The organism is Pseudomonas sp. SBT1-2 (genome assembly GCF_028640875.1).
Classification (GTDB): domain Bacteria; phylum Pseudomonadota; class Gammaproteobacteria; order Pseudomonadales; family Pseudomonadaceae; genus Aquipseudomonas; species Aquipseudomonas chlororaphis_I.
Genome location: NZ_JAQZAA010000063.1, coordinates 1 through 57,671, shown reverse-complemented (window position 1 = coordinate 57,671; position 57,671 = coordinate 1). Strand labels below are relative to the sequence as shown.

The window sequence follows — 57,671 nt, the reverse complement described above, 5'->3', positions numbered from 1 at the left end:
GCAAACCGCCGCCGCTGAGCGCGGTCTCGGCGCTGACATGGCCGATCTCGCTGTAGATGTGCTGCCACAACTGGGTTTCCCGCGGGCTGCTCAACGGCAGGTCGACATGCCCGCCCTCGCCTGGCAAGGCGGCCCAGCGGCCTTCGCCCAGGTCCAGCAGCGTGCCGACGCCCAGGCCGGTGCCCGGCCCGATCACCACCGCCGGGCGCAGCGGCTCGGCGGTGCCTTCGCAAACCACCCGGAACTCGCCGGGCTGCAGGCGGGTCATGCCCAGGGCCATGGCCGAGAAGTCATTGACCAGCAGCAGCTCATCGACCTGCAGGGTCTGGCAGAAGGCCTTGCGGCTCAGGCGCCAGTGGTTGTTGGTAAAACGAAATTCGTCGCCGCCGACCGGACCGGCCACCGACAGGCACACCGCGCCGATCGAACCCGGCGCCAGGCCGAGGCCGCCCAGGTATACGCCGATGGCTTCTTCCGGGCTGGCGTGGTCCGCCGTCGCCAGCACCTGGATCGACTCCAGGCGCTGGTCTTTCCACAACGCAAAACGCGCATTGGTTCCACCAATGTCACCGACCAGCGCTAACTTCACTTAAGGTTCTCCAGGGCAGAGGTAAAGGCGCTGGCGCCCTGCTCCGCCGAGCTGAAGGCCATGCGCATGAAACCGAACAATTCGCGGCCGCTGCCGACGTTGTTACCCAGCAGGCCCTTGGCCGGTTCGCGGGCAGCGAATTCATCGGCGTCTACCTTAAGCTCCAGCGTGCCCTTTACGCCATCCACGCGAATGATGTCGCCGTCGCGCACCCGTGCCAGCGCACCGCCGACCTGGGCTTCAGGGCTGACGTGGATCGCCGCCGGGATCTTGCCCGAGGCCCCGGACATGCGCCCGTCGGTGACCAGCGCGACCTTGAAGCCACGGTCCTGCAACACGCCGAGGAACGGCGTCATCTTGTGCAGTTCCGGCATGCCGTTGGAGCGTGGGCCCTGGAAGCGCATCACTGCCACGAAGTCTTTCTCCAGCTCGCCGGCCTTGAACGCATCGGCCAGGTCCTGCTGGTCCTGGAACACCACCGCCGGCGCTTCGACGATCTGGTGCTGCAGCGCCACGGCGGAGACTTTCATCACCCCGCGACCGAGGTTGCCTTCCATCACCCGCAGGCCGCCTTCCGGCGAGAACGCGCGGGCCACCGGACGCAGGATGTTTTCGTCGAGGCTTTCGATCGGGCCGTCGCGCCACACCAGCTTGCCGTTGTCCAGGAACGGTTCCTGGGTGTAGCGGCTCAGGCCACGGCCGGCCACGGTGTTGACATCTTCGTGGAGCAGGCCGGCCTCCAGCAGTTCGCGAATCAGGAACGCCATGCCGCCCGCCGCCTGGAAGTGGTTGATGTCGGCCTTGCCGTTCGGATAGACGTGAGACAGGGTCGGCACCACCTCGGACAGGTCGGCCATGTCCTGCCAGGTCAGCTGGATGCCCGCGGCCTGGGCAATCGCCGGCATGTGCAGGGTGTGGTTGGTCGAACCACCAGTGGCGTGCAGGGCAACGATGGAGTTGACCAGCGAACGCTCGTCGACGATCTCACCGATCGGCGTGAAGTTGCCGCTCTGTTTGGTCAGGCGGGTGACCTGCTGCGCCGCCTCATGGGTCAGGGCGTCGCGCAGTGGCGTGTAGGGGTTGACGAAGGACGCGCCCGGCAAGTGCAGGCCCATGACTTCCATCAGCAGCTGGTTGGTGTTGGCGGTGCCGTAGAAGGTGCAGGTACCCGGGCTGTGGTAGGACTTCATCTCCGATTCCAGCAGCTCTTCGCGGGTCGCCTTGCCTTCGGCGTAGCGCTGGCGCACGTCGGCCTTTTCCTTGTTGGAAATGCCCGACGGCATCGGCCCGCCCGGGACGAAGATGGTCGGCAGGTGGCCGAAGCGCAACGCGCCCATCATCAGGCCCGGGACGATCTTGTCGCAGATGCCGAGCATCAGCGCGGCGTCGAACATGTTGTGGGACAAGGCCACCGCGGTGGACAGCGCGATCACCTCGCGGCTCGGCAGGCTCAGCTCCATGCCGGCCTCGCCCTGGGTCACGCCATCGCACATGGCGGGGGTGCCGCCGGCGAACTGGCCGACCGAGCCCATCTCGCGCAGGGCCTTCTTGATCTGTTCGGGAAAGTGCTCGTACGGCTGGTGCGCCGAGAGCATGTCGTTATATGACGAAACAATCGCCACGTTGGCGGCATTCATCATGCGCAGGCTGTGCTTGTCTTCCGAGCCGCAGCCGGCAACGCCGTGGGCGAAGTTCGCACACTGCAGCTTGCCCCGTTGCGGGCCATCGCTGGCGGCGCCGCGGATCAGGGCGAGGTAAGCCTCGCGAGTGGCGCGACTGCGGGCGACAAGCCGTTCGGTGACCTCAAGAACGCGGGGATGCATGTGTAGAACTCCAGGCTAACGGATGTGGCGACCTGTTTGTCTATGCTGATCAAAACGCCCGCGGCACAGGGGATGGCAGAGGGTTTCTTGACCATTTGGACCAGTTGATTCAGGTCACTCGTTGTAGATAAAACAAAATATTGCCACCAAAAAGGCTTGTTTTCTATTTTTTTGCGAATAATCTTGTAATTCCAACAACAAAACTACGGCAGGCGCTTTTCTAATGACTCTACGAATCGCAATCAATGGTTTTGGCCGTATCGGCCGTAACGTCCTGCGCGCACTTTATACCCAAGGCTATCGCCAGGATCTGCAGATCGTCGCCATCAACGATCTGGGTGATAGTTCGATCAATGCCCACCTGCTCAAATACGACACCGTCCACGGTACCTTCGATGCCGACGTGCAGCACGATCAGGAAAGCCTGACCGTCAACGGCGACCGGATCGCCGTCAGCGCCATCCGCAATCCGGCCGAACTGCCCTGGGCCGCCGAGAAGATCGACGTGGTATTCGAATGCACCGGTCTGTTCACCGACCGTGCCAAGGCCGCCGCCCATCTCAGCGCCGGCGCCCGCAAAGTGATCATTTCCGCCCCGGCCAAAGGCGCCGACGCCACCGTGGTGTATGGCGTGAACCACGACATTCTGCGCCAGTCGCACCAGATCATTTCCAACGCTTCGTGCACCACCAACTGCCTGGCGCCAGTGGCCCAGGTGCTGAACCGCGAGCTGGGCATCGAAAGCGGGCTGATGACCACCATCCACGCCTACACCAACGACCAGAACCTGACCGACGTCTACCACAGCGATCCGTACCGCGCCCGTTCGGCCACCCAGAACATGATCCCGAGCAAGACCGGCGCGGCCGAAGCCGTGGGCCTGGTGCTGCCGGAACTGGCGGGCAAGCTGACTGGCATGGCGGTGCGGGTGCCGGTGATCAACGTATCGCTGGTGGACCTGACCGTGCAGCTCAAGCGCAACACCACTGCCGAGGAGGTCAACGCCCTGCTCAAGAGCGCCAGCCAGCACTCGAAGATCCTGGGCTACAACAGCCTGCCGCTGGTCTCCAGCGACTTCAACCACAACCCGCTGTCGTCGATCTTCGACGCCAATCACACCAAGGTCAGCGGCGGCAAGCTGCTCAAGGTACTGGCCTGGTACGACAACGAGTGGGGCTTCTCCAACCGCATGCTGGATAACTGCCTGGCCCTGTGCAGCGCCGAGTAAGCCCACGGCCTGCGGCGCGGGAGCTGCCGCAGGCTGCGATCTTTTGATCTTCACATTCGAGGTTCAAGCGCGCAAAGATCGCAGCCTCGGCAGCTCCTGCAGATTCACTCCCTCCCGGAGCCGCCACCGATGATCGGTATCAAGCGCATCGCCCTGGTGGCCCACGACCACTGCAAGAGTTTCCTCCTGGACTGGGCCGAGCGGCAGAAAGACAAGCTCGCCGAGCACGCTCTGCTGGCCACCGGCACCACCGGCCAGCTGCTGCACCAGCGCCTGGGCCTGCCGGGGGAAAGCATGATCAGCGGCCCCCTGGGCGGCGACCAGCAGCTCGGCGCGCGAATCGCCGAGCAGCGGGTGGACATGCTGGTGTTCTTCTGGGATCCCTTCGAACCCCAGCCCCACGATCCGGACATCAAGGCCCTGCTACGGGTCGCGGCGGTCTGGAACATTCCCGTGGCCTGCAACGAATGCAGCGCCGACTACCTGCTCAGCAGCCCGCTGATGGAGCAGGCGCACAGCTACCGGATTCCGGACTACCCGGCCTACCTCTCAGGGCGTCGATGATTCACTCAGGGCTTGACCGCTGACGTAGATGATAAGCATTATCATCCGCTGAAAAATCAGCCAGGTCCTGTTGTGAGCCAATCCCGCTTCAATCACGTCTTTCTCACCCAGCGCGTTTCGCTGCTGCGCACGCTGGAGCGGATGGTCAACAACCCCAGCACCGCCGAGGACCTGCTGCAGGAAACCTACCTGCGCGTGACCCGGGCCCTGAGCGAACGGGCCATCGACCACCTCGAACCCTTCGTCTTCCAGACCGCCCGCAACCTGGCGCTCGACCACCTGCGCGCGCGCCGCATCCAGGCCCGCACCCTGCTCGAAGACGTGCCGCTGGACGTGGTCGAAAGCGTGGCCGCGCCCCTGAGCAGCGCCGAGGATGCCGCCCATGCCGAACAGTTGCTGGAACGCCTGAACATGAGCCTTGCCCAACTCAGCCCGCGCCAACAGCAGATCTTCATCCTCAGCCGCCTGCACGGCCACAGCTACCTGGAGATCGCCGAGAAGCTCGAGGTCTCCCAGAGCACCGTGCAAAAGGAACTGAAGCTGATCATGGCCATCTGCATCGGCGTCGCCGAGCGCTTGAACGGGCATTGAGGCCCAGCCGGGCGGGCGTCGGCCGCAGCCCTTTGCTACCCTTGACCGCCCTGCGCTCTCCATCTAAAAAACAGCCGTGCACAGACACAGCCGAGGAACACCCGTGACGGACACCCACCGCACCCAGCCGACCGCCCAGGACGGGGAAACATCCCCCCCCTGCGCCGCGGATCAAGCCATGGACCAGGCCCTGGACTGGCTGATCCTGCTGGAGAGCCCGAGCCCCGAGCAGGCCCGGCAATTCCATGACTGGCTGAACGCCTCGCCCCTGCACAGCGCAGCCTTCGACAAGGCCCAGGCGATCTGGAACGGTCCGCAAGTGGTGCGCTGCGCGCAAAATCTGGACACCCAAAAAACCAAGGTCAGCACGCTGTCGCGCCTGCGTCCGCACTGGCGGCCCCTGGCGGTGGCGGCGGTGTTGATCCTCGGCCTGTTCAGTTTCAGCAACCTGCCACTGCGCCTGCAGGCCGATCACCTGACCGTGGTCGGCGAGCGCCAGCGCCTGCAACTGGAGGACGGCTCGAAAGTCCTGCTCAACACCAATTCGGCCTTCTCCAGCACCATCGACGAGCGCCAGCGCGTGGCTCGCCTGTACCAGGGCGAAGCCTTCTTCGAGATCCCCGCCAGCCGCGGCCAGCCGCTGGAACTCGATGCCGGCCCGGTACGCGCCAGCGTGCGCGACACCGCCTTCGCCGTGCGTTACCTGGACGGCGTGGCCCAGGTGCGGGTACAGCGTGGCGATGTCGACCTGCGCGCCACCCACGACGATGCCCGGGTGCGCCTGTCGGCCGGCGAAAGCATCCGCATCGGCCCCAACGGTTTCGACCGCCCGGCCAAGCTCGACCTCGACAAGGACCTGGCCTGGGTCCAGGGCCGGCTGGTGTTCGAGAACTGCCCGCTGAACCAGGTGCTGGCCGAGTTGCGCCGGTATTACCCGGGCTGGATCGTCAACAACAATGAGCGCCTGGCTGATGTCGCGGTTACCGGCAACTACCGCCTCGACCAGCCGCTGGACGTGGTGCGCTCCCTGGCTCACATCACCTCGGCGCACCTGCAGGAGTTTCCTGCGCTGGTGATTCTCAACTAGCACGCATTTATTTTTACGCGATCGCTGTCGGTCGTTCGTCTCGTTATAGCCAATGCAATTGATTCGCATTAAACATGCCGAATCAGCACCTATAAAGATTCGTGCGACACGGAGCGCTATCGATGTCCTCTCGCCTCAACAGCCGGTCCTCTTCATCTTCCCGCCAGGCCCGCCTGCAGAACTGCACGCTGTCCCTGCTGACTGCCGCCATCCTGCTGGCCGGGGCCGCGCCGGTCATGGCCGCCACCGCCACCAGCCAACCGGCGCGCAACATGGGCGACTACAGCTTCGCCATCGACCAGCAGCCGCTGGTGTCGGCGCTGAACGCCTTTAGCGCCGTCACCGGCTGGCAGGTCGGCCTGTCGGCGGAACTGGGCGAAGGCATCGCGTCCCCGGGCGTGCGCGGCTCGCTGCCGCCGGAAAAAGCCCTGGACCGCCTGCTGATGGGCACCAACCTGAGCTACCGCAAGCTGGGCGCCAACAACATCGTCCTGGAAAAGCGCACCAGCGGCGGCGCCCTGACCCTGCAACAGGTGACCATCAGCGCCACGCGCCAGGAGCAGGACGTCAACAGCGTGCCCAGCACCGTGACCGTGCATGACCGCCAGGACCTGGACCGCAACAACGTCAACACCATCAAGCAACTGGTGCGCTACGAGCCGGGTGTTTCGGTCGGCGGCGCCGGCCAGCGTGGCGGTATCAGCGGCTACAACATCCGCGGCATCGACGGCGACCGCATCCTGACCCAGGTCGACGGCGTGGAGATTCCCAACGGCTTCTTCAACGGCCCCTATGCCAAGACCCAGCGCAACTACGTCGACCCGGAAATCATCAAGCGCGTGGAGATCCTCCGCGGCCCGGCGTCGGTGCTGTACGGCAGCAACGCCATCGGCGGCGCGGTCAGCTACTTCACCCTCGACCCGGACGACATCATCAAGCCCGGCAAAGACGTCGGCGCCCGCCTGAAGACCGGCTACAGCTCGGCCGACGACAGCTGGCTGAAATCCGCCACCGTGGCCGGACGCAGCGGCCAGTTCGACGGCCTGCTGCACTTCAGCCAGCGCAACGGCCACGAAACCGACTCCTACGGCAGCAACAACAGCACCGGCCTGGCGCGCACCGCCGCCAACCCGGAAGACGTGCGCACCACCAATGTGCTGGCCAAGGCCGGCTGGAACTATGCCGACGACGCGCGCCTGGGCCTGACCTACGAGAAGTACAAGGACGACCGCGACACCAACCAGAAGAGCGCCGTGGGCGGCCCGTTCAACGCCGGCCAGCCGTTGGGCATGTACCGCTCGCGCACCGGTAACGACACCATCACCCGCGAACGTTTCGGCCTGGACAACCGTTTCGCCCTCGATAGCCTGCTGGCCGACCACGTGAAGTGGAGCCTCAACTACCAGATCGCCAAGACCGACCAGAGCACCCTGGAAAACTACTTCCCGTTCACCCGCAACGTCATGCGCAGCCGCGAAACCCTCTACGAAGAGAAGCAGTGGGTCTTCGACGCCCAGGCCGACAAGGCCTTCGCCATCGGCGAAACCGAGCACCTGCTAACCTACGGCACCACTATCAAGCAGGAAAAGGTCACTGGCTCGCGCAGCGGCAGCGGTACCTGCCTGGCGGTCGGTCGCGGTTGCACGGCGGTCGGCGCCATCAGCCCGTCCGACGTGCTGAAGAAGTCCAGCGACTTCCCGGACCCGACCATCAACACCTACAGCCTGTTCGCCCAGGACCAGATCAGCTGGAACAAGTGGACCTTCCTGCCGGGCCTGCGCTACGACTACACCCAGCTCAAGCCGCACATCACCCAGGAGTTCCTCAACACCGTGGCCGCCGATGGCCAGGGTGAAGTGAGCGACGAGAACAAGACCTGGCACCGGGTATCGCCCAAGTTCGGCCTGACCTACGCCCTGACCGACCAGTACACCTGGTACGGCCAGTACGCCGAAGGTTTCCGCACCCCGACCGCCAAGGCGCTGTACGGCCGCTTCGAGAACACCACCACGGGCTACCGCGTGGCGCCGAACTCGAACCTCAAGCCGGAGAAAAGCCAGAGCTATGAAACCGGCCTGCGCGGCAACTTCGAGTCCGGCAACTTCGACGTGGCGGTGTTCTATAACAAGTACCGCGACTTCATCAACGAAGACGCGGTGACCCCGGGCTACGACGAACTGACGTTCCAGAGCAACAACATCAAGCACGCCACCATCAAGGGCGTGGAAGTCAAAGGTCGGCTCAACCTCGACGCCCTGGGCGCGCCGCAGGGCCTGTACACCCAGGGTTCGGTGGCCTACGCCTACGGTCGCAACAACGACACCGGCGAACCCCTGAACGCGGTCAACCCGCTGACCGGCGTGTTCGGCCTGGGCTACGACCAGGACCACTACGGCGCCCTGCTCAGCTGGACCCTGGTCAAGAAGAAAGACCGCGTCGACAGCAGCAGCTTCAAGACCCCGGATGGCACCAGCAGCCAGTTCAAGACCCCGGGCTACGGCGTGCTCGACCTGACCGGTTTCTACAAGGTCAGCGACGATGTCACCGTCAGCGCCGGCATCTACAACCTGGCCGACAAGAAGTACTGGCTGTGGGACGACGTGCGCGGCTACGACAGCGTCGGCGAAGCCGCGGTGCTCAGCCCGGCCAACCTCGACCGCCTGACCCAGCCGGGTCGCAACTTCGCGGTCAACCTGATCTGGGACATCTGATCCGGTCTGCCTCACTGCGCTTTTCGATGGAGCGCAGTGAGGATTTTTTACTGTGCCGCGTCTTCTTGTTCGTCTAGTTAGCAAGTGCTTCTCATTTTCAGCAGCTCTCGTTTTCAGTAGCTCTCATTTTCACATCCCAAGGACATTGTCATGACCACCCAGGATTCCCCACAGCGCCCGAGCCTGCGCTCCCAGCGCCTGAACCAGATCACCCACGAACCCCATGCCAGGCTCGACGCCCTGGTCAAGGCCCACGCGCCGTTCGAAAGCGCCAGCAGCTTTGCCCGCTTCGTCGTCGCCCAGTACCTGTTCCAGTCCGAACTGGTCGCCCTCTACAACGACCCGGCGCTGATCGCCATCATCCCGGACCTGGCAGAGCGTTGCCGCGCCGAAGCGGCCAAGGCCGACCTGGCGGACCTGGAAACCGAAGTCCCGGCCCCGGTGGCGGGCGCGGTGCAGAACCCGAGCAAGGCCGAAGCCCTGGGCTGGCTGTTCGTCTCCGAAGGCTCCAAGCTGGGCGCGGCGTTCCTGATCAAGCGCGCGGTGGGCCTGGGCCTCGGCGAAACCTTCGGTGCCCGGCACCTGGGCGAGCCGGCCGGCGGTCGCGCCGAAGGCTGGAAGTCCTTCACCCGCACCCTCGACGGCCTGGCATTCAGCGCCGAAGAAGAAGCCGCGGCGGAAAAAGGTGCGCTGGATGCCTTCAACCGCTTTACCGTGCTGCTGGAAAAGGCCTACGACACGGCGCCTGAACTGGCCTGATTTTTTCGCCGGCGCGCTCGTTCCTGTATTGAAGGCGTAGACTCACGCCCGTTGCAGGAACGAACCTGCTGGCATCAACCGTTTTTCCCACCCTTTGTGGATTGAGCCCCATGCTCGTCACCTCATCATCGAACCCATGACCGGCACAACCCGATCCCCGTCCAAGGCCTCCCGCCTGTTCTTCGGTTGCCTGGCTTACGTCAGCCTGGCCATCGGTCTGATCGCCATCGTCGTGCCCGGCCTGCCGACCACCGAGTTCGTGCTCCTCGCCGCCTGGGCCGCGACCAAAAGCTCGCCACGCCTGAGCGCCTGGATGGAAAACCACCGCCTGTTCGGCCCTATCCTGAGCAACTGGCGCAACGGCCGGATCATCAGCCGCCGGGCCAAGATCAGCGCCACCGTCAGCATGCTGCTGTGCGCCGGCCTGATGCTGAGCCTGCTCACTCATCACTGGACCCTGTACCTGGCGCTGGCCGGCATGGGCCTGGGCAACCTGTGGATCTGGTCGCGCCCGGAAGCCCTGGCCCAGGCCTCCTGATTCCTCGGCCAGAGCAGCCGGCCGACGCTCGGTTGCTCGCGACAGGCCCTGCGGCGAAACCTCCCTCCTCCCTGTTTATGTCAAACACATGACCGCTCGTCGGCTTTTTCTCAGGCAAATGCCGCTCAAGCCGATGTTCCGGGCATGGCGCTGAATGGACTTGGCGACCGGAGTCATCCGACTCACCGCTCACCTCCTATCCATTCGCGAGATCGCCCCATGTTCGACTCTCTGTCCATTCGCCTGAAAATCGTGCTGTTGTCCGGACTCTGCCTGCTCGGCGTGGTGGGCCTGATCGTCGGGATGAACATCTACCAGACCAACCAGAACGATCAACTGGTCAGCAGTTCCAGCTCGCGAATGCTCACCGACAGCGTGCAGAACCTGCTGCAGGCCCGGGCCGCCGAGCAGGCGGTGCGGGTGCAGAAAACCTTTGGCGAGAGCCTGCTGGTGATCACCGCCCTGGCCGACCAGATCAACGACCTGCGGGCCATGGCCGGCAAGCGTTCGCTGGACGCCGCGACGCTGCGCGAAGAACTCAACCACAGCCTGAAAACCGCCTTCGAACGCAACACCAAGGTGCTGGGCATCTGGCTCGCCTATGAGCCCAACGCCCTCGACGGCAAGGACAGCGAGTTCGCCAACGACGCCGGCCACGCCTCCAACGAAGCCGGGCGCTTCGCCAGCTACTGGAGCCGTGCCGGCGGCACCGGGCTGAACACGGTGATGGTCGAAGAGGACATGAACAAGACCACCCTGAGCGTCAGCGGCACCCCCTACAACAGCTGGTACACCTGCCCGCGCGACAGCAAGCGCACCTGCCTGCTGGACCCGTACGCCGACACCGTGGGCGGCAAGCTGATGCTGATGACCACCATTTCCCTGCCGCTGATCGTCGACGGCAAAGTCATAGGCGTGGTCGGCGTGGACATCGCCCTGGATGCCCTGCAGGCCGCGGCCGCCGAGTCCCAGAACGGGCTGTTCGACGGTGCCGGGCACATGCTGATCGTCGCCGGCAGCGGCATCCTCGCCGCCTACAGCAACGATGCGGCCAAGGTCGGCAAGGGCATCGCCGACACCCTCGGCGCCGAAGGCAAGGATGTGCTGCAACTGCTGGCTGGCAATACCCCGAAAATCCTCAAGCAGGGCAACCTGATCCGCGCCGTGTATCCGGTCAGCCCGATCGCCGACGCCCGTCCCTGGGGCGTGGTGATCGACCTGCCGGAGCAGGTGCTGCTGGCCGACACCGTGAAACTCCAGAGCGTGCTCGACGACGCCCAGGCCCAGGGCACCCTGGTGTCCCTGCTGGTGGCGGCGGTCGCCGGCGTGATCGGCCTGCTGCTGATCTGGCTGACCGCCTCCGGCGTGACCCGGCCGATCAACAGCGTCGCGCAGATGCTCAAGGAAATCGCCAGCGGCGACGGCGACCTGACCCAGCGCCTGAAGTACAGCAAGCAAGACGAACTGGGCGAGCTGGTGGGCTGGTTCAACCGCTTCCTCGACAAGCTGCAACCGACCATCGCGCAGATCAAGCAGAGCATCACCGACGCCCGCGGCACCGCCGACCAGTCCTCGGAGATCGCCCGCCAGACCAGCGAAGGCATGCAGGTGCAGTTCCGCGAAATCGACCAGGTGGCCACCGCGTCCAATGAAATGAGCGCCACCGCCCACGACGTCGCCAACAGTGCCTCGAACGCCGCCAACGCCGCCCGTGGCGCCGACCAGTCGGCCAAGGACGGCATGACCATCATCGAGCGCAGCACCCGCGACATCAGCACCCTGGCCGAGGAGGTCAGCAAGGCAGTGGTCGAGGTCGAGGCCCTGGCGGTCAACAGCGAACAGATCGGCTCGGTGCTGGAAGTGATCCGCAGCATCGCCGAACAGACCAACCTGCTGGCCCTCAACGCCGCCATCGAGGCGGCGCGCGCCGGGGAAAGCGGCCGCGGCTTCGCGGTGGTCGCCGACGAAGTGCGCAACCTGGCCAAGCGCACCCAGGATTCGGTGGAAGAAATCCGCGTGGTGATCGAGCGCATCCAGAGCGGCACCCGGGGCGTGGTGGCGACCATGCATTCGAGCCAGGCCCAGGCCCAGAGCAACGCCGGGCAGATCCAGCAAGCGGTGCAGGCCCTGGGCAAGATCAGCGACGCGGTCACGGTGATCAGCGACATGAACCTGCAGATCGCCAGCGCCGCCGAACAGCAGAGCGCGGTGGCCGAAGAGGTCAACCGCAACGTCTCGGCGATCCGCAGCGTGACCGAATCCCTCACCGAGCAGGCCACCGAATCGGCCCAGGTCAGCAGCCAGCTCAACGCCCTGACCACCCAGCAGATGAAGCTGATGGACCAGTTCCGGGTCTGATCCTCGCCTCTGTAGGACTGTAGGAGCGAAGCTTGCTCGCGATGAACCGGAGCGCGCCGCATTGAGCCAGTGAGTGCGCGCCATCGTTGACGACCATCGCGAGCAAGCTCGCTCCTACAGGTAGCCCTTGCTCCATCACAGGGCTGCGGCGCTTCACTTTTTTGATTTATGCTGCCCCCTCTCTTGCGGAGGGCCTGCAATGACCGATGTGCTGTCGTCTGTTCAAGCCGCGCTTGGCTTGCCTCTTACCCCGATTGCCTTGACCTCGAGCGGCGCCCTGCCCTCGGCCTTCGCCGTGACCGAACTGGCCAGCGCCAGCATCGCCGCGGCCGGCCAGGCGGCGGCCGGGCTGCTGTTCAACCAGACCGGGCGCATGCCCACCCTGAGCGTCGACCGACGCCTGGCCTCCTTCTGGTTCGCCACCTCCCTGCGGCCGCTGGGCTGGAGCGTGCCGCCGCTGTGGGACCCGGTCGCCGGCGACTACGCCACCCAGGACGGCTGGATTCGCCTGCACACCAATGCGCCCCATCATCGCCAGGCGGCCGAACAGGTACTCGGCCGGGTCGCGGACCGACCGGCCATGGCCGCCAAGGTTGCGCAGTGGAACAAGAGCGACCTGGAGCAGGCGGTGGTCGAGGCAGGTGGCTGCGCCGCCGAAATGCGCAGCTGGGCCGAGTGGCAAGCCCATCCCCAGGGGCAGGCCGTGAATGCCGAGCCCCTGGTGCACTACGTGAAGCAAGGTGCAGACGCCGCGCAGCCCTGGCGCGGGTCGCTGTCACGCCCCCTGGCCGGGATCAAGGTGCTGGACCTGACCCGGGTGCTGGCCGGCCCCATCGCCAGCCGCTTTCTGGCCGGGCTGGGCGCCGACGTGCTGCGCATCGACCCGCCGGAGTGGAACGAGCCCGGCGTGGTCCCGGAAGTCACCCTGGGCAAACGCTGCGCCCGCCTGAACCTGCACGACGCCGCCGATCGCCAGGTCTTCGAAAGCCTGCTGGGGGAAGCCGACCTGCTGCTGCACGGCTACCGCGCCGATGCCCTGGAACGCCTCGGCTACGGCGCAGCCGAGCGCCAGCGCCTCGCCCCGGGGCTGATCGATGTGTGCCTGAACGCCTATGGCTGGAGCGGCCCCTGGCAGAACCGCCGTGGCTTCGACAGCCTGGTGCAGATGAGCAGCGGCATTGCCGAGGCCGGCCAGCGCTGGCAGCAGGCCGAAAAACCGGTACCGCTGCCGGTGCAGGCCCTGGACCACGCCACCGGCTACCTGATGGCCGCCGCCGCGATCCGCACCCTGAACGAACGACTGAAAACCGGGGCCGTCGGCAGCGCACGGCTGTCGCTGGCGCGGACCGCCAAGCTGTTGATCGAGCACGCCCCTGGCAGCGCCGAGCCCGCCTTGCGCGCCGAAGACCAGGACGACCAGGGATTGCTGGTGGAGCAGACCTCCTGGGGCCCGGCCCATCGCCTGCAAGTGCCCCTGCAGATCAGCGGCACGCCCCTGCAATGGGCCTACCCCGCCAGCGACCTGGGCGCCCATCGCCCGAAATGGTGAGCCTGTAACGCGTAACCTGTAGCCGCTGCCGAGCACCGCGAGGCTGCGATCGAGGACGTAGTCCTCGCCAAGCCTGCGCATGCGGTATGAATGACGTAACGCGCCGCCTGTTTTACGGCCGCTGCGCAGCCGATCGCAGCCTCGCGGTGCTCGGCAGCGGCTACAGGTGCGGGGGGATTACAAGGCCGTCCACAGGTGCTGCGCCGCGTAACCGCGCCATGGCCGCCAGGCCTCGGCGCGGGCCAGCAGCTGGCTGGCGCTGACCGGCCCGCCTTCGAGCGCCGCCAGGGCATTGAGCAGGCCCACGTCGGCCGCGGGAAAAGCATCCGCTTCGCGGAACTGGCGCAAGGCCACGTAATGCGCAGTCCAGTCGCCAACACCCCATAGCGCCCGCAAGGCGGACAGGCTCTGTTCGAGGCTGGCCTTGGGAGCAAACAGCTGCGGATCGTCGAGCAGCGCCTGCGCCACGCCGGACAGGGTCCGCCCCCGGCTGCGCGGCATGCCCAGGCTCGCCAGGTCGGCGCCCGCCATTCGCCCCGGCTCAGGAAACACATGGCTCAACCCCGCCGGCGCCCCCACGCAGCTCAATGGCTGGCCATATTGCGCCACCAGCTTGCCCGCCAGACGGATGGCCGCCACCACCGTGATCTGCTGCCCCAGCACCGCGCGCACTGCCAGCTCGAAACCGTCCCAGGCGCCGGGCACGCGCAGCCCCGGCCGCGAGGCGATCAAACGGGCCATCAGCGGGTCGACGGACAGTTGCCGATGAATCGGCGCCAGGTCGGTGTCCAGGTCCAGCAGGCGGCGGATGCGCGCCACGATCCGCGCCTGGGCTTGCGGGTCGGGAAAGTCCAGGGTCAGGGCCAGCGCATCGCTGTCACCCGGGCCCACGCTGAACCAGCCGTGCATGCCATCGAGGCTGATGCTGCGCGAATAGCGGTCGCCGCTGACGGTCTCCTGCCCGGCGATGGCCCGCGCCTGGAGAAACGCCAGCATCGCCGGCCAGTCATAAGGCGGCTGGTAAGCGAGCCTCACAGCGACAGCACACCGCTGTACAGGCCATAGGCAGCCAGGCTGGCCCCGGCGACCACACAGGCGAAAATGCCTTTCTCGATACCGGTGAACAACGGCTCGCCCTGCTCGCGCTTGGCCTTGGCGAACAGGATCACCCCCGGGGCATACAGCAGGGCCGACAGCAGCAGGTACTTGACCCCGCCGGCGTACAACAGCCACACCGCATAACACAGGGCCACGCCACCGATGCACAGGTCTTTCATGCGCTCGGCCGAGGCATGTTCGTAGGTTTCGCCACGGCCACTGAGCAGCACCGCGTAGGCCGCCGACCACAGGTAAGGCACCAGGATCATCGACGAGGCGAGGTAGATCAGGCTGGTGTAGGTCCCGGCGGAGAACAGGGTGATCAGCAAAAACACCTGGATCATGCTGTTGGTCAGCCACAGGGCGTTGACCGGTACGTGGTTGGCGTTTTCCTTTTTCAGGAAGGCCGGCATGGTCCGGTCGCGGGCGGTGGCGAACAGAATTTCGGCACACAGCAGCGCCCACGACAGCAAGGCACCGAGCAGGGAAACCGCCAGGCCGACGCTGATCAGCAACGCCCCCCAGGGGCCGACGATGTGCTCCAGCACCGCCGCCAGGGACGGGTTCTGCAAGGTCGCCAGTTCCGGCTGGCTCATGATCCCCAGGGACAGCACATTGACCAGCACCAGCAGGGCCAGCACGCCGATAAAACCGATCACCGTGGCCCGGCCGACATCCGCGCGCTTCTCGGCCCGGGCCGAATAGACGCTGGCGCCTTCGATGCCGATGAACACGAAGACCGTGACCAGCATCATGTTGCGCACCTGGTCCATCACCCCGCCGAAGTTCGGGTTGCCGCGGCCCCAGATGTCGCGGGTGAAAATGTCCGCCTTGAACGCCACCGCGGCAATCACGATGAACATCACCAGCGGCACGATCTTGGCCACGGTGGTCAGCAGGTTGATGAAGGCCGCTTCCTTGATCCCGCGCAGCACCAGGAAATGCACCGCCCACAGCAAGACCGAGGCGCAGGCGATGGCCACCGGGGTGTTGCCCTGGCCAAACACCGGGAAGAAATAGCCCAGGGTGCTGAACAGCAGCACGAAGTAGCCGACGTTGCCCAGCCAGGCGCTGATCCAGTAGCCCCAGGCGGACGAAAACCCCATGTAGTCGCCGAAGCCGGCCTTGGCGTAGGCGTACACCCCCGAATCGAGTTCAGGCTTGCGGTTGGCCAGGGTCTGGAAGACGAAGGCCAGGGTCAGCATGCCCACGGCGGTGATCGCCCAACCGATGAGGATCGCCCCCGCGTCGGCCCGGGCCGCCATGTTCTGCGGCAAGGAAAAGATCCCGCCGCCAATCATCGAACCCACCACCAGCGCGATCAGGGCGCCGAGTCGCAGTTTTTGCGTGGTTTGTGGCATGCCTACCTCTGCGTGCAGTCCAATTGTCCGACAACCAAACTATATGCAAATAAATTACTTCCACACGCTGGCAACGAACTAAAAGAGTCAATTATTGATCTTTTATGGATCCAATGACATGACTCCGATCAGAACTTACTGAATCTTGGCGAGTTTTATTTTTTGTAAAGACTGAATGCCATCAACCGGCCACCCCCTTTATAACTTTTTTACTAGTTGCGCATTCTTGAAAGCGGACTAGTTTCAATCTGGCATCAATGAGAAGCCCTGTCATCCAGCCTTCCAGGCCTTCAGTAATGGCACTTCCAGGCATCCTGCCGGCGAAAGCAAAGACTGCTTAAGTCATTCATTCACAATGGAATGTAGCGATGACCTGATCTAAGTCAGCTGTTTGTATTACGCGCAGATCTACTCTGACGTCTCTCTTCTCCTGCAATGGAGTCACGCAATGTCTGACACTCCCGGAAAACTACGACTTGGTGCGTTAGTCGCCTTGGTAGTCGGCTCGATGATTGGCGGCGGGATCTTTTCCTTGCCACAAAACATGGCGGCAAGTGCCGATGTAGGCGCTGTTCTTATTGGCTGGGCTATTACCGCTGTCGGTATGTTGACGCTGGCTTTCGTGTTTCAAACCCTGGCCAACCGCAAGCCTGATCTGGACGGCGGTGTCTACGCCTATGCCAAGGCCGGCTTCGGCGACTACATGGGTTTTTCTTCGGCCTGGGGTTACTGGATCAGCGCCTGGCTGGGCAACGTCGGCTACTTCGTGCTGCTGTTCAGCACCCTGGGCTACTTCTTTCCGATCTTCGGTGAGGGCAACACCCCGGCCGCGGTAATCGGCGCCTCGGTCCTGCTGTGGGCCGTGCACTTTCTGGTGCTGCGCGGGATCAAGGAGGCGGCCTTCATCAACCTGGTGACCACGGTCGCCAAAGTGGTGCCGCTGCTGCTGTTCGTGCTGATCGCCCTGTTCGCCTTCAAGCTGGACATCTTCACCGCGGACATCTGGGGCATGAAGAACCCCGACCTGGGCAGCGTGATGAACCAGGTGCGCAACATGATGCTGGTCACCGTCTGGGTGTTCATCGGCATCGAAGGCGCGAGCATCTTCTCCTCCCGCGCGGAAAAACGCTCGGACGTGGGCAAGGCCACCGTGATCGGCTTCATCACCGTGCTGCTGTTCCTGGTGCTGGTGAACGTGCTGTCGCTGGGCATCATGACCCAGCCGGAACTGGCGAAGCTGCAGAACCCGTCGATGGCGGCGGTGCTGGAGCATGTGGTCGGCCACTGGGGCGCGGTGCTGATCAGCGTCGGCCTGATCATCTCGCTGCTGGGGGCGCTGCTGTCGTGGGTGCTGCTGTGCGCGGAGATCATGTTCGCCGCGGCCAAGGACCACACCATGCCGGAGTTCCTGCGCAAGGAGAACGCCAACCATGTGCCGGTCAACGCCCTGTGGCTGACCAACGCCATGGTGCAGATCTTCCTGGTCATCACCCTGTTCTCGGCCAGCACCTACCTGTCGCTGATCTACCTCGCCACTTCGATGATCCTGGTGCCCTACCTGTGGTCGGCGGCCTATGCCGTGCTGCTGGCGGTGCGCAGCGAGACCTATGAGGCGGCCCTGGCCGAACGCAAGAAAGACCTGTTGATCGGCTCCATCGCCCTGATCTACGCGATCTGGCTGCTGTACGCCGGCGGGGTCAAGTACCTGCTGCTCTCCGCCCTGCTCTACGCCCCCGGCGCGATCCTGTTCGCCAAGGCCAAGCTGGAGTTGGGCAAACCGATTTTCACCAACGTCGAGAAGCTGATTTTCGCCGCAGTGGTCATAGGCGCCCTGGTGGCCGCCTACGGGCTCTACGACGGCTTCCTGACCCTGTAACCGCACGATTGTTTCTACCTCTGGAGGATCACTGTAATGACCACGGAAAAAGTTAAGTACGGCGTCCATTCCGAAGCCGGCAAACTGCGCAAAGTCATGGTTTGCTCCCCAGGCCTGGCCCATCAGCGGCTGACCCCGAACAACTGCGATGAACTGCTGTTCGATGATGTGATCTGGGTCAACCAGGCCAAGCGCGACCATTTCGACTTCGTCACCAAAATGCGCGAGCGTGGGATCGAAGTCCTGGAAATGCACAACCTGCTGACCGATACGGTGCAGAACCCCGAAGCCCTGAAGTGGATCCTGGATCGCAAGATCACCCCCGACACCGTCGGCGTCGGCCTGACCAACGAAGTGCGCAGCTGGCTCGAAAGCCTGGAGCCGCGCAAGCTGGCCGAGTTCCTGATCGGCGGCGTGGCCGGCGAGGACCTGCCGGAAAGCGAAGGCGCCAGCGTGATCAAGATGTACCGCGACTACCTGGGCCACTCCAGCTTCCTGCTGCCGCCGCTGCCCAACACCCAGTTCACCCGCGACACCACCTGCTGGATCTACGGCGGCGTGACACTCAACCCGATGTACTGGCCGGCCCGTCGCCAGGAAACCCTGCTGGCCAGCGCCATCTACAAGTTCCATCCCGAGTTCACCCACGCCGACTTCGAGATCTGGTACGGCGACCCGGACAAGGATCACGGCCAGGCCACCCTCGAGGGCGGCGACGTCATGCCGATCGGCAATGGCGTGGTGCTGATCGGCATGGGCGAGCGGACCTCGCGCCAGGCCATCGGCCAGCTTGCGCAATCCCTGTTCGCCAAGGGCGCGGTGGAAAAAGTCGTGGTCGCCGGCCTGCCGAAATCCCGCGCGGCGATGCACCTGGACACCGTGTTCAGCTTCTGCGACCGCGACCTGGTCACGGTCTTCCCGGAAGTGGTCAAGGAAATCGTGCCGTTCGTCATCCGCCCCGACACCAGCAAGCCCTATGGCATGGACGTGCGACGGGAGAACAAATCGTTCATCGAGGTGGTGGCCGAATCCCTCAACCTCAAGCAACTGCGCGTGGTGGAGACCGGCGGCAACAGCTTCGCCGCCGAACGCGAACAGTGGGACGACGGCAACAACGTGGTGGCCCTGGAACCGGGCGTGGTCATCGGCTATGACCGCAACACCTACACCAACACCCTGCTGCGCAAGGCCGGGGTGGAAGTGATCACCATCAGCGCCAGCGAACTCGGCCGTGGCCGTGGCGGCGGCCACTGCATGACCTGCCCGATCATCCGCGACCCGATCGATTACTAAGCGCCTCTTATTCCGACATAGCAGCTTGCCGTTGCCCCCACGAAGGGCCTCGGCAAGTGGACGACCGAAATCAAAGGAGATCCATCATGGCTTTCAACATCCACAACCGTAACCTGCTGAGCCTCGAGCACCACACCGCGCGCGAGCTGCGCTACCTGCTCGACCTGTCCCGCGACCTCAAGCGCGCCAAGTACACCGGCACCGAGCAGCAGCACCTCAAGGGCAACAACATCGCCCTGATCTTCGAGAAAACCTCGACCCGTACCCGCTGTGCCTTCGAGGTCGCCGCCTATGACCAGGGCGCCAACGTCACCTACATCGACCCGAACTCGTCGCAGATCGGCCACAAGGAAAGCATGAAGGACACCGCCCGCGTGCTCGGGCGCATGTACGACGCCATCGAGTACCGCGGCTTCAAGCAGGAAATCGTCGAAGAGCTGGCGAAGTTCGCCGGGGTGCCGGTGTTCAACGGCCTGACCGACGAATACCACCCGACCCAGATGATCGCCGACGTACTGACCATGCGTGAGCACGCCGACAAGCCGATCCACGACATCAGCTACGCCTACCTGGGCGACGCCCGCAACAACATGGGCAACTCGCTGCTGCTGGTGGGCGCCAAGCTCGGCATGGACGTGCGCATCTGCGCGCCCAAAGCCCTGTGGCCCCATGACGACCTGGTCAGCCGCTGCAAGAAGTACGCGGAAGAAAGCGGCGCCCGCATCACCCTGACCGAAGACCCGAAAGCCGCGGTCAAGGGCGTCGACTTCATCCACACCGACGTCTGGGTATCGATGGGCGAGCCAGTGGAAGCCTGGGCCGAACGTATCCAGCAACTGCTGCCGTACCAGGTCAACGCCGAGCTGATGAAGGCCACCGGCAACCCACGGACCAAGTTCATGCACTGCCTGCCGGCGTTCCACAACAGCGATACCAAGGTCGGCAAGCAGATCGCCGAGCAGTATCCGCACCTGGCCAACGGCATCGAAGTGACCGACGATGTGTTCGAGTCGCCGGCCTGCATCGCCTTCGAGCAAGCGGAAAACCGCATGCACACCATCAAGGCGATCCTGGTCTCGACCCTGGCCGACCTGTAACCACGATGACCGGGCCGACCGCCTGGCGGCTGGCCCCTCGACCCGTGGGCGCGCGACTTGCGCCCACGGGATCACCGAATTCTGGAAGGAATGCATTATGCGTATCGTCGTCGCACTGGGCGGCAACGCCCTGCTCCGCCGTGGTGAACCCATGACCGCGGACAATCAACGCGCCAATATCCGGATCGCCACCGAACAGATCGCCAAGATCCATCCCGGCAACCAGCTGGTGATCGCCCACGGCAACGGCCCGCAGGTCGGCCTGCTGTCGCTGCAGGCGGCGGCCTACACCTCCGTGTCACCTTACCCGCTGGACGTGCTCGGCGCCGAAACCGAAGGCATGATCGGCTACATCATCGAACAGGAACTGGGCAACCTGCTGGACTTCGAAGTGCCCTTCGCCACCCTGCTGACCCAGGTCGAGGTCGACGCCAAGGACCCGGCGTTCCAGAACCCGAGCAAGCCCATCGGCCCGGTCTACAGCAAGGAAGAGGCGGAAAAACTGGCCAAGGAAAAAGGCTGGGCCATCGCCCCCGATGGCGACAAGTACCGCCGCGTGGTGGCCAGCCCGAAACCCAAGCGCATCTTTGAAATCCGCCCGATCAAATGGCTGCTGGAAAAGAGCAGTATCGTGATCTGCGCCGGCGGTGGCGGCATTCCGACTATGTACGGCGAGGATGGCAAGCTCAAGGGCATCGAGGCGGTGATCGACAAGGACCTGTGCTCGGCGCTGCTGGCCGAACAGCTGGAGGCCGATCTGCTGGTGATCGCCACCGACGTCAACGCGGCCTTTATCGACTGGGGCAAGCCGTCGCAGAAAGCCATCGCCCAGGCGCACCCGGACGAAATGGAAAAGCTCGGCTTCGCCGCCGGCTCCATGGGACCAAAGGTCCAGGCGGCCTGCGAGTTCGCCCGCCATACTGGAAAAGTCGCAGTGATCGGTTCACTCTCGGACATCGAAGCGATCGTCCAGGGCCAGGCCGGCACGCGCATCAGCACGGCCCAGCCGGGCATCACCTACCGATAAGAGAAACTCAGGGTGCAGGTTCCAGGCCTGCCCCTCTCCCATGCCTTGAAAGGAGAGAACCATGGCCCAGTTCGAACCCGGTCATTTGCACATCGAACGACACGCGCTGAACAAGGACGATGTCAGCTACAACATCTGCATCGACTACGAGGTTGCGCAGGATCCCAAGGAAGGCAAGGGGATGCAGTTCAAGATGCATGGAACGATCCAGGGCAAAGCGGTCGATGAACCCTTCTTCCTGCCCAAGGATCAGGCGTACAACTTCGCCAGCAACGTGACGAAAATCGCCGAGAAGTACGGGATTCCCAAGGCAATGAGCAGCATCGGTTCGGTGCACAAGCACTACGATGCGATGTTCGAGGATGTGCGGGTGCAGTTGAACGTGAAATCCGGGGACCCGGTAAAACCCGAACACCTGGAATGACTCCCTCCCTGTAGGAGCGAGGCTTGCCCGCGATGGTCGTCAACGATGACGCGGGCAGCCTGGCATACCGCGCATCTTCGAGTTCATCGCGAGCAAGAACTGGGCGTCCCCCTTGCTCCTACAAGAAGCCCCGGCAGACCCTACGGCGAATTTCACCAATGGCGTCCGCCAAGGCATACTTGCCACCCTCCGTTTTCCAGAACCCTTGTCCGCCCCATGCGCATCCACGTCAGCTTTATCGACCGCGTCGGTATCACCCAGGAAGTCCTGGCCCTGCTCGGTGGGCGCAACCTCAACCTGGATGCGGTGGAGATGGTGCCGCCCAACGTCTACATCGACGCCCCGACGCTCAGCCCACAAGTGCTGGAAGAGCTGCGCGACGCGCTGTTCAGCGTGCGCGGCGTGCAGGCGGTGACGGTGGTCGACATCCTGCCCGGCCAGCGTCGCCACCTGCAGCTCGACGCCCTGCTGGCGGCGATGACCGACCCGGTGCTGGCCCTGGACAGCGCCGGCAAGGTGCTGCTGGCCAACCCGGCGCTGATCGCCCTGTATGGCCGCGAGCCGGCCGGGGAAAGCGTGGCCGAGCTGTTCGACGACCCGGCGCTGCTGGAAACCCTGCTGGAACAGGGCTTTCGCCTGCCCCTGCGGGAAATCACCCTCAACGGCCAGACCCTGCTGCTGGACGCCACGCCGATCACCGACGCCGGCGCGCTGCTGACCCTGTATCAGCCCAATCGCATCGGCGAGCGCCTGTCGGCCCTGCACCACGACCATGCCGAAGGCTTCGATGCCCTGCTCGGCGATTCGCCGGCCATCCGTACCCTCAAGGCCCGCGCCCAGCGCGTCGCCGCGCTGGATGCACCGCTGCTGATCCAGGGCGAAACCGGTACCGGCAAGGAGCTGGTGGCGCGGGCCTGCCACGCCATCAGTGCGCGGCACGGCGCGCCGTTTCTCGCGCTGAACTGCGCCGCCCTGCCGGAAAACCTCGCCGAAAGCGAGCTGTTCGGCTATGCGCCCGGCGCCTTCACCGGCGCCCAGCGCGGCGGCAAGCCGGGACTGATGGAGCTGGCCAACCAGGGCACTGTGTTTCTCGACGAGATCGGCGAAATGTCGCCCTATTTGCAGGCCAAGCTGCTGCGTTTTCTCAATGACGGCAGCTTTCGCCGGGTCGGCGGCGACCGTGAGGTCAAGGTCAATGTGCGGATCCTCAGCGCCACCCACCGCGACCTGGAAAAGATGGTCGCCGAAGGCAGCTTTCGCGAAGACCTGTTCTATCGCCTCAACGTGCTGAATGTGGAAGTGCCGCCCCTGCGCGAGCGCGGCCAGGACATCCTGTTGCTGGCGCGCTATTTCATGCAGCAGGCCTGCGCGCAGATCCAGCGCCCGGTCTGCCGCCTGGCGCCCGGCACCTATCCGGCGCTGCTGGGCAACCGCTGGCCGGGCAACGTGCGCCAGTTGCAGAACGTGATCTTCCGCGCGGCGGCGATCTGCGAAAGCAGCCTGGTGGACATCGGCGACCTGGATATCGCCGGCACCTCGGTGGCGCGCCAGAACGACACCGAAGTCGAAAGCCTGGAACAGGCCGTCGAAGAGTTCGAGAAGGCACTGCTGGAAAGCCTGTACGTCAACTACCCCTCGACCCGCCAGCTGGCCAGCCGCCTGCAGACCTCCCACACCGCCATCGCCCATCGCCTGCGCAAGTACGGCATCCCCAACAAGCCCTGAAAGCCTGACGGCTGTCGCTTCCGCTCTGCTTCTGTAGGAGCGAAGCTTGCTCGCGAAAAATCTCAACGGCGCCGCAGTGCCTGGAGCCCGCGCAGCGCTCTCAGGCTCATCGCGAGCAAGCTTCGCTCCTACAGAAAAACAGTGCGAAAAGCGACCTCCACCTGTACTGAAAGCGCTACAGCGGAACGATATCGCTACAGTCGGTTGTAATCGGCGCTACGCAAGGCTTTGATCCCCATAGGCTTTTCCCTGACGCTCCAGCTGTAGCGATTTCGCTACAGCTGTCAACTTTTGCTTGCCGGGAGAAACTCATAACTTATTGATTTATAACAACTTAAAAACATTGGCCGCATTTTTGCTATGGGCTTACCCATTCAGCTCGGCCTTGCACGAGCATTCAATCGCGTCCACCAGACGAATCTGGCCCCTTGAGGAGTTTCCATGAGCGAGTTGCGTTTTACTGAAGATCACGAATGGCTGCGTACCGAAGCCGATGGCAGCGTTACCGTCGGCATCACGGCTTTCGCGCAAAACGCCCTGGGCGATGTGGTGTTCGTGCAATTGCCGGAATTGCAGGCCTACGACAAGGGCGCCGAAGCCGCCACCGTGGAATCGGTAAAAGCCGCCAGCGGCGTGTACATGCCCCTGGACGGGGAAGTGGTGGAAACCAACCCGGCCCTGGACACCAGCCCCGAGCTGGTCAACGAAGACCCGCTGGGCGAAGGCTGGTTCTTCCGCTTCATTCCCGCGGACGCCGCCGCTGTCGGCCAACTGCTGGATCAGGACGCCTACGACCGCCTGATCAAAGCCAACGCCGACGCCTGAGGAGCCGCCATGACTCAAGTCAACCTGAGCACCGCCAACGAATTCATCGCGCGCCACATCGGCCCGCGCCAGGACGACGAGCAAGCCATGCTCAACAGCCTGGGCTTCGACTCCCTGGAAGCCTTGAGCGCCAGCGTGATCCCCGACAGCATCAAGGGCACCAGCGTCCTCGACCTGCCCGCTGGGCAGAGCGAAGCCGACGCACTGGCCTCGATCAAGGCCATCGCCGCCAAGAACCAGCTGTTCAAGACCTACATCGGCCAGGGCTACTACAACTGCCACACGCCGTCGCCGATCCTGCGCAACCTCCTGGAAAACCCGGCCTGGTACACCGCCTACACCCCGTACCAGCCGGAAATCTCCCAGGGCCGTCTGGAAGCGCTGCTGAACTTCCAGACCCTGATCAGCGACCTCACCGGCCTGCCGATCGCCAACGCCTCCCTGCTCGACGAAGCCACCGCCGCCGCCGAAGCCATGACCTTCTGCAAGCGCCTGAGCAAGAACAAGGGCAGCCACGCCTTCTTCGCCTCCAGCCATTGCCACCCGCAAACCCTCGACGTGCTGCGCACCCGTGCCGAGCCGCTGGGCATCGACGTGGTGGTCGGCGACGAGCGCAAACTGACCGACGTCAGCCCGTTCTTCGGCGCCCTGCTGCAATACCCGGCGAGCAACGGTGACCTGTTCGACTACCGCGAGCTGACCGAGCGCTTCCACGCCGCCAACGCTCTGGTGGCGGTCGCCGCCGACCTGCTGGCATTGACCGTGCTGACCCCGCCGGGCGAATTCGGCGCCGACGTGGCCATCGGCAGCGCCCAGCGCTTCGGCGTGCCACTGGGCTTCGGTGGCCCGCATGCGGCCTACTTCTCCACCAAGGACGCGTTCAAGCGCGACATGCCGGGCCGTCTGGTCGGGGTGTCCGTGGACCGTTTCGGCAAGCCGGCGCTGCGCCTGGCCATGCAGACCCGCGAGCAACATATCCGTCGCGAGAAAGCCACCAGCAACATCTGCACCGCCCAGGTGCTGCTGGCCAACATCGCCAGCATGTACGCCGTGTACCACGGCCCCAAAGGCCTGACCCGGATTGCCCGGCGCATCCACCAGCTGACCGCGATCCTGGCTCAGGGCCTGAGCAAGCTGGGGATCAAGGTCGAGCAGGAAAGCTTCTTCGACACCCTGACCCTGCACACCGGCGCGCGCACCTCGGCGCTGCACGACAAGGCCCGCGCCCAGCGCATCAACCTGCGGGTGATTGACGCCGAGCGCCTGGGTCTGTCCCTCGACGAAACCACCGGCCAGGCCGATGTAGAGGCCCTGTGGAGCCTGCTGGCCGACGGTCAGGCGCTGCCGGATTTCGCCGCGCTGGCCACCACGGTACAGAGCCGTATCCCGGCGCCGCTGGTGCGTCAGTCGGCGATCCTCAGCCACCCGGTGTTCAACCGCTATCACTCGGAAACCGAGCTGATGCGCTACCTGCGCAAGCTGGCGGACAAGGACCTGGCCCTGGACCGCACCATGATCCCGCTGGGCTCGTGCACCATGAAGCTCAACGCCGCCAGCGAAATGATCCCGATCACCTGGGCCGAGTTCGGTGCCCTGCACCCGTTCGCCCCGGCCGAGCAAAGCGCCGGCTACCAGCAACTGACGTCCGAACTGGAAGCCATGCTCTGCGCCGCCACCGGCTACGACGCGGTGTCCCTGCAGCCGAACGCCGGCTCCCAGGGTGAGTACGCAGGCCTCTTGGCCATTCGTGCCTATCACCAGAGCCGTGGCGACGACCGTCGCGACATCTGCCTGATCCCTTCGTCCGCCCACGGCACCAACCCGGCCACCGCCAACATGGCCGGCATGCGCGTGGTGGTTACCGCCTGTGACGCCCGCGGCAACGTCGATATCGAAGACCTGCGGGCCAAGGCCATCGAACACCGCGAGCACCTCGCCGCGCTGATGATCACCTACCCGTCGACCCACGGCGTGTTCGAGGAAGGTATCCGCGAAATCTGCGGCATCATTCATGACAACGGCGGCCAGGTGTACATCGACGGCGCCAACATGAACGCCATGGTCGGCCTCTGCGCCCCGGGCAAGTTCGGCGGCGACGTGTCGCACCTGAACCTGCACAAGACCTTCTGCATTCCCCACGGCGGTGGCGGCCCGGGCGTCGGCCCGATCGGCGTCAAGTCGCACCTGGCGCCGTTCCTGCCGGGCCACGCGGCCATGGAACGCAAGGAAGGCGCGGTCTGCGCCGCGCCGTTCGGCAGCGCGAGCATCCTGCCGATCACCTGGATGTACATCCGCATGATGGGCGGCGAAGGCCTCAAGCGGGCCTCGCAGCTGGCGATCCTCAATGCCAACTACATCTCCCGTCGCCTGGAAGAGCACTACCCGGTGCTCTACACCGGCAGCAACGGCCTGGTGGCCCACGAGTGCATCCTCGACCTGCGCCCGCTCAAGGACAGCAGCGGCATCAGCGTCGACGACGTCGCCAAGCGCCTGATCGACTTCGGCTTCCACGCCCCGACCATGTCGTTCCCGGTGGCCGGCACCCTGATGATCGAGCCGACCGAAAGCGAATCCAGGGAAGAACTGGACCGCTTCTGCGACGCCATGATCCGCATCCGCGAAGAAATCCGCGCGGTGGAAAACGGCAGCCTGGACAAGGACGACAACCCGCTGAAAAACGCCCCGCACACCGCGGCGGAAATCGTTGGCGAGTGGTCGCACCCCTACAGCCGTGAACAGGCGGTGTATCCAGTAGCCTCGCTGATCGAAGGCAAGTACTGGCCTCCGGTCGGCCGCGTCGACAACGTGTTCGGCGACCGCAACCTGGTGTGCGCCTGCCCGTCGATCGAAAGCTACGCCTAAGGCAGCAACAAGCTAGTAGCCTCAAGCTGCAAGAAAGAGCCGATCGGCTTCTGACTTGCAGCTTGTCGCTTCTGGCTTGTCGCTGCCTCTATAACAAGAAACCGGAGAACCAACATGTCCTTGAGCGTGTTCGACCTGTTCAAGATTGGCATCGGCCCCTCCAGCTCCCACACCGTTGGCCCGATGCGCGCGGCCGCGCGCTTCGTCGAAGGCCTGCGGCGTGACGGGCTGCTGGGCGCCACCACCTGCGTCAAGGTCGAGCTGTACGGCTCGCTCGGCGCCACCGGCAAGGGCCACGGCAGCGACAAGGCCGTGCTCCTGGGCCTGGAAGGTGAACACCCGGATACCGTGAATACCGAAAACATCGCCGCGCGCCTGCAGGAAATACGCAGCAGCGCACGCTTGACCCTGCTCGGCGAACACGTCATCGCGTTCAACGAGAAAGAACACCTGGCCATGATCCGCAAGCCCCTGGCCTACCACCCCAACGGCATGATCTTCCGTGCTTTCGATGCCGCCGGGTTGCAGATCCGCAGCCGCGAGTACTACTCGGTGGGCGGCGGCTTCGTGGTCGACGAGGACGCCGCGGGGGCCGACCGCATCGTCGAAGACACCACCAAGCTGACCTTCCCCTTCAAGAGCGCCAAGGACTTGCTCGGCCATTGCACCACCTATGGCCTGTCCATCAGCCAGGTGATGCTGACCAACGAAAGCGCCTGGCGACCGGAAGCGGAAACCCGCGCCGGCCTGCTGAAGATCTGGCAAGTGATGCAGGATTGCGTGGATGCCGGCTGCCGCAATGAAGGGATCCTGCCGGGAGGCCTGAAGGTCAAGCGCCGCGCGGCCGCCCTCCACCGCCAGCTGTGCAAACACCCCGAGGCGGCCTTGCGCGATTCCTTGTCGGTGCTGGACTGGGTCAACCTGTATGCCCTGGCGGTCAACGAAGAAAACGCCAACGGCGGGCGCGTCGTCACCGCGCCCACCAATGGCGCCGCCGGCATCATCCCGGCGGTGCTGCATTACTACATGCGCTTCATCCCCGGCGCCAACGAAGACGGGGTCGTGCGTTTCCTGCTGACCGCTGCCGCCATCGGCATTCTCTACAAGGAAAACGCCTCCATCTCCGGCGCCGAAGTCGGCTGCCAGGGCGAGGTCGGCGTGGCCTGCTCGATGGCGGCCGGCGCCCTGTGCGAAGTGCTCGGCGGTACGGTGCAACAAGTGGAAAACGCCGCCGAGATCGGCATGGAACACAACCTCGGCCTGACCTGCGACCCTATCGGCGGCCTGGTGCAGGTGCCCTGCATCGAGCGCAACGCCATGGGTTCGGTCAAGGCGATCAACGCCGTGCGCATGGCCCTGCGGGGCGACGGACAACACTTCGTCTCCCTCGACAAGGTGATCCGCACCATGCGCCAGACCGGTGCCGACATGAAAAGCAAATACAAGGAAACCGCCCGCGGCGGTTTGGCAGTCAACATCATCGAGTGCTGATGCAGGCACACACGCATCTCACGTTTATCCAGGAGCTGAACATGTCCACCGAAACACTGTTGAAGACCCCGCTGCATTCGCTGCACCTCGAACTCGGCGCGCGCATGGTGCCGTTCGCCGGTTACGACATGCCCGTGCAATACCCGCTGGGCGTAATGAAAGAACACCAGCACACCCGCGAGCAGGCCGGCCTGTTCGACGTCTCGCACATGGGCCAGATCCGCCTGAGCGGCGCCAATGCCGCCCAGGCCCTGGAAACCCTGGTGCCGGTGGACATCATCGACCTGCCCGTGGGCATGCAGCGCTATGCCATGTTCACCAATGAAAACGGCGGCATCCTCGACGACCTGATGGTCGCCAACCTGGGCAACGACGAGCTGTTCCTGGTGGTCAACGCCGCCTGCAAGGAGCAGGACCTGGCCCATCTGCGCCAGCACATTGGCCAGGCGTGCAGCATCGAGCCGCTGTTCGAGGAACGCGCCCTGCTCGCCCTGCAAGGCCCGGCGGCCGTCACCGTGCTGGCGCGCCTGGCGCCGGAAGTGGCGAAGATGACGTTCATGCAATTCACCCGCGTGAAGCTGCTGGGCGTGGACTGTTTTGTCAGCCGTTCGGGCTACACCGGCGAAGACGGTTTCGAAATCTCGGTGCCGGCGGCCGACGCCGAAACCCTGGCCCGCGCCCTGCTGGCCGAACCGGAAGTGGCGGCGATCGGCCTCGGTGCCCGTGACTCGCTGCGCCTGGAAGCCGGCCTGTGCCTGTATGGCCATGACATGAACAGCCAGACCACCCCGATCGAAGCCAGCCTGCTGTGGGCCATCTCCAAGCCACGTCGTGCCGATGGCGCGCGGGCCGGCGGTTTCCCGGGCGCGGAACAGGTGTTCGCCCAACAGCTCAATGGCGTGCAGCGCAAGCGCGTGGGCCTGCTGCCCCAGGAACGCACACCGGTGCGTGAAGGCGCGGAAATCGTCAACGAAGCGGGCGAGGTGATCGGCAGTGTTTGCAGCGGCGGTTTTGGTCCGACCCTGGGCGGTCCGTTGGCCATGGGTTACATCGATAGCGCTTATGTCGCACTCGATACGCCAGTTTGGGCAATTGTTCGTGGGAAAAAGGTGCCAATGCTTGTAAGCAAAATGCCATTCGTTGCACAACGCTACTATCGCGGTTGATCAACTGTTTCTATAAGTAACGCGGTTGCGTTAAAAGTGCACTAATCTGTAACGCAACCGCCATAAAATAGTGCATATTTTCGATATTGAACTTGCCTTATAACAGTTGAAAACAATTGAACAACTCTATCGAATAAGCCCAGACGCCTAGTTCCGGCAAACAGCTGCAAGCTGAGGAAAACCGGGGTTTCGCAGGGCTTGTTTTTTCTCCCATAGTTGGCGTAGAGTTTCCCCACTGTGTTTGCATGGGTCGCTTGGAATCGTGACCTGGGCAGTAGCCAACAAGTTTGCTACAACCCGTTCGACGTCTCTTACTTTCCTGCAACCCAGCCCAGTACTCCTTCATGAGAAAGAGACTGTCATTAATTTTTTAGCGTCAAAGGAAATAAGAAATGTCCCAACGTCAGAGCGGTACCGTCAAGTGGTTTAACGACGAGAAAGGTTTTGGTTTTATCACTCCAGAAAGCGGTCCGGATCTGTTCGTGCATTTCCGCGCTATTCAGGGCAACGGCTTCAAGAGCCTGAAAGAAGGCCAGAAAGTGACCTTCATCGCTGTGCAGGGCCAAAAAGGCATGCAGGCTGACGAAGTTCAAGCCGAAGGCTGATCGTCTGTAACGAAAAAGCCCCTGATGCTGACATCAGGGGCTTTTTTGTGCGCGCAATTCCGTAAAATGGCTTCTTTCTTCGATCGAGAGGCCTGTGATGCCAAAGCACCTGCTAACCCCCCAGGGCGATTTTCCCGCCGCTGGCCTGGGCCGTCGTCTGGCAGCGATGTTCTACGATTTCCTGCTGTGCACCGCACTGCTGATCGTCACGGGCGGCATCTACAAGTTCATCCAGCTGCAGATCCTCGGTGAAACCCGGATGCGCACCCTGACCGAGTCCGGTGCCCTGGACGGCGATCCCCTCTACTCGACCGTCCTGCTGTTCGTGCTGTTCGCCTTCTTCGCCAAGTTCTGGACCCACTCCGGCCAGACCCTGGGCATGCAGGTCTGGGGCATTCGCGTGCAGAACGCCGACGGCAGCAGCATCAGCCTGTGGCAGGCCCTCCTGCGCTTCATGGTCTCGATCGCTTCCTGGCTATGCGCCGGGCTGGGTTTCATCTGGGTCCTGGTGGACAAACAGAAGCGCAGCTGGCACGACATCTACTCGTCCAGCCAGATCGTGCGCATCCCCAAACAGAAAAAATAATCCGCCACACAAAAAAACGCCCCGAATGTCGGGGCGTTTTTTTGTGCGTTTGTCGAAGGCGATCAGGCATTGCCCGCCAGCTTCATCCGCGCGGCCTGGGTGAAATCGAGCATGCGCTTGAGCGGGCGAATGGCCTGGGGAATCAGCGCCGGGTCGACGAATATCTCGTTGCTACCCTCACGCAGGCACTGCAAGGTGCGCTCCAGGGTGTTCATGGCCATCCACGGGCAATGGGCGCAGCTGCGGCAAGCCGCGCCGTTACCGGCCGTTGGCGCCTCGATAAACACCTTGTCCGGGCACAGCTGCTGCATCTTGTAGAAGATGCCGCGGTCGGTCGCCACGATCAGCGTCTTGTTCGGCAAACGCTGCGCGGCGGCAATCAGCTGGCTGGTGGAACCCACCGCATCGGCCAGTTCGATCACCGAGGTCGGCGATTCCGGGTGGACCAGAATGGCCGCATCGGGATAGAGCGCCTTCATGTCCTCCAGCTGCTTGGACTTGAACTCTTCATGAACGATGCAGGCACCGTCCCACAGCAGCATATCGGCACCGGTCTGGCGCTGGATGTAGGTGCCCAGATGCTTGTCCGGCCCCCAGATGATGGTTTCGCCGTTATCCATCAGGCTTTCGACGATTTCCAGGGCGCAACTGGAGGTCACCACCCAGTCGGCACGGGCTTTGACCGCTGCCGAGGTGTTGGCGTAGACCACAACGGTGCGCTCCGGATGCTGGTCGCAGAACGCCGAGAACTCTTCCACCGGGCACCCCAGGTCGAGGGAGCAGGTGGCCTCCAGGGTAGGCATCAGCACCCGTTTCTCGGGGTTGAGGATCTTCGCCGTCTCGCCCATGAACCTGACACCGGCGACCACCACGGTCTTGGCCGGGTGAGCGTTGCCGAAACGGGCCATTTCCAGGGAATCGGACACGCAGCCGCCAGTCTCTTCGGCCAGGGCCTGAATCACCGGGTCACAGTAGAAGTGAGCCACCAGCACGGCGTCCTGAGCCTTGAGCTCGGCAGCAATCGCGGCACGGTAATGGGCTTCTTCTGCGGCAGTCAGCGGCTTGGGCTGCTTGGCGTCAAGGTGGGCCTGAACCAGAAGGCGTTCGGAAATGTGCGTCATGATCGCAAGACCTGCGGGCGCTTATGCGCGAAAGTCGAGTATACACCCGGCTCCGGACCCATTGAGGGTACCGCCGGGAGAGTGAGTATTCATCAGGTAGGTGCAGCGTTGAAACTGCGCAAGGCTACAGAATATCCCCTTGATGTAAAAGATGATTCTGACCTGTGTCACGCCCGTGCCACACGGCTCGACCCAGCACGAAAGCCCACAAATTGCAGCCTCTGCAGAAGCGCCTCAGCGCAAACGGCTCAGTGACGCGCAATGCGCACTCGCACCATTTTTGAGCATTACAGGCAGGCGAGCCTCGACCCGGCGGCGAATCCCCTCGATCGACCAAGCGTTTTTTTACACTTCATAGCAATTTTATCTTTCTGCGCTAACGTCAGTTACAGAAACAGCTAACTGCTGGTTGGTTGCAGCAACACTTGGCGGGCTCTGGTTCAGATGACGGAGAAATGATCCCTGCTGACCGGCCCTTGCGGTTTTCCCAGCCCAAACAAGGAAGCAGTGCATGAACAGTGATTATGTACAGGTGCTCAGGAGAGTGGCGTGGACATTGATGATCGCTGGCCTCCCCACCGGGATGGCCATGGCGGCATCAAATAACTGCGCTGGATTGCAGCCACTGCCGTCGACGGTGGAAGTGGGAGAGGGTCAGCAGACGATAATGCACTCCCCCGTCGCCATTACCCGGTTGGCCGTGGGCGACCCGAAAATTGCCGATGTGTATCTCAATGGGCGGGATTCATACCTGCTGACGGGTATTGCGCCCGGCGCCACCAGCCTGATGGTCTGGACAGCCTGCGACAAGGAACCTCGCCAGAGCATGGTGTTCGTCCAGGGCAAGGGCCCTCATTCGATGGTCAGTTCGCTACTGCCCCCCTCCGAAGACCCGTCTCTGGCCAGCCAGGTGCAGACCGATATCCGCTTTGTCGAAGTCAGCCGCACCAAGCTGAAAGAGGCCGGCACCTCGATCTTCGGCAAGAGCGGTAACTTCCTGTTCAGCTCCCCCGGCACGGTCCCGTTGGTGACGGTGACGCCCGGCAATATCGGTGGCCTCGCACCGAGAATACCGCTCAACAACGGCCAGTTTAATATCGGCTTTGGTGGCGGTAACGTCCTTGGGCTGATCAACGCCCTGGAAGGCAGTGGGTTTGCCTACACCCTGGCGCGTCCGAGCCTGGTGGCGCTGAGCGGACAGAGCGCAAGCTTCCTGGCCGGTGGTGAAGTGCCGATCCCGGTCCCCAGCAGCGGCAGCGACAGTATTACCATCCAGTACAAGGAATTCGGTATTCGCCTGACCCTGACCCCCACAATCGTCGGAAATGACCGCATCGCCTTGAAGGTCGCCCCGGAAGTCAGCGAACTGGACTTCAACAACGGGATTACCGTCAACGGCATCTCGGTGCCAGCCCTGGTTGTGCGTCGCACCGACACCAGCATCTCCCTGGCCGACGGTGAGAGCTTCGTGATCAGCGGCCTGATCAGCACCACCAATACCACGGCCGTGAGCAAGTTCCCCGGCCTGGGAGAGATTCCGATCCTGGGCGCATTTTTCCGTGATTCTTCGATCAGGCGCGAAGAGAAGGAACTGCTGATGATCGTCACCCCGCATCTGGTGCAACCGCTGGCGGTCAACGCCAAGCTGCCGGTACTGCCTGGCGAGCCACTGCGCAACTACGACCCGAACTGGTTCCGTCTGTACTTCCTGGAAAACGGCAATTATGACCAGGCCGCCAGCGGGCTTTCGCAATGAACCAGGGTTCTGGCTCGTCGCTGGCCACGCTCAGGCTCGATGACACCGGACTCGGCAAGTCCGGTGTTGGCCATTCCTCGACAATCGGATTGTTCCAGGAGCGAAAAATGAAAGTAGTCATTGCTGCGTTGGGGCTGCTCATGCTCAGCGGCTGCGCCACGAACGGCAGCAGTGCCTGGTCGAAGCAGGCATGCAGCAAACTGGATTCGGATCAGGAACTGTCGCTGAGCCTGGCCGACGACATGATCGGCGAAGGCAAGCTGCACGCCGGCCTGGCCAATCTGCAACGCCTGCCGGAAGACCTGCCGCAGGTCCGCATGCGCAAGGCCAAGGTCTATCGCCAGCTCGGCCAGAGCGAGGCCGAGCCGCTGTACCGCAGCCTGCTCAGCACCTGCCTGGCCGCCGAAGGCGAGCATGGCCTGGGTCAACTGGCAGCGTCACGCCACGATAACGCTCTGGCCCTGGAACATCTGAAACGCGCGGCGCGCCTGTCCCCCACCGACGAGAAGATCCGCAACGATCTGGGGGTGGTCTACCTCAACCAGGGGGATACCAGGCAAGCCCGCTTTGAGTTCCTCACGGCCATGGAGCTGAAACAGGACGATCAGTTGGCAACCCTCAACCTGGTGACCTTGCTGATTTATCAAGGCAACTGGAAACAGGCCTCGGACCTGGTCAATCGTGCCGGCCTGAAGCCCGAACAAGTCACCAACGCCAAGGAGCGGGCCGAAAAACTCAGGAACGCGGTGAAGAAGTCAGCTAACGGTCAGGCAGTCAGTGCTACGGATTCGTCGCCATCAAGTGTCAATCAACCAATAACGCAGAGGTAGTGATGAAATACCAAACGCTCAGCTGCCTGGGACTCTTGCTTCTTCCGCTGGTGACCCAGGCTATCGAACCCGGCCCGGCCTCCCTGTCACAACAGCCGACCGAAACCTGGCTGCTGCTGCAGAGTCGTAACCAGGTCAAGTCGCCCATTCCGCAGAACGCCTCGCCCAGCGAACGGGAACTGACCCTGCAGCGCTGGCTGGACAACTACAAACACCCGATCCCCGAGTACTACAAGGAGTACGTAGGTTCGGGTAGTTCGGGTGGTTCAAAGTGACAATGAATCGCGATGGCGTTCAGTTCAGAGGGGGCAATGCCATCCATGCCGATGGCCCTTGCCCCTCCCCTCTTTCATAACTTCCCGAATACTTTGAAGACGCCGATGATCGCCGGTCCTATGGCGACCAGAAAGAAGCTTGGCCACAGGCAGAAGATCAGCGGAAACACCAGTTTGGTGCCGATTTTCGCGGCTTTCTCTTCGGCCTGCTGAGTGCGCCGGTCACGAAACTCCTCGGCATAGATACGCAGGGTCGTCCCCACGCTGGTCCCGAAGCGAATACTCTGCGCCAACAGGCTCACCAACCCGCGAATGTCCTCCAGCCCGGTACGCTCGGCCAGATGCTTGAGCGCTTCGGTACTGGGAATCCCGGCGCGGATCTCGGAGTTGACCAGTGCCAGCTCCATGGCCAGCTCAGGCTGGCTGACCGCTATCTCTTCCGACACCCGCTCGATCGCCTGGGGCAAGGCAAGGCCTGATTCCACGCAGACCACCATCAAGTCCAGCGCATCCGGAAAGGCGACGAGCAAACGGGTCATCCGCGCGTTCCTGCGGCTGTCGACATAGATGGCCGGTACCAGCCAGCCCACCCCCAGCGCCAGGATCACCAGCCCCATCCCCAGTAGCAGCGATACCTTCGGTATCAGCGGCAGCGCCATGACCGCCAGCGCCACCAATACCAATGGCGTCAACAGGCGCACCGCCCAGTACATCTGGACAGCGGCCGGGGAACGAAAGCCCGCATGGGTCAGCAAGGTCCGGGTCGCCGAGGTCTGCTCCTGCTCACCGGAGACAAAACGCTGGCCGACCTGCTCCAGCATCAATTGCAGGTTGCTCGGCGCCCCCTGCCGGTGACCATCGCCACCATGGCCGCGCTTGATCAGCAGCAGACGACGGTGCACCGGGTCCTGCAGCCCCTGCACCAGCAACACCAGGGTGGCCACGGCCAGCACCACGCTCAGGCCGATGGCTGCGGCAAAGACCATGCGCGCCAGTTGTTCATTACCGACCAGACGATTGATCAGGCTCAGTAGATACTCCATGACCTCACCCCCTACGAGTGATTGTGTTCACACCTGAATCCGGATGATCTTGCGTATCCAGAGGATTCCCAGCAGCATCGCCACAAACGCGCCAAGCACCATCTTCTGTCCCAGCGGCTCATTGATGAGCAGAGGCAGATAGGTCGGGCTCGAAATCACAATCCCCGCCGCCAGTACAAAAGGCATCGCCACCAGGATCCAGCCCGACATGCGCCCTTCGGCCGAGAGCGTCTTGACCTTGCGCTGAAAACGGAAACGGCCGCGAATCAAGCTGCTCAAACGATCCAGCACCTCCGTCAGGTTGCCACCCGTCTCGCGGTGGATCAGCACAGTGGTCACCAGCATCATCACGGTCATGCTCGGCATGCGCTCCAGCAGGCCAAGCATGGCCCGACGCACATCGTTACCGTAGTTGATGTCGGCAAAGGTCAGGCCGAACTCGTGGGCAACCGGCCCCTTGTGCTCGTCGGCCACCAATTGCAGGGTTTCGTTGAACGGATGTCCGGCACGCAGCGCCCGGCACATGGCATCCAGTGCATCCGGCAGCTGCTCCTCGAACAGGGCAAAGCGTTTGTTGCGGTCCCGGGAGATCTTCAGCACCGGCAGCCAGAAGGCCACGGCCGCCGCCGGGAGCGCCACCCACCACAGTTGCGTGAACAGCCACAGCAGCATACCCGCCGCCAGCATCAGGACCAGGCTGAGCATCAGCACCCGATAGGCGCGGTATTCGTGTCCGGCCTGCTCGATCATCTGCGCCAGGGCCTCCATCGCCGGCAACTGCTCCAGGCGCGCCTCCAGCGGGGACAGGCGACGCAGGTATTTCTGGCGCAGTACCGACTGCATGTTCTCCAGGTTACTGGCCCGCTCCAGCAGGTCGAGGCGGCTGCGAATACGCTTGCGCACCTTGCCGGCCTCGCCGAACACCGGCACCGCCACGCTCTGGCTGAGCAGGAATATGGCGGTGAACACCATGCCGAGAAACGCCAGGATAAATTCACTGGGGACTTGATTCATGACTAGCCCTCCATCCAGTCTGGCCGGAACAGGCTGAGCGGCAGCTCGATGCCCCGTTTGGCCAGCACATCGCGAAATGCCGGAACCATGCCGGTGGGGCGGAACTCGCCCAGTACCTCGCCTTTCTCGCCCAGGCCACTGCGCACGAAAGCGAAGATCTCGGTCATGGTGATGATTTCCCCTTCCATGCCGTTGATTTCCTGCACGCTGACCAGCCGCCGCGTACCGTCTTCCTGCCGCTCCAGCTGGATGACCACGCCGATGGCCGAAGCGATCTGCTGACGCAGGGCCTTGATCGGAAAGGTCGCCCCCGTCATCGACACCATGTTCTCGATCCGCCCCAGGGCATCGCGGGCGGTGTTGGCGTGGATGGTGGTCAGCGAGCCGTCGTGGCCGGTATTCATCGCCGTCAACATGTCCAGCGCCTCGGCGCCACGCACCTCACCGATCACGATGCGGTCCGGCCGCATACGCAGGCTGTTGCGCACCAGCTCCCGCTGGCCCACCTCGCCACGGCCCTCGATGTTCGACGGCCGGGTTTCCAGGCGCACCACATGGGGCTGCTGCAGTTGCAGTTCGGCCGAGTCCTCGATGGTCACGATCCGCTCGTTGTGCGGAATGAAACTGGACAACACGTTGAGCATGGTGGTCTTGCCACTGCCGGTCCCTCCGGAGATCAGGACATTCAACCGGCCGCGGACGATGGCCTTGAGCATCAGGGCGATGCCCGGGGTCAGGGTGCCCATCTGCACCAGGCTCTCGGTGTTGAGCAAATCCACGGCGAAGCGGCGGATCGACATACTCGGTCCGTCGATGGCCAGCGGTGGAATGATGGCGTTGACCCGCGAGCCGTCCTTCAGGCGAGCGTCCACCAGCGGCGAGGACTCATCGATGCGCCGCCCCAGGCTGGAAACGATGCGATCGATGATATTCAGCAGGTGCTGGTCGTCGCGAAAACGCACATCCGTTCGTTGCAGCTTGCCGAAGCGCTCGACATACACCGAGGCATGACCGTTGACCAGGATGTCGGACACACTGGCGTCATTCAGCAGCGGCTCCAGAGGCCCGAGGCCGAGCACCTCGTCGGCGATCTGCTTGAGGATCAACTGGCGGCTGCTGGCATTGACCGGCGCCGAATGCTCATCGAGCAGGCGCTGGCAGATGTCGCGGATCTGCCGCCCGGCCTCGGCCGGCTCCAGGGAGTCGAGGAGCGACAGGTCCATGACCTTGAGCAACTGCTGGTAGATCTTTTCCCGCCACTCGGCCTCCATCGAGCCGAGCTTGGTCCTGGTTTCATAGAGCAGGTCCGGCACACTGGCCTCCCAGGCCATGAGCACGCTGGCGCACTCTTTACTGTCGAGGGACGCGTCCTGCGCCTCTGCCGGTGCCTGTTTGCCGGGTTGCTGACGCAGGCGATTACGAAAGTCGCTGAGCATGGCCTAGCCTCCGAACAGACGATTGAAGGTACGTTTGAATAAACTCTTCTCGGCGACCTCGATTCCGATCAGGTTCTGGGTCAGCTCGCGCAGCGCCAGGGTCACAACCGAACGTGGAGCGTGCAGCTCAAGCGGCACACCAGTGTTCTGACTCTCGCTGACCACCGCATAGTCATTGGGCAGGGTTTGCGGGTTCGGGCAGCGCAGGGCATCGGCAATATCCTTGAGGCTCACCGGCGAGGTCTTGTTGTAGCGGTTGACCACCACCTGTATCCGGTTGCTCTGCACGTTCAGGTCGTCGCGCAGGATGCGGGTCAGGCGGGTGCCGTCCTTCAGGTGGCTCAGGCTCTGCTGCAACACGACGTAGATGCGATCGGCCTGTTCGAGCGTGACGCCGGTGAGGTGATCGATCTGCCGCGGCAGATCCACCACCACCCAGTCGTAGGTCCCACGGGCCAGGCGCAACAGTTTTTCCAGCTGATCCAGGTGCACATCCTGCGTCAGGCACAGCTCCCCGGTACGCCCGCCCAGTACATGCAAGGTCGGGCTGAAGTGGTTGCAATAGCCACGCAAGGCGATGCTGTCCAGGGACTCGACCTGCTTCAGCACATCCACATGGCTGTGGGTAGGCACCACATCCAGGCAATGCGCCACGCTGCCGAACTGCAGGTCCAGGTCCAGCAGCAGGGTCCTGCCACCGCGGGTGGCAAGCTGATGCGCCAGGTTGCAAGCGAGCATCGAGGCTCCCGAACCGCCCTTGGCATTCATCACCGCAATCACCTTGCCACCGATCCCCAGCTCCGCATTGGCCTCCATGAGCATACGGCCGATGGCCGCCTGCAACTCTTCTGCCGCGACTGGCTCGGGGAGAAAGTCCCGGGCGCCGGCCTGCATTGCCAGGCGCATGCCCTCGCGCTCATCCAGCGGACCGCAGACCAGGAGCGGTGGCCGTTCCTTGAGCGGATGCTGCAACAAGGCCGCCAGTTCTTCACGCCACAGATGGCTGACGCGCAACAGCAGGAAGTCGGGCATCTGCTCCAGCCCATACAGCGGATCGGTATGCCCGTTGCTCACCAGGCGAGTGCTGACCTGCAGATTCGGCAGCCCCTGGCTCAACGCTTTCAGATGATTCAAGGTCGTCGCGTCGCGCCCACTGATCAGCAGGCGTTTGCCTTGCTTTTCAGTAGCAGCAGCGACGACGGGCGCTTCTCGGGTACTCAACATGGTGTGATCTCCGGTGTGACTGCTGCCTGGGGCTGCCGACCGAGGCTTTCACGTGGCACGGTCGACCTGAATACCGGTAGAACAAACACCCCGTTGAACCCAGGAATCAGCAGATTGAAACTGAAATTGGATACCTGTAGCTGGACATACCGAATGGCGACAAAGCCGTTGCTGCCGCTCAGATCGTTGGGGTTGGCGACTACCGCGCCATTGGCGTCCAGATAAACCAGGTTCAGGTTGGCGGACGTCAGGTTATTGAGCAGGCTGCTCGGACCGCTGTCGGTGGAAGCGTTGAACATCGCCCGACGCAGAATCACCGGATCGGCGATATCGCACACCGCCGCCAGGCGGGCGCCGCGACGCACGGTTTCATTCAGGGCATTGACCGTGAAGTACAGCCGGCCCATTTCCAGCACACCGAACAACACGGTGAACAGCACCAGGCTGGTGATCGCGAACTCGACGGTGTACAGCCCCCGCATACCTTTGACGTTCATCACAAGGCCCTCATGACGACAGTGGAAGTCAAGGCCAGGCCCAGCGGCACGTTGCTGCCATACAAGACGGGCAAGGCACTGCCGATCACCGGCACATAGGTGTAGGTAATGCTGACCTGGACATGCTCGGCCCCCACCGCGGTGACCGTGACATTCGCCGGCGTCAGCCCCGACACCACCGCCGGGTAGCCATTGGGGTTGGCGGGCACGCCATAGACAGCGACGTTCTTGGCCTGGGCCTGCAGCGTGCCGCTCAGGTCGAGCTTGCCGAGGGTGGCGTTCCACGCCTTGTCAGCGACATAACGCCCGGCGTCGCGACTGGCCTGCATCAGGCTGTTGTACTGGAACAACATGCGGCCGAACTCGGCGAAGGTCAGCATCAGCAACAACAGCAGCGGCAGCGTCAACACCAGCTCCACCATCGCCAACCCGCCCTGGTTGCGCGGCGACCTGAATCCTGTGCGTCCCATAAAGCCTCCTAAGAGTCGGTACTTGGCGTCTGGCTGTTGTCGATATAGGTCTTGTACAGCTGGATGATCTGCGGCCCGGTGGTATTGGCCGGGTTGGGACCAGGCACGTTGTCGCCTTCGCACACACTCTGGAACTGACCGAATATCTGCGACTCATTGCCCTGTTGCGATGCAGGCTGCAGGACGAAGTAGCAACCGAAACCCAGCACCGGTATCGACGACGCCCCGTCGTTCTTGCCCGAACAGTCACCGATCACGATCTTGATGATCCGCCGTTCGAACGCCCCGCCGTTCTGGCAGCCACCGCCGCTACCGGCAACGCAGCTGGCGGAGTCCTGGACCCAGTCGTGGTAGTCGTACAAGGCGCTGCCGGCCGCGGACAAATTGCCGCTGCTCGAGGTAACCGCCTGATTGTTGTACTGGATCTGCTTGAGCGCATCGTCGTAAGTGAACGACTTCTGGTTGACCGTGATCACCATGTCCGGTGGATAGTCCGCCGCCTTGAGACCGCCGGAATACTCGTTGAAGCGCGTATTGAGGCCCTGCGAGGCAGGCCCGACGGTGTTCCCCGGCTTGGTCTGGACATTCGAACCGACGCTGTTGCACTGGCTGATACCGCCTGCCAGCCCCTGCCTGACCGTGCTGCCGCCCGAGCCGAAATCGAGCAGCTGGAAGTTGCCGGGGCCAATCGGCGAGCTGTTGCCTGCGGCGGTTTTCAACACCTGCGGATCGCCGAACTGGAACCCCCAGAACATCCCGGTGGACGGGTTGTTTTTCGTTGGATCGCCGCACACCATCAGTGGCGTGAGGTCGCAAGGGCTGGCGGGGCTTGGCCCGGCGGTAGCGACCGCGCTCACGAACTTGTTACCGACGCCATTGCCCAGGGTCTGAAAGACGCCCCAGAAGAATCCGGCCAGGGAATAGTTGGTGACCGTCACCCGCACATAGCTCGCATTGGCCGGCCCGGGGAAAGAGAAAGGTCCATAGACAGTGGACGCCAATTCCACCGTGGCAAAACCGCCGACATTGTTGTCGATGGCGGCAGCCAGTTCCTGGTTGCCGCTGGCACTGGCATTCAGGGTCAGGGTATTGAGCGCAGCGGTCTGCGTCAGGCTCGCGGCCCCTGTCGTGCCCATGACCGTGCTGAGCGTCTTGGCACCGCTCAGCGCCGCCGCATCCACCGCATTCTGCAGGCGGGACTTGTTCACCAGCATATGGCCGCCATCCAGCGCCAGGGCCCCCATTAGCAGCATCGCGGCCAGGGCAATCACTACCAGTACAAGCATTGCGCCGCGCTGCTGCCGAGGAAATGCACTCAATGGCTGTTGGATACGCGCACTCATCATCAAGCCCTCATTGTTCGTCTATGTCGTACCCGATCATTTACAGCTGGGACTTCACAACGTTGACCTCGATCCCGCGGATCACCGTGATCCCGCTATCGCCGCTGGCACGACGCCGGACAATCGGCCGCACCACGGGAGGGGCAGGCACTTCCTGGATCATCGCGACCGGCTCGACCATCGCCGGTTGCTTCTGGTTGTCCAGCGGGTTGCGCAGGGCCAGTTGCAGCTTGCCGGCCGCCATCCCCTTGACCAGTTCCTCGGCCTGCTGGGGGGTCATTTCCAGGGTCACGGCGCGCACGACCACCGGTTGGGTCTTGTCGGTACTGGCCGTCTGGTCCACCGCCAGCACCCGCAGGTCTTCCAGGATGGTCTTGGATTCGGCGTCGCCGGTATTGCCGGTCTGCCGGGTAGCCAGCACATCGACCCGGTTACCCGGCAACAGGAACCCACCCACGCCGACCACGTCGTCCACCCGGACCGAGATCGCACGCTTGGTGGGCTCGATCAGCGACGCCAGGGTGCTGCCGCCCAGGTGTTCGGCCAGGCGCGCACCACGCAGGATGTCGCCGCGCAGCATGGAAAAGGTGGCGATCTTGCCCACGACCTTCTCGGTCGCGTCGAAAGCATCTTCGGGCACGGTCTCCTTGGGCATGCGGACCAGCGCGACCTGCTGTGGCTCGACCATTTGCCCGAAAGCGATTTCCACGGTCGCCACCACCACGTTCTGCTGATTGTCGTCGGGGGTGGCATTGAGCCTTGCATTGAGCCAGGTGTTGGCCATCCATGCGGCGCCCAGGCCCAGGACCACGGACAAGGCCACCAGAGTGAAAGTACGAGAACTCATGTCGAAATCTCCTTACTCAAAGAAAATCGAGCTGGACGAAGTAGCTGTGCCAGGCCCATTCCAGTTCCAGGGTTGACAGTGGTCCGCTGGCGCCCACATAACGCTGGCGATCGAGCGCCATGCTCAAGAGATCCCGTGGGTGGCAAGGCACCAGCGGCATGTTTTCAGCGCCATAGAGCTCATCCAGGACGTAGCGCAACAGCAGCGGGTCGTATTGGATGTTCAGGCGCTCTGTCTCTTGAATCCAGATACGTTCGTACTCCTCGGGCTTGAGGTAGCCGAACTGCAGCTTGTAGCCAATGCGCCGCAGGAACGCCTCGTCGGCCAGTTCCAACGGGTTCAGGTTGGTGGAAAACACCAGGATCAGGTCGAACGGCAACTCGCAGTGCCGGCCGCCGCCGAGGTTGAGGAAGTCGCGCTTCTCCTCCATCGGCACGATCCAGCGGTTGAGCAATTCCGCGGGCGCCATGCGCTGGCGCCCCATGTCGTCGATGACGAACAGGCCATTGCTGGCCTTGAGCTGCAACGGCGCCTGGTACTGGCGAGTGAAGGGGTCGTAGCGGATATCCAGCTGTTCCATGGTCAGCTCGCCGCCAGTGATGATGATCGGCCGTTCGCAGCACAGGAGCCGGCGGTCGATCCCTTCGTTGAGCATCAAGCTGTTCTGCGGATCGCCGACATCCAGGCGTCGGTGTACCTGGGGGTCGTAGATCTCGATCACCGCGTCGTTGATCGCAATTGCATGGGGCACCCAGACGGACTCGGAAAACAGCCGGATCAACCGGCTGCTGACATAGGTCTTGCCCGTCCCCGCCGGCCCGTAAATCATGATGGCGCGCCCGGAATTCAGGGCCACGCCCAACTGATCGAGCATGTTCTGCGCCAGCACCATGGAGCCGAAGGACGCCTGCATGTCCCGGGCGCTGATACGGCCATGGTGAATGGTCTGTACCTTGAGCAGCGAGCGGTAGGCGCTCACCGGAAAGGGCGCCGCGCCGATATAGCCACTGCGCGACAAGGCATCGCGGGCAGCATTGCGGCCACGCTCGGTCAGCCCGTAGCGCAAGCCCTGGCCACCGGCCTGGCCAAGGATCTCGACCCGATGATCCTGGCGCAGGAAGGTCAGGACCTCTTCAACCACCGCCCCCGTCAGCGCCAGGCGCTCTACCAGTCGGGGCATGTCCAGTACGCCCGCATCGTGCAGATGCTTGCAGACCAGGTCTCCGAGGAAATTGTCCGCCAGCCCGGTCTCGAGGATCGTGCGTGGCTGTGGAGCCAGTCGCTGCACTGCTTCCCGGTCATTGCCGGTCGGACGGCTGTTACTGATGGCGTACATAATGTTCTCCTGAGCTACTGGCCAAGGGGCAACCAGAGAAAGCTGGCCAATGTGCCGAGCAGGATCGCAACCGAATAGGGAAAGGGTTTGCCGGCCACTTCATCATCCGCCGGCGGAAAATAGGCCTTGGCTCTCACCATCTGCCAGTAGCGCCCCATGGTCTGTTGAACCTGACCACGTACCAACACAATCAGTACCCCGCACGCGCCGCCGGCGATCAGGCTGAAAAACGCAGCCCAGAGGGCGTGCTGCGGAGTGAGAAAGGTGCCAACCATGGCCATGAGCTTGACGTCGCCGGCTGCCATCCCGCCAAAGGCGTACAGGGGAAGAAAAACGACAAAACCGATCGACATGCCCAGCAGTCCATAACCAAACCCGATGACGCCTGAGGAATAGACCTGGCCGGCCATCCCCAGTCCCAGCCCCAACAGCACCAAGAGGTTGGGAATACGGTGGCGACGAAGATCGCTCACCACCGCAATCCCCAGCAGTCCCAGCATCAATGCAACAACGAACAATTGCTCTTTGCCCATGACTGCAGCCCTCGGTGGAAATTGGTGTTAGCAGACTTGACCCTGGACTGCGCATCCCAGGCTGGTGATGGCAGTGGCCACGTTGCCGCCCAAAGTGATAAATGCGGCAACAGCGCCCAAAGTGATCAGGCCACCGGCCACGGCATATTCCACAATGGTCAGGCCGTCTTCGTCTTTGGCGAACTTGATAACCAAAGTCTTGATCGATTGCAGATTCATTTTCCCACCTCACTCAAGTGTTTTTATGTAAGAGCAGCACTCTCGTACTGCCTGGTTGAACATTAGTCAGGGGAACATTGGAAGGGTTAGGAGTTTTTTGCTGATCGTTAGGACTTTATTGCTGTTGTTGAAAGATGCAAAAAAACACCAGGAACAGCACATCCCCAAGGAACAGGTGGCTTATCTAAGGAAGGAATAATTGAAGAGCCGCCTTGAAACAATCTCACCCTCGACGCGAGAGCGGTCGAAGCCACAGCCGACAAAGACAAAAGCCCCGGCCATGTTCGTTGCAAAAAAACCATAGTGCGAAACGAAGTAACCCAGGGTTTTCATATCAGGATTTGATCTTCACGCGAGCAATACAGCGACGATACTCCAGAAGCTGCAAAGAGAATTTGCAGGCCGCTGCAGAGCGATGGAGCCGTGCTCGGCCAAAGGATCACTCGCGACTTGATCTCGTTCGAGACCAAGACTGGAGCCATCCATCATGTACTGTGCGCTGACTGCACATACCGATTGCGGAGGCTCCATCTGTCCAGGCGAGAGTAGACAGAAAAGGTGGGAAAACACACATGGACCACAGGTACGGCCTCAGCCCGAGGGAAACCGCTCATCGCAGCCAGACCCGAGAAGTCTGGCTGCGTACGAGCAACAAGCAACTCCAGCCCAGGACCGAGGATTCGGCACAACGGCTGTCGTTAGCACACCTGGCCCTGAACAGCGCAACCCAGGCTGGTAATGGCGGTGGCCACGTTGCCGCCCAGGGTCACGAACGCGGCAACGGCGCCCAGCGTAATCAGGCCACCGGCCACGGCATACTCGACGATGGTCAAACCATCTTCATCCTTGATGAAGGCCAGAACCGAGGTTTTGATTGTTTGCAGTTTCATCTTGTTCACCTCATATAAGAAAAGTTGCTTTAAGGCGATCAGTATTTGTGCCGCCTGACTGAATCCTAGTCAGGGGCTAACACAAAGAGTTAGGAGTTTATTGCCGGTTTCTAGGACTTTTTTGCGCCACTTGGCAAGACAGCAAAGAAACTCCAGTGAAACTAAACCTGGCAGATGGATTTTTTCATAAAAGGAACTGTTCTCATATAACACTAAATTGATTCAGCTGTGCCCAGTGCTGCAAGAAAAGGCGATCGCAACAGCAAGGAGCTGCCTGTGACTCTTATCTCGCTGTCAGACATAGAAGGTAATCAAGAAAATTTATGAAGCGCTATCAGAACTTGATCCTTTGCCCGCAAAGCACAATGGCGATACTGACACCCCAGGAAGTGACAGCGAGACACCAGGAAGGAATAAGGAAATGAAACCTGAGTCGGCCCAGAAACCCTCTCTGTTATGGTTCGACCTCACGCGCGACCGATCGTCTGAAGAACTGATCGCGCTGTTTCGCCCAGCCTGCGATTGCCGGGTGTCGAAAGACGCGTCTCTGCCCGAAAAGGACACTCATCCCGTACCGGACATGATCTGCATGCACTATGACCGCCCGGACATGCCGGGGCTCAATCTGCTGCTGGAGATCAAACACAAGATTCCCTCCATTCCCATCGCCATGTTCACGGTGCAGCACTCCGAAGAACTTGCGGTCTGGGCCATGCGTTCGCGGGTCTGGGAATACATGGTGCTCCCGCTCTCGAGTGCCGAGATCCGGCGCTTCCTGCATGCGCTGAAGCAGCTCTACGAACTGCGCCACAACGGCGGCCCCGGCAACAAGACGCTGCAGATCGAACACGGCCCGTCCCTGCCGGACAGCATCCGGCTGACCGTAGAGCACCAGAAACATCAGGCACTCAGCGATGTGCTGCTGTACATCGAGCAGAATTTTCGTGAAAGCATCGACCAGAAAGAGCTGGCCAAACGTTGTGGCATGACCACGTTTCGCTTCAGCCGGCTGTTCAAGGAGGTCCATGGCCTGGGGTTCATGGACTACATCCTGAGCAAGCGCATGGATTGCGCCAAGAATCTGCTCGACAACAGCCAGATGCCCATCACCAGCATCGGTTATGAAGTCGGCTTCAAGGACCCGTCCTACTTTGCCCGCGCCTTCAAGCAGTTCGCGGGCGCCAGCCCCAGCGAATACCGGCAACGCCGAAGAAGCCCGGAACTGGTAAAAAAAGAAGAGGCGGAACTGGAGCAAGCGCTGTCGCAGGTGATCGACAGCCTGCCGCTGCGTATCGAAGGCCGATGAACTTGAGCACCCGCTCGCCGACGCCGCGCCACCATTCTGGCAAGGCCACGGCGTCGTTCGCCGGGTGCTATACCCAGCCGCCATCGACGATGAAGTTTTGCGCCGAGCACATGGCGGACGCATCGGACGCCAGGAACAGCGCCATCTGCGCGATATGCCCGGGCTCCACGCTGCCCGGCAGGCATTGGCTGCGGCTGATCAGCTCGCGGGCGGCATCATCCACCCACAACGCCAGCTGTTTCTCGGTCATCACCCAGCCGGGCACCAGGGTGTTGACCCGGATCCGCCAGGGCCCCAATTCCCGCGCCAGGGCCCGGGTCAGACCGTGGGTGGCCGCCTTGCTGGCGGCGTAGACCGGGTACCCGCTGGAGGCCATCATCCAGCCGATGGAACCCAGGTTGATCACGCTGCCGGCGCCGGCGGCCTTCATCATCGGCACCACCGCCTGGCTGGCGAAAAAGGCGTGCTTGAGATTGACCGAGATCAGCTTGTCGAATTTCGAAGAGTCGACTTCCTCCAGGCTGTGCCGCACATCATTGGCGGCATTGTTCACCAGCACCGTGACAGGCCCCAGCGTCTGCGCAAAACGCTCGATCGCGGCCTGGTAAGCGGCCTCGTCGGTGACGTCGCAGGGCGCGAACGCCACGCAATGGCCCTGCGCCGATAACCGGGCTGCCAACGCCTCGCCCTGGCTTTGCGCCATGTCCACGAATGCGACCCTGGCGCCTTGCTGGGCAAAGGCGCAAACCAGGGCTTCGCCAATTCCCGAGGCGCCACCGGAAATCAATACGGTCTTGCCGTTGAGATCCGCGTACACAGCCTGCATGCCAGCCCCTTTCTCATTGTTCATATGACGGTTCCTGCGCAGTGATCATTTCGGTTCGGGCCAGCGAAGCATTCAGGTATCTCTGCTGCGTCGACCAATTAGTCTTATTTTATATTGTAAAAAAGCCAATCAAAGCGATAAATTTGTGGGAGCAACAATGAAAAAATGCAAATTAGTAGAACTATTCCATTCAGAACAACAAAAGGAAGTTCAACCATGCCGCACTCCCCCTACCGGCTTTCCGGCCTCGGCCTGTCGCTGCTGCTTGCCAGCCTCGGCGCCCAGGCCGCGGGCCTGTCCAGCGAACACAAAGCCTTTGGCACGACCCTCGACGGTAGCGCTGTCGAGCAATATGTGTTGCGCAACAGCCATGGCCTGCAAGCCACGGTCATCACCTATGGCGCGGTCCTGCAATCGTTGAAGGTGCCGGATAAGAACGGCGCCTTCGACGACGTGGTCCTGGGCTTCGACGACGTCCAGGGCTATCAGCGCGGCACCGCGTTCTTCGGCGCCACCATCGGCCGCTACGGCAATCGCCTGGCCGGCGGGGCGTTCGAGCTGGACGGCCAGCGTTACCAGGTGCCCCTCAACGACGGCCCGAATTCGCTGCATGGCGGCGCCCAGGGCTTCGACAAGCGCGTCTGGAAGGCCCGGCCGATCAAGCGCAAGGACGCTGTCGGGGTGACCTTGAGCTACCTGTCCAAAGACGGCGAAATGGGCTTTCCCGGCAACCTGCAGGTCGAGGTCACCTACAGCCTCAACGACAACAACGAGCTGCGCATCGAGTACAGCGCCTCCACCGACAAACCCACGGTGCTGAACCTCACCAACCACAGTTACTTCAACCTCGCCGGCGCCGGTAACGGCGATGTGCTCGCCCAGCTCGCCACCTTGCACGCCAGCCACTACACGCCCGTCAACGCCAAGCTGATTCCGACCGGCGAACTGGCCCCGGTCGCCGGCACGCCGCTGGACTTCCGGCAACCGACCGCCATCGGCCAGCACATCAAGGACGATCATCCGCAGCTCAAGTTCGCCGAGCCGAAACAGGGTGGCTTCGATTTCAACTGGGTGCTCGACGCCAAGGGCGACGTCGGCCAGCTCGCCGCCGAGGTGCGCGACCCGCAATCCGGTCGTCGCTTGCAGCTCTACACCAGCGAACCCGGGGTGCAGTTCTACACCAGCAACTTCCTCGACGGCACGCTCAAGGGCAAGGCCGGCAAGACCTACAGCCACTGGGGCGCGTTCACCCTGGAGACCCAGCACTTCCCCGACTCGCCCAACCAGCCGGACTTCCCCAGCACCCGGCTGAACCCCGGCCAGGTCTACAGCCAGGACACCGTCCTGAAGTTCTCCGCCGACTGAAGCGCGGTAGCCACCACTGCCCTGCCGACCCGGCAAGGCAGTGGTCCGGCGACGTCGGCATGCCCCTGATAAAGCCTCCCTGGATCAGCGTTGTTTCATGCGGTCGATGACCACCGCCAGCAGCAGGATCGAACCGCGGATCACGTACTGGTAGAAGGTGTCGATGTTTTTCAGGTTCATCGCGTTTTCGATGATCGCCAGAATCAGCACCCCGGCGATCACATGGCGGATCATGCCGATCCCGCCGCTCAACGACACCCCGCCCAGCACACAGGCGGAAATCACCGTCAGCTCGAACCCCTGGCCGATCATCGGCTGGCCGGAGGTCATGCGCGATGCCAGGATCACCCCGGCCAGCGCGCCGATCACCCCGTGCACGGCGAAGATGACGATCTTGGTCCGGTCGACGTTGACCCCGGCCAGCAGCGCCGCTTCCTGGTTGCCGCCGATGGCCATGGTGTTGCGCCCGTAGGTGGTGTAGTTGAGCAGCCAGCCGAAAAACAGGAAGCAGCCGATGGTGATCAGGATCGGCACCGGCACACCGAACAACTGGCCATTGCCGAAGATGAAGAACGACTCCTGGGATACGCCGACCGCCTTGCCGTTGGCGAAGATATAGGCCAGGCCACGGACGATCTGCATGGTCGCCAACGTGGTGATCAGCGCATTGACCCGCAGCTTGGCAATCACGATGCCGTTGATCAGCCCGACCAGCAGCCCCATCAGCAGCGCGGCGCCGACCCCGAGCAACACACTGTCGGTGTCGCGCATCACCACGGCCGCGACGACCCCGGCACAGGCGATCACCGAACCGACCGACAGGTCGAAATGCCCGGACGCCAGGCAATAGAGCATGGTGCAGGCGGCGATGCCGGTGGTGGAAATGGCCAGGCCCAGGCCGCGCATGTTCAGCGGCGAGAGGAAGTTGTCGATGAGCAAGGTGCAGAGCACGAAGATCCCCACCGCCGCCAACAGCATCGCCCAGTTATCGAGCAGGCCACGCAGGTCCAGGGGTTTGCGCGCCGTCGGCAACGCGTTGTCTTGAATTGTCATGTTCACCTCTTCAGTTCTCCGGGCCGTCGGCGCGTTGGCGCGGCAAAGCCAGTTGCAGCAGGTTGGATTCATTGGCCTGTTCGCGGCTCTTTTCGCCACGCAGCGCGCCTTCGCACAGCACCAGGATGCGGTCGGAGATGCCCATCACTTCCATCAGGTCGCTGGACACCACGATCACCGCGATGCCGCTGGCCGCCAGGTCATGGATGATCTGGTAGATCTCGGCCTTGGCGCCGATATCGATGCCGCGCGTGGGTTCGTCGAGCAGCAGGACTTTCATCGGCATCGACAGCCAGCGGCCGAGGATGGCCTTCTGCTGATTGCCGCCGGACAGGTAGACGATTTTCTGCGCCGCGTTGGGCGTCTTTACCTTCAACGCCTTGATCTGCTTGTCGGCGTTGCCCTTCTCCCAGCCGCCGCGCAACAGCCAGCCAAAGCTCGAATGGGCGCCGCGTGCGCTGATATTGATGTTCTCGGCGACGCTGGAAAGCGGAATGATGCCCTCCTTCTTGCGGTCCTCGGGACACAGCAGCACCCCGGCGGCGATGGCATCGCGCGGCGAGCGCAGGTGCAGTGCCTCGCCACACAGCGCCAGGCTTCCGGCACTTGCCCGTTCGAGGCCACCCAGCAGGCGCAGCAGTTCGGTACGCCCCGCGCCGACCAGGCCGAACAGGCCGAGCACCTCGCCCTGGTGCACCTGGAAACTCAGCGGAGCACGCAGGCCCGGCCCCAGCAGGCCATCGACCTTGAGCGCCACCGCGCCGCGGGGCCGGGGGCGGTAATCGTAGATGTCCTGGATGTCGCGACCGACCATGCAGGTGACCAACTGGTCGTGGGTCAGTGCGCTCATGTCCTCGAAGGTGCGCACGTAGCGACCGTCCTTGAACACCGTCACCGCATCGCATATACGGAACACCTCCTCCATGCGATGGGACACGTACAGCACCACTTTGCCCTCGTCCCGCAGGCGCCCGATGATCGCCATCAAGCGCTCGATTTCCCGGGCCGAGAGGCTGCTGGTGGGCTCGTCGAAGGCAATCACATGGGCGCCACGGGACAACGCCTTGGCGATTTCCACCAGCTGGCGCTGGCCCAGGGACAGGCGGCCGAGCTTCTCGTCGGGATCGATTTCATCGGCCAGCCCCTTGAGGCATTCCAGCGCATGCTGGCGCAGCGCACGACGGTCGATCACCCCGAAACGGGCCGGCAGATGGCCGAGGAACAGGTTCTCAGCCACGCTCATGGCGGGCACCAAGTGCAACTCCTGGTGGATCACTGCCACCCCGCAGGCAATGCTGTCGGCCGCGCACTTGAACGCCATGCTCTGCTCGCCGATCTGCACGCTGCCGCTGCTGGGCGTGTAGGCGCCGCCGAGAATCTTCAGCAAGGTCGACTTGCCTGCGCCGTTCTCGCCCATCAAGGCGTGCACCTGCCCCGGGTGGGCGGTGAAGCTGATGCCGTCCAGCGCCTTGACCCCGGGGAAGGTCTTGCCGATGCCGTTGAAACACAAACTGGCGCCGGCGCTGTGTTGTCGTTTATTCAGTTGCGCGTGCATAACCACCTCATCAAGTCAGGCGGCCCGGTCGAAAGGGCCGCCGGGGAAAACCACCGGCCCTCAGTTCCACAGGCCGATCTTTTCCAGTTCTTGCTTGAAGTTGTCCCGGGTGATCAGCGTCACGTCATCCATCGCGGTGTACTTGGGCGGCTCCTTGCCGGTGGTGACCCACTCGAACATCATGCTCGCGGTGTTGTAACCCTCCATGTGCGGGCTGGGCAGCATCGAGCCGAAGAAGCCGCTGTCGGGTTTCTTCAGCTCGCCGATGGCGTCCGTGCCGTTGATGCCGATGCCGATCACATTGGCCGCGGCGAACCCGGCGCTTTCGGTGGCGCGCACGCCGCCCAGCACGCTGTTGTCGTTCATCCCGCCGATGATCAGGTTCTTCGCCCCGCTGGGCAGCTTGACCAGCGCCGAGTTGGTGGCGTCCATGCTGCCCGGCACGTCGAGGGTCTTGAGCGGGGCGAAGAGGATGTGGTCTTTGGGCAGGCCGGCTTCCTCCAGGGACTTGACCGAGCCGTCGGTGCGCCTCTTACCGGTGTCGAGTTCGTTGTAGGTGGTGATCACCGCGTAGGTGTCCTTCCAGTCCCAACCGCGCTTCTTCGCTTCGCCGGCCATGGCGGCGCCCTGCTTCTGCCCCACCTCGAACGCGGCCATGCCCAGGTAGGGCACGTCTTCCATGAACTGGCCCTTGGCATCGACAAAACGGTCGTCGACGGCAATCACTTTCAAGTCGTTGAGCTTGGCCTTGGCCATGATCGCCGGGCCCAGGGACACGTCCGGCGGGCAGATCACGAAACCCTTGGCGCCGTTGGCGGCGAGGCTGTCGATCGCCGACAGGGTTTTCTCGCCGTCCGGCACGGCGATCTTGATCACGGTGAAGCCCTTGTCCTTACCGGCCTTTTCGGCAAAGGCCCATTCGGTCTGGAACCAGGGTTCCTCCGCCTGCTTGACCAGGAAACCGATCTTCACCGGCTCGGCGGCGAGCAACAGGCAGCTCAGGCTGGCGGCCGACATGGCCAGGGCGGCACAACACAGGTAACGGATCCCACGACGACGATTCATAAGGTGACTCCTTGTTGTTGTTTTCAGAGTTCGTTGCACACAGCTTCGTTGCACACAGGTTCGGCCTGAAACCTCAACCGGCAAATCGATGACAGAGCTTCCCTGGGGTATCGACCCGGACGGCCAGCACCGCGCCGTCCAGAGGATGATCGAGCGGGCTGGCCGCGCTGGTGATGTACAGGGTCTTGAGGTCCGCGCCGCCGAACACGCAACTGGTGGGGCGGCTGACCGGCAGTTCGAGCACCCGGTCGACCTCGCCGTCGGGCGCCAGCCTGAGCAGGCAGCCGCCGTCCCAGCGGGCATTCCAGATATAGCCCTGGGCGTCCATCGCCGAACCGTCCGGGACACCGCGCGGATGTGGCCCGAACCAGCTGCGCGCGGGTTCGAGCCGGCCATCGCTGGCGATCGGGTACTGGTACAGCGTGCCGTCCAGGCTGTCGGCAAAATACAGGCGGCTGGCGTCCTCGCTCCACAGCAAGGTATTGGGAATCCCCAGGCCCTGGAGCAGCGGCGTGACACGCGCCTGGGTATCGATGCGGAACAGGCCACCGGAGCGCCGCCGCACGGGAAGGTCTTCGCCCTGCTCGCCGATGTTGTTCTGCATGGTGCCCAGCCAGAGCCGGCCCTGGGCGTCGCAACGGGCCTCGTTGGCCCGGTTGCCCGGTTGCGGATCGGCCACGCACAGCAGGCTCAGGCGCGGCGCCGCGGGCGCGGAGCCCAGGTCGAGGCGGTACACGCCACTGCTCAAGGTCACCAGCGCATCGCCGCGCTCACAGGGGATGAAGGCCGACACCGGTTCCGGCAGTTGCCAGGCCTGCAGCCGTTCGCCACACAGGCGCAATGCCTGCCGGCCGGCAATGTCGACCCAATACAGGGCCTGATCCGGCGCATCCCAGAACGGGCCTTCGCCAAGCTGCGCACGGTGTGCGGTCAGCGCGGTCCACGACATGAAACCTCCTGCATTGTTGTTTTCAGGCAGACATTGGCCGAGGCGCGTTACAGCCCGTCGCGCGATGGCCGTCCATCCACCAGGCGCTGGATACGCAGGGGGTTGGCGTTCTTCAAGGCATCCGGCAGCAGGTTGTCGGGGTAATTCTGGAAGCACACCGGACGCAGGAAACGCTCGATGGCCAGGGTCCCCACCGACGTGCCACGGGCATCGGAGGTGGCCGGGAAAGGCCCGCCGTGCACCATCGCATCACAGACCTCGACACCGGTCGGGTAACCGTTGATCAGGATGCGGCCGACCTTCTGCTCCAGCAATGCGGTCAACTCGCCGAACTGCGCGAAGTCCGCGGGCTCGCCAATAAGGGTCGCCGTCAGTTGCCCGCGCAGACCGTTCAAGGCGGCGACGAGCTGCGCCTGGTCGGCCACTTCGACGAACACGGTGGTCGGGCCGAACACTTCTTCCTGCAGCACTTCATCGCCATCGACCAGCAGGCTGGCCTGCGCCTTGAACAGCTGTGGCCGCGCCTGGTTGCCGGCTTGCGGATCGCCGGCCAGGTGCTCGATGCCCGGATGCGCCAGAAGCTTTTGCAGCCCCTTGCCGTAGCTGCTCAAGGTGCCGGCGTTGAGCATGGTCTGCGCCGGTTGATCGCCGATCAGCCGGACAACCTGCTCGGTGAAAGCCGCGAACTGCGGCGAGCGGATGCCGATCACCAGGCCCGGGTTGGTGCAGAACTGGCCGCAGCCCTGCACCACCGAGGCGGTCAGGTCGCGGGCGACCGTTTCCGCCCGCGCTTGCAGCGCCTGGGGTAACACGATCACCGGGTTGATGCTCGACATCTCGGCAAACACCGGGATCGGTTGCGGGCGCGCCGCCGCCATGTCGCACAGCGCTCGCCCGCCCTTGAGCGAGCCGGTGAAACCGACCGCCTGGATCGCCGGATGCTTGACCAGCGCTTCGCCGACGCCGGCGCCAAAGATCATGTTGAACACGCCGGCGGGCATCCCGCTGGCCTCGGCCGCCCGGATGATCGCATCGGCGACCCGCTCGGCGGTCGCCATGTGCCCGCTGTGGGCCTTGAACACCACGGGGCAACCGGCTGCCAGCGCTGCCGCGGTGTCGCCGCCCGCCGTGGAAAACGCCAGGGGAAAGTTGCTCGCGCCAAACACCGCCACCGGCCCCAGGCCGATGCGGTACTGGCGCAGATCCGGACGCGGCAGCGGCTGGCGCTCGGGCAGCGCCCGGTCGATACGCGCGCCGTAGAAGTCGCCGCGCCGCAGCACCTCGGCGAACAGCCGCATCTGGCCACTGGTGCGCTTGCGCTCGCCCTGGATCCGCGCGGTAGGCAACGCGGTTTCCCGGCAGACCAGGGCGATGAACTCATCGTCCAGCGCATCCAGCTCATCCGCCACCGCCTCCAGGAATTGCGCGCGCCGCTGCGCACTCAGGGCGCGGTAGGCCGGGTAGGCCGCCGCGGCAGCCTTGGCGGCGGCCTCGACTTCCTGCGCCGTGGCCTGGTAGAACGCCTGGGGCAAGGCTTCGCCGGTGCTGGCATCGATGCTGTGAAGAATGACGGTGCCGGCGGCGCTGCGCTGGCCGCCGATGTAGTTGTGGCCAAAAACCTGGGTCATGCCTGTCTCCTCGAACCTGCTTGTCTTCTGGAAGAGCGCCTGCTTAAAGGGCACCTACGCAACCGGGCGCCAGCACCGCGTCGGCGCCGGCAATACCGTTGATCAATGGCGCACCGAACTCCGCCTGGCTGATTTCGAATACGTCCCCCGGCTGCGTGCGGATACCGTCCGCGAACGACAGGGTCGCGGTGCCGAAGAAGTGGATGTGCACATCCCCCGGCCGCAGGAACTGGCGGTATTTGAAATGGTGGTACTCGAGGTTCTCCAGGCTGTGGCACATATTGGCTTCGCCGCTGAGGAACTCGTTCTGCCACAGCACCTGGCCATTGCGCAGAATGCGGCTGGTGCCCGCCAGGTGCTGGGGCAGCTCGCCGACCCTGAGTTCAGGACCATAGCTGCAACTGCGCAATTTGGAATGGGCCAGGTAGAGATAGTTCTTACGCTCCATCACGTGATCGGAGAACTCGTTGCCCACCGCGAACCCCAGGCGATAAGGCTTGCCGTCATGGCCGATGACATACAGGCCACCGATTTCCGGCTCTTCGCCGGCGTCTTCGGCAAAGGCCGGCAGGCGGAAGGCCTGGCCCGGGCGCACGACGATGCTGCCGTCGCCCTTGTAGAACCATTCCGGTTGCACGCCGGCCTGACCGGCAGCGGGCTTACCGCCCTCCACGCCCCACTTGAAGATGCGCATGGTGTCGGTCAGCGCCGTGTCGTCAGCGCCCTGCTGGTGCATCTTGTCACGCGCCGCAGCACTGCCCAGGTGGGTCAGCCCGGTGCCGCTGACCAGCATGTGCGCCGGGTCCGGGTGATCCAGCGGCGGCAGGATCCTCAGGCTTGCCAGCAGCTCGGCGTAGTCGTGGCTGATGCCCAGGCCGAGGCTTTGCACTTGCTGGCGCAGGCCGACACCCGCCTCGATGGCCGCCAGCGCGAGCTCGCGCACCGTGCCCACCGACTGCACTTCACGAACCAGGGCGTCCTCGACCACACCGACCCGACGCTCGCCGTTATTCAATTCGAACTGCACTAAACGCATGAACTTTCTCCTCTAGGCCATTAAGTACGCGTGGCGCCGCGGGCACTGGCGGCGAACTGCTCGACCGGCAGCACGTGCCTGCGCTCGAGCAACCGATAGACCACGCCCGTCAGCAGCAAGCCGAACAGCATCACGCAGGACAGGAAGTACAGCCCCGACGCCAGGCTGCCGGTGTACTGCTTGAGCGCGCCGATCACGAACGGACCGATGTAGCCGCCCAGGTTGCCCACCGAGTTGATCAGGGCGATCCCCGCCGCCGCGCTGGCGCCGGCAAAAAAGCGCCCGGGCAAGGTCCAGAACACCGCGGTGCAGGAAAACAGCGCGAAGGCCACCAGGCACAGGGCCGCCAGTTGCAGCAGCGGCGCCGACAGCCAGGCGCTGAGGAACAGGCCGATCGCCCCCAGCACATAGAGCACCGCCAGGTGGCCGTAGCGATCATTCAGGCGGTCGGAACTGCGCGGCACCACCAGCAAGCCGATGATCCCGAAGAGGTACGGCACCGAAGACACGAAGCCGGTGGCCAGGTCGCTGCCGCCGAACTGCTTGATCAACGTCGGCAGCCACAGGCCCAGGCCATAAATGCTCAAGGTCACCGGCAGATAGAACAGCGCCAGCAGCAACACCCGCTTGTCCCTGAGGGCATGCAGCGGATTGCCGTGGCGGGTCTGGCCGTATGCCTGCAGGTCCTTGTTCAGCTCGCCGGTGAGCCAGGCCTTTTCGGCCGGGTCCATCCAGCTGACCTGTTGCGGGCCGTCGGGCAGGTAACGCAGCACCGGCCAGGTCAGCAGGATCGCCGGCGTGCCGATGACGATGAACAGCCA

At 63.3% G+C, this 57,671-nt stretch carries 51 protein-coding genes and 1 pseudogene (1 of these 52 running past the window's edge); 27 read left to right on the top strand and 25 right to left on the bottom strand.

Annotated elements, in window-relative coordinates; all coding sequences use genetic code 11:
- Together PVZ78_RS08965 and edd are read right to left on the bottom strand one after the other, a co-directional pair.
- Window positions 1-589: the 5' portion of a glucokinase gene (locus PVZ78_RS08965; protein WP_009050408.1), read on the bottom strand. It extends 368 nt beyond the left edge of the window; only the first 589 of its 957 coding nucleotides appear in the window; it begins with the start codon at window positions 587-589; its stop codon lies beyond the left edge, outside the window.
- Window positions 586-2,412, bottom strand: a complete 1,827-nt coding sequence (gene edd, locus PVZ78_RS08960; RefSeq protein WP_009045235.1) for a phosphogluconate dehydratase — start codon at window positions 2,410-2,412, stop codon at window positions 586-588. The genes PVZ78_RS08965 and edd overlap by 4 nt, the downstream gene beginning before the upstream one ends.
- 223 nt (window positions 2,413-2,635) lie before the next feature.
- Between edd and gap the strand changes: the two genes are divergently transcribed.
- The 10 genes and pseudogenes from gap to PVZ78_RS08915 all read left to right on the top strand — a co-directional run bounded on the left by gap (window position 2,636) and on the right by PVZ78_RS08915 (window position 13,797).
- A complete protein-coding gene (gap, locus tag PVZ78_RS08955) occupies window positions 2,636-3,640 on the top strand; it encodes a type I glyceraldehyde-3-phosphate dehydrogenase (RefSeq protein ID WP_009050409.1) in 1,005 nt (334 codons plus the stop codon).
- A gap of 129 nt (window positions 3,641-3,769) precedes the next feature.
- Window positions 3,770-4,204, top strand: a complete 435-nt coding sequence (locus PVZ78_RS08950) for a methylglyoxal synthase (protein WP_273828579.1) — start codon at window positions 3,770-3,772, stop codon at window positions 4,202-4,204.
- 72 nt (window positions 4,205-4,276) lie between these two features.
- Complete coding sequence (locus PVZ78_RS08945; protein WP_009050411.1) at window positions 4,277-4,795, top strand: RNA polymerase sigma factor; 519 nt, start codon at window positions 4,277-4,279, stop codon at window positions 4,793-4,795.
- 103 nt (window positions 4,796-4,898) lie between these two features.
- The gene (locus PVZ78_RS08940; RefSeq protein WP_028683214.1) at window positions 4,899-5,882 is read left to right on the top strand and encodes a FecR family protein; all 984 of its coding nucleotides are present in this window, start codon (window positions 4,899-4,901) and stop codon (window positions 5,880-5,882) included.
- Window positions 5,883-6,004: 122 nt separating this feature from the next.
- On the top strand, window positions 6,005-8,593 hold the full coding sequence (locus PVZ78_RS08935; protein ID WP_273828578.1) for a TonB-dependent receptor: 2,589 nt from the start codon (window positions 6,005-6,007) through the stop codon (window positions 8,591-8,593).
- Window positions 8,594-8,743: 150 nt separating this feature from the next.
- A complete protein-coding gene (locus PVZ78_RS08930) occupies window positions 8,744-9,352 on the top strand; it encodes a biliverdin-producing heme oxygenase (protein ID WP_053269760.1) in 609 nt (202 codons plus the stop codon).
- A gap of 136 nt (window positions 9,353-9,488) precedes the next feature.
- Window positions 9,489-9,890 carry a YbaN family protein gene (locus PVZ78_RS08925; RefSeq protein WP_009050415.1) on the top strand — a complete coding sequence of 134 codons (402 nt, stop codon included), beginning with the start codon at window positions 9,489-9,491 and terminating at the stop codon, window positions 9,888-9,890.
- Window positions 9,891-10,034: 144 nt separating this feature from the next.
- A pseudogene (locus PVZ78_RS31765) lies at window positions 10,035-11,390 on the top strand (PDC sensor domain-containing protein); the annotation flags it as partial.
- 102 nt (window positions 11,391-11,492) lie between these two features.
- On the top strand, window positions 11,493-12,248 hold the full coding sequence (locus PVZ78_RS31760) for a methyl-accepting chemotaxis protein (protein ID WP_371356885.1): 756 nt from the start codon (window positions 11,493-11,495) through the stop codon (window positions 12,246-12,248).
- A 199-nt stretch (window positions 12,249-12,447) separates the two neighbouring features.
- Window positions 12,448-13,797 (top strand): CoA transferase, encoded by a 1,350-nt coding sequence (locus tag PVZ78_RS08915; protein WP_124340659.1) that lies wholly within the window; start codon window positions 12,448-12,450, stop codon window positions 13,795-13,797.
- Between the two features lie 177 nt (window positions 13,798-13,974).
- Here the strand turns inward: PVZ78_RS08915 and PVZ78_RS08910 are convergent, their stop codons facing one another.
- The gene (locus PVZ78_RS08910; RefSeq protein ID WP_273828576.1) at window positions 13,975-14,832 is read right to left on the bottom strand and encodes a DNA-3-methyladenine glycosylase family protein; all 858 of its coding nucleotides are present in this window, start codon (window positions 14,830-14,832) and stop codon (window positions 13,975-13,977) included.
- Window positions 14,829-16,256, bottom strand: a complete 1,428-nt coding sequence (arcD, locus tag PVZ78_RS08905) for an arginine-ornithine antiporter (RefSeq protein WP_009050419.1) — start codon at window positions 16,254-16,256, stop codon at window positions 14,829-14,831. Before arcD (PVZ78_RS08905) ends, PVZ78_RS08910 begins: the two co-directional genes overlap by 4 nt.
- 448 nt (window positions 16,257-16,704) lie before the next feature.
- Between arcD (PVZ78_RS08905) and arcD (PVZ78_RS08900) the strand changes: the two genes are divergently transcribed.
- The 12 genes from arcD (PVZ78_RS08900) (at window position 16,705) to PVZ78_RS08845 (ending at window position 31,233) form a co-directional block, all read left to right on the top strand.
- Window positions 16,705-18,132 carry an arginine-ornithine antiporter gene (arcD, locus tag PVZ78_RS08900; RefSeq protein ID WP_009050420.1) on the top strand — a complete coding sequence of 476 codons (1,428 nt, stop codon included), beginning with the start codon at window positions 16,705-16,707 and terminating at the stop codon, window positions 18,130-18,132.
- Between the two features lie 36 nt (window positions 18,133-18,168).
- Window positions 18,169-19,425 carry an arginine deiminase gene (arcA, locus tag PVZ78_RS08895; protein WP_009050421.1) on the top strand — a complete coding sequence of 419 codons (1,257 nt, stop codon included), beginning with the start codon at window positions 18,169-18,171 and terminating at the stop codon, window positions 19,423-19,425.
- Window positions 19,426-19,511: 86 nt separating this feature from the next.
- The gene (locus PVZ78_RS08890) at window positions 19,512-20,522 is read left to right on the top strand and encodes an ornithine carbamoyltransferase (protein ID WP_009050422.1); all 1,011 of its coding nucleotides are present in this window, start codon (window positions 19,512-19,514) and stop codon (window positions 20,520-20,522) included.
- Between the two features lie 97 nt (window positions 20,523-20,619).
- The gene (arcC, locus tag PVZ78_RS08885; RefSeq protein WP_016703410.1) at window positions 20,620-21,549 is read left to right on the top strand and encodes a carbamate kinase; all 930 of its coding nucleotides are present in this window, start codon (window positions 20,620-20,622) and stop codon (window positions 21,547-21,549) included.
- Between the two features lie 61 nt (window positions 21,550-21,610).
- A complete protein-coding gene (locus tag PVZ78_RS08880; protein WP_009050424.1) occupies window positions 21,611-21,973 on the top strand; it encodes a DUF5064 family protein in 363 nt (120 codons plus the stop codon).
- A 216-nt stretch (window positions 21,974-22,189) separates the two neighbouring features.
- Window positions 22,190-23,698 carry a sigma-54-dependent transcriptional regulator gene (locus PVZ78_RS08875; RefSeq protein WP_009050425.1) on the top strand — a complete coding sequence of 503 codons (1,509 nt, stop codon included), beginning with the start codon at window positions 22,190-22,192 and terminating at the stop codon, window positions 23,696-23,698.
- 441 nt (window positions 23,699-24,139) lie between these two features.
- Window positions 24,140-24,523 carry a glycine cleavage system protein GcvH gene (gene gcvH / locus PVZ78_RS08870; RefSeq protein ID WP_009050426.1) on the top strand — a complete coding sequence of 128 codons (384 nt, stop codon included), beginning with the start codon at window positions 24,140-24,142 and terminating at the stop codon, window positions 24,521-24,523.
- A 9-nt stretch (window positions 24,524-24,532) separates the two neighbouring features.
- A complete protein-coding gene (gene gcvP / locus PVZ78_RS08865) occupies window positions 24,533-27,385 on the top strand; it encodes an aminomethyl-transferring glycine dehydrogenase (RefSeq protein WP_016703409.1) in 2,853 nt (950 codons plus the stop codon).
- A 114-nt stretch (window positions 27,386-27,499) separates the two neighbouring features.
- Window positions 27,500-28,876, top strand: coding sequence for an L-serine ammonia-lyase (locus tag PVZ78_RS08860; protein ID WP_028683221.1), 1,377 nt, complete (start codon window positions 27,500-27,502; stop codon window positions 28,874-28,876).
- Between the two features lie 41 nt (window positions 28,877-28,917).
- On the top strand, window positions 28,918-30,042 hold the full coding sequence (gcvT, locus tag PVZ78_RS08855) for a glycine cleavage system aminomethyltransferase GcvT (protein ID WP_009050429.1): 1,125 nt from the start codon (window positions 28,918-28,920) through the stop codon (window positions 30,040-30,042).
- A gap of 392 nt (window positions 30,043-30,434) precedes the next feature.
- Window positions 30,435-30,647 carry a cold-shock protein gene (locus tag PVZ78_RS08850; protein WP_007931076.1) on the top strand — a complete coding sequence of 71 codons (213 nt, stop codon included), beginning with the start codon at window positions 30,435-30,437 and terminating at the stop codon, window positions 30,645-30,647.
- 97 nt (window positions 30,648-30,744) lie between these two features.
- Window positions 30,745-31,233, top strand: a complete 489-nt coding sequence (locus PVZ78_RS08845) for an RDD family protein (RefSeq protein ID WP_009050430.1) — start codon at window positions 30,745-30,747, stop codon at window positions 31,231-31,233.
- 62 nt (window positions 31,234-31,295) lie between these two features.
- On the opposite strand, the gene nadA is transcribed toward PVZ78_RS08845, so the two are convergent.
- The gene (nadA, locus tag PVZ78_RS08840) at window positions 31,296-32,354 is read right to left on the bottom strand and encodes a quinolinate synthase NadA (protein ID WP_009050431.1); all 1,059 of its coding nucleotides are present in this window, start codon (window positions 32,352-32,354) and stop codon (window positions 31,296-31,298) included.
- Between the two features lie 511 nt (window positions 32,355-32,865).
- On the opposite strand from nadA, the gene PVZ78_RS08835 reads away from it, so the two are divergent.
- From PVZ78_RS08835 to PVZ78_RS08825, 3 genes are all read left to right on the top strand, one after another.
- Complete coding sequence (locus PVZ78_RS08835) at window positions 32,866-34,110, top strand: type II and III secretion system protein family protein (RefSeq protein ID WP_009050432.1); 1,245 nt, start codon at window positions 32,866-32,868, stop codon at window positions 34,108-34,110.
- Between the two features lie 107 nt (window positions 34,111-34,217).
- Window positions 34,218-34,940: a tetratricopeptide repeat protein gene (locus tag PVZ78_RS08830; RefSeq protein ID WP_028683222.1), complete on the top strand. Its 723-nt coding sequence runs from the start codon at window positions 34,218-34,220 to the stop codon at window positions 34,938-34,940.
- Between the two features lie 2 nt (window positions 34,941-34,942).
- Window positions 34,943-35,215 (top strand): DUF3613 domain-containing protein, encoded by a 273-nt coding sequence (locus PVZ78_RS08825; RefSeq protein WP_009050434.1) that lies wholly within the window; start codon window positions 34,943-34,945, stop codon window positions 35,213-35,215.
- A gap of 74 nt (window positions 35,216-35,289) precedes the next feature.
- On the opposite strand, the gene PVZ78_RS08820 is transcribed toward PVZ78_RS08825, so the two are convergent.
- The 12 genes from PVZ78_RS08820 to PVZ78_RS08765 all read right to left on the bottom strand — a co-directional run bounded on the left by PVZ78_RS08820 (window position 35,290) and on the right by PVZ78_RS08765 (window position 46,067).
- On the bottom strand, window positions 35,290-36,258 hold the full coding sequence (locus PVZ78_RS08820) for a type II secretion system F family protein (RefSeq protein ID WP_009050435.1): 969 nt from the start codon (window positions 36,256-36,258) through the stop codon (window positions 35,290-35,292).
- Between the two features lie 27 nt (window positions 36,259-36,285).
- Window positions 36,286-37,272 carry a type II secretion system F family protein gene (locus PVZ78_RS08815; protein WP_009050436.1) on the bottom strand — a complete coding sequence of 329 codons (987 nt, stop codon included), beginning with the start codon at window positions 37,270-37,272 and terminating at the stop codon, window positions 36,286-36,288.
- A gap of 2 nt (window positions 37,273-37,274) precedes the next feature.
- Complete coding sequence (locus PVZ78_RS08810) at window positions 37,275-38,708, bottom strand: CpaF family protein (protein ID WP_009050437.1); 1,434 nt, start codon at window positions 38,706-38,708, stop codon at window positions 37,275-37,277.
- 3 nt (window positions 38,709-38,711) lie between these two features.
- A complete protein-coding gene (locus PVZ78_RS08805; RefSeq protein WP_009050438.1) occupies window positions 38,712-39,932 on the bottom strand; it encodes an AAA family ATPase in 1,221 nt (406 codons plus the stop codon).
- Window positions 39,926-40,429, bottom strand: a complete 504-nt coding sequence (locus PVZ78_RS08800) for a TadE/TadG family type IV pilus assembly protein (protein ID WP_009050439.1) — start codon at window positions 40,427-40,429, stop codon at window positions 39,926-39,928. The genes PVZ78_RS08805 and PVZ78_RS08800 overlap by 7 nt, the downstream gene beginning before the upstream one ends.
- Window positions 40,429-40,899: a TadE/TadG family type IV pilus assembly protein gene (locus tag PVZ78_RS08795; RefSeq protein ID WP_009050440.1), complete on the bottom strand. Its 471-nt coding sequence runs from the start codon at window positions 40,897-40,899 to the stop codon at window positions 40,429-40,431. The genes PVZ78_RS08800 and PVZ78_RS08795 overlap by 1 nt, the downstream gene beginning before the upstream one ends.
- Before the next feature lie 8 nt (window positions 40,900-40,907).
- Complete coding sequence (locus tag PVZ78_RS08790) at window positions 40,908-42,245, bottom strand: TadE/TadG family type IV pilus assembly protein (RefSeq protein WP_273828575.1); 1,338 nt, start codon at window positions 42,243-42,245, stop codon at window positions 40,908-40,910.
- Window positions 42,246-42,282: 37 nt separating this feature from the next.
- Window positions 42,283-43,089: a Flp pilus assembly protein CpaB gene (gene cpaB / locus PVZ78_RS08785; protein WP_009050442.1), complete on the bottom strand. Its 807-nt coding sequence runs from the start codon at window positions 43,087-43,089 to the stop codon at window positions 42,283-42,285.
- A 16-nt stretch (window positions 43,090-43,105) separates the two neighbouring features.
- Entirely contained in the window at window positions 43,106-44,425 is a 1,320-nt protein-coding gene (locus PVZ78_RS08780; RefSeq protein WP_009050443.1) for an ATPase AAA, read from the bottom strand.
- A 14-nt stretch (window positions 44,426-44,439) separates the two neighbouring features.
- Window positions 44,440-44,958, bottom strand: coding sequence for an A24 family peptidase (locus tag PVZ78_RS08775; protein ID WP_009050444.1), 519 nt, complete (start codon window positions 44,956-44,958; stop codon window positions 44,440-44,442).
- A 27-nt stretch (window positions 44,959-44,985) separates the two neighbouring features.
- Window positions 44,986-45,177: a Flp family type IVb pilin gene (locus PVZ78_RS08770; RefSeq protein WP_009050445.1), complete on the bottom strand. Its 192-nt coding sequence runs from the start codon at window positions 45,175-45,177 to the stop codon at window positions 44,986-44,988.
- A 698-nt stretch (window positions 45,178-45,875) separates the two neighbouring features.
- The gene (locus PVZ78_RS08765) at window positions 45,876-46,067 is read right to left on the bottom strand and encodes a Flp family type IVb pilin (protein WP_009050447.1); all 192 of its coding nucleotides are present in this window, start codon (window positions 46,065-46,067) and stop codon (window positions 45,876-45,878) included.
- Between the two features lie 421 nt (window positions 46,068-46,488).
- On the opposite strand from PVZ78_RS08765, the gene PVZ78_RS08760 reads away from it, so the two are divergent.
- Window positions 46,489-47,373, top strand: a complete 885-nt coding sequence (locus tag PVZ78_RS08760) for a helix-turn-helix domain-containing protein (RefSeq protein ID WP_028683224.1) — start codon at window positions 46,489-46,491, stop codon at window positions 47,371-47,373.
- Window positions 47,374-47,440: 67 nt separating this feature from the next.
- On the opposite strand, the gene PVZ78_RS08755 is transcribed toward PVZ78_RS08760, so the two are convergent.
- The gene (locus PVZ78_RS08755) at window positions 47,441-48,223 is read right to left on the bottom strand and encodes an SDR family NAD(P)-dependent oxidoreductase (protein WP_009050449.1); all 783 of its coding nucleotides are present in this window, start codon (window positions 48,221-48,223) and stop codon (window positions 47,441-47,443) included.
- A 192-nt stretch (window positions 48,224-48,415) separates the two neighbouring features.
- Here PVZ78_RS08755 and PVZ78_RS08750 point away from each other — a divergent pair, with 192 nt between their 5' ends.
- Window positions 48,416-49,564 (top strand): aldose epimerase family protein, encoded by a 1,149-nt coding sequence (locus PVZ78_RS08750; protein ID WP_038634458.1) that lies wholly within the window; start codon window positions 48,416-48,418, stop codon window positions 49,562-49,564.
- Window positions 49,565-49,648: 84 nt separating this feature from the next.
- On the opposite strand, the gene araH is transcribed toward PVZ78_RS08750, so the two are convergent.
- The 7 genes from araH to PVZ78_RS08715 form a co-directional block, all read right to left on the bottom strand.
- On the bottom strand, window positions 49,649-50,617 hold the full coding sequence (araH, locus tag PVZ78_RS08745; RefSeq protein ID WP_038634461.1) for an L-arabinose ABC transporter permease AraH: 969 nt from the start codon (window positions 50,615-50,617) through the stop codon (window positions 49,649-49,651).
- 10 nt (window positions 50,618-50,627) lie between these two features.
- A complete protein-coding gene (gene araG, locus PVZ78_RS08740) occupies window positions 50,628-52,172 on the bottom strand; it encodes an L-arabinose ABC transporter ATP-binding protein AraG (RefSeq protein WP_038634463.1) in 1,545 nt (514 codons plus the stop codon).
- 60 nt (window positions 52,173-52,232) lie between these two features.
- Entirely contained in the window at window positions 52,233-53,237 is a 1,005-nt protein-coding gene (locus PVZ78_RS08735) for a substrate-binding domain-containing protein (RefSeq protein ID WP_038634466.1), read from the bottom strand.
- Window positions 53,238-53,310: 73 nt separating this feature from the next.
- Complete coding sequence (locus PVZ78_RS08730) at window positions 53,311-54,186, bottom strand: SMP-30/gluconolactonase/LRE family protein (RefSeq protein WP_273828574.1); 876 nt, start codon at window positions 54,184-54,186, stop codon at window positions 53,311-53,313.
- A gap of 47 nt (window positions 54,187-54,233) precedes the next feature.
- A complete protein-coding gene (locus tag PVZ78_RS08725; protein ID WP_273828573.1) occupies window positions 54,234-55,814 on the bottom strand; it encodes an aldehyde dehydrogenase (NADP(+)) in 1,581 nt (526 codons plus the stop codon).
- A 43-nt stretch (window positions 55,815-55,857) separates the two neighbouring features.
- Window positions 55,858-56,850: an AraD1 family protein gene (araD1, locus tag PVZ78_RS08720; RefSeq protein WP_273828572.1), complete on the bottom strand. Its 993-nt coding sequence runs from the start codon at window positions 56,848-56,850 to the stop codon at window positions 55,858-55,860.
- Window positions 56,851-56,870: 20 nt separating this feature from the next.
- A partial coding sequence (locus PVZ78_RS08715; protein WP_273828571.1) for an MFS transporter occupies window positions 56,871-57,671 on the bottom strand: 801 nt, incomplete at its 5' end.

Coding starts and splice junctions, on each gene's coding strand:
- edd (WP_009045235.1), bottom strand. CDS start 2,412: ATGCATCCCCGCGTTCTTGAGGTCACCGAACGGCTTGTCGCCCGCAGT.
- gap (WP_009050409.1), top strand. CDS start 2,636: ATGACTCTACGAATCGCAATCAATGGTTTTGGCCGTATCGGCCGTAAC.
- PVZ78_RS08950 (WP_273828579.1), top strand. CDS start 3,770: ATGATCGGTATCAAGCGCATCGCCCTGGTGGCCCACGACCACTGCAAG.
- PVZ78_RS08935 (WP_273828578.1), top strand. CDS start 6,005: ATGTCCTCTCGCCTCAACAGCCGGTCCTCTTCATCTTCCCGCCAGGCC.
- PVZ78_RS08930 (WP_053269760.1), top strand. CDS start 8,744: ATGACCACCCAGGATTCCCCACAGCGCCCGAGCCTGCGCTCCCAGCGC.
- PVZ78_RS08925 (WP_009050415.1), top strand. CDS start 9,489: ATGACCGGCACAACCCGATCCCCGTCCAAGGCCTCCCGCCTGTTCTTC.
- PVZ78_RS31760 (WP_371356885.1), top strand. CDS start 11,493: ATGCAGGTGCAGTTCCGCGAAATCGACCAGGTGGCCACCGCGTCCAAT.
- PVZ78_RS08915 (WP_124340659.1), top strand. CDS start 12,448: ATGACCGATGTGCTGTCGTCTGTTCAAGCCGCGCTTGGCTTGCCTCTT.
- arcD (WP_009050419.1), bottom strand. CDS start 16,256: ATGCCACAAACCACGCAAAAACTGCGACTCGGCGCCCTGATCGCGCTG.
- arcD (WP_009050420.1), top strand. CDS start 16,705: ATGTCTGACACTCCCGGAAAACTACGACTTGGTGCGTTAGTCGCCTTG.
- arcA (WP_009050421.1), top strand. CDS start 18,169: ATGACCACGGAAAAAGTTAAGTACGGCGTCCATTCCGAAGCCGGCAAA.
- PVZ78_RS08890 (WP_009050422.1), top strand. CDS start 19,512: ATGGCTTTCAACATCCACAACCGTAACCTGCTGAGCCTCGAGCACCAC.
- arcC (WP_016703410.1), top strand. CDS start 20,620: ATGCGTATCGTCGTCGCACTGGGCGGCAACGCCCTGCTCCGCCGTGGT.
- PVZ78_RS08880 (WP_009050424.1), top strand. CDS start 21,611: ATGGCCCAGTTCGAACCCGGTCATTTGCACATCGAACGACACGCGCTG.
- PVZ78_RS08875 (WP_009050425.1), top strand. CDS start 22,190: ATGCGCATCCACGTCAGCTTTATCGACCGCGTCGGTATCACCCAGGAA.
- gcvH (WP_009050426.1), top strand. CDS start 24,140: ATGAGCGAGTTGCGTTTTACTGAAGATCACGAATGGCTGCGTACCGAA.
- gcvP (WP_016703409.1), top strand. CDS start 24,533: ATGACTCAAGTCAACCTGAGCACCGCCAACGAATTCATCGCGCGCCAC.
- PVZ78_RS08860 (WP_028683221.1), top strand. CDS start 27,500: ATGTCCTTGAGCGTGTTCGACCTGTTCAAGATTGGCATCGGCCCCTCC.
- gcvT (WP_009050429.1), top strand. CDS start 28,918: ATGTCCACCGAAACACTGTTGAAGACCCCGCTGCATTCGCTGCACCTC.
- PVZ78_RS08850 (WP_007931076.1), top strand. CDS start 30,435: ATGTCCCAACGTCAGAGCGGTACCGTCAAGTGGTTTAACGACGAGAAA.
- PVZ78_RS08845 (WP_009050430.1), top strand. CDS start 30,745: ATGCCAAAGCACCTGCTAACCCCCCAGGGCGATTTTCCCGCCGCTGGC.
- nadA (WP_009050431.1), bottom strand. CDS start 32,354: ATGACGCACATTTCCGAACGCCTTCTGGTTCAGGCCCACCTTGACGCC.
- PVZ78_RS08835 (WP_009050432.1), top strand. CDS start 32,866: ATGAACAGTGATTATGTACAGGTGCTCAGGAGAGTGGCGTGGACATTG.
- PVZ78_RS08830 (WP_028683222.1), top strand. CDS start 34,218: ATGAAAGTAGTCATTGCTGCGTTGGGGCTGCTCATGCTCAGCGGCTGC.
- PVZ78_RS08825 (WP_009050434.1), top strand. CDS start 34,943: ATGAAATACCAAACGCTCAGCTGCCTGGGACTCTTGCTTCTTCCGCTG.
- PVZ78_RS08820 (WP_009050435.1), bottom strand. CDS start 36,258: ATGGAGTATCTACTGAGCCTGATCAATCGTCTGGTCGGTAATGAACAA.
- PVZ78_RS08815 (WP_009050436.1), bottom strand. CDS start 37,272: ATGAATCAAGTCCCCAGTGAATTTATCCTGGCGTTTCTCGGCATGGTG.
- PVZ78_RS08810 (WP_009050437.1), bottom strand. CDS start 38,708: ATGCTCAGCGACTTTCGTAATCGCCTGCGTCAGCAACCCGGCAAACAG.
- PVZ78_RS08805 (WP_009050438.1), bottom strand. CDS start 39,932: ATGTTGAGTACCCGAGAAGCGCCCGTCGTCGCTGCTGCTACTGAAAAG.
- PVZ78_RS08800 (WP_009050439.1), bottom strand. CDS start 40,429: ATGAACGTCAAAGGTATGCGGGGGCTGTACACCGTCGAGTTCGCGATC.
- PVZ78_RS08795 (WP_009050440.1), bottom strand. CDS start 40,899: ATGGGACGCACAGGATTCAGGTCGCCGCGCAACCAGGGCGGGTTGGCG.
- PVZ78_RS08790 (WP_273828575.1), bottom strand. CDS start 42,245: ATGATGAGTGCGCGTATCCAACAGCCATTGAGTGCATTTCCTCGGCAG.
- cpaB (WP_009050442.1), bottom strand. CDS start 43,089: ATGAGTTCTCGTACTTTCACTCTGGTGGCCTTGTCCGTGGTCCTGGGC.
- PVZ78_RS08780 (WP_009050443.1), bottom strand. CDS start 44,425: ATGTACGCCATCAGTAACAGCCGTCCGACCGGCAATGACCGGGAAGCA.
- PVZ78_RS08775 (WP_009050444.1), bottom strand. CDS start 44,958: ATGGGCAAAGAGCAATTGTTCGTTGTTGCATTGATGCTGGGACTGCTG.
- PVZ78_RS08770 (WP_009050445.1), bottom strand. CDS start 45,177: ATGAATCTGCAATCGATCAAGACTTTGGTTATCAAGTTCGCCAAAGAC.
- PVZ78_RS08765 (WP_009050447.1), bottom strand. CDS start 46,067: ATGAAACTGCAAACAATCAAAACCTCGGTTCTGGCCTTCATCAAGGAT.
- PVZ78_RS08760 (WP_028683224.1), top strand. CDS start 46,489: ATGAAACCTGAGTCGGCCCAGAAACCCTCTCTGTTATGGTTCGACCTC.
- PVZ78_RS08755 (WP_009050449.1), bottom strand. CDS start 48,223: ATGAACAATGAGAAAGGGGCTGGCATGCAGGCTGTGTACGCGGATCTC.
- PVZ78_RS08750 (WP_038634458.1), top strand. CDS start 48,416: ATGCCGCACTCCCCCTACCGGCTTTCCGGCCTCGGCCTGTCGCTGCTG.
- araH (WP_038634461.1), bottom strand. CDS start 50,617: ATGACAATTCAAGACAACGCGTTGCCGACGGCGCGCAAACCCCTGGAC.
- araG (WP_038634463.1), bottom strand. CDS start 52,172: ATGCACGCGCAACTGAATAAACGACAACACAGCGCCGGCGCCAGTTTG.
- PVZ78_RS08735 (WP_038634466.1), bottom strand. CDS start 53,237: ATGAATCGTCGTCGTGGGATCCGTTACCTGTGTTGTGCCGCCCTGGCC.
- PVZ78_RS08730 (WP_273828574.1), bottom strand. CDS start 54,186: ATGTCGTGGACCGCGCTGACCGCACACCGTGCGCAGCTTGGCGAAGGC.
- PVZ78_RS08725 (WP_273828573.1), bottom strand. CDS start 55,814: ATGACCCAGGTTTTTGGCCACAACTACATCGGCGGCCAGCGCAGCGCC.
- araD1 (WP_273828572.1), bottom strand. CDS start 56,850: ATGCGTTTAGTGCAGTTCGAATTGAATAACGGCGAGCGTCGGGTCGGT.